The 55,681-nt window shown below is 71.2% G+C and carries 36 protein-coding genes and 1 pseudogene; 20 read left to right on the plus strand and 17 right to left on the minus strand.

The features are described from left to right. From ACWD4B_RS19140 to ACWD4B_RS19150, 3 genes are all read left to right on the plus strand, one after another. A partial coding sequence (locus ACWD4B_RS19140; RefSeq protein ID WP_451421832.1) for a hypothetical protein occupies positions 1-213 on the plus strand: 213 nt, incomplete at its 5' end. Positions 214-429: 216 nt separating this feature from the next. Beyond that, positions 430-8,316 (plus strand): SDR family NAD(P)-dependent oxidoreductase, encoded by a 7,887-nt coding sequence (locus ACWD4B_RS19145; RefSeq protein WP_451421833.1) that lies wholly within the window; start codon positions 430-432, stop codon positions 8,314-8,316. Between the two features lie 28 nt (positions 8,317-8,344). Then, positions 8,345-15,349 carry an SDR family NAD(P)-dependent oxidoreductase gene (locus ACWD4B_RS19150; RefSeq protein ID WP_451421834.1) on the plus strand — a complete coding sequence of 2,335 codons (7,005 nt, stop codon included), beginning with the start codon at positions 8,345-8,347 and terminating at the stop codon, positions 15,347-15,349. Between the two features lie 741 nt (positions 15,350-16,090). Here the strand turns inward: ACWD4B_RS19150 and ACWD4B_RS19155 are convergent. After that, positions 16,091-16,978, minus strand: a complete 888-nt coding sequence (locus tag ACWD4B_RS19155; protein ID WP_451421835.1) for an oxidoreductase — start codon at positions 16,976-16,978, stop codon at positions 16,091-16,093. Further along, positions 16,965-17,822 carry a helix-turn-helix domain-containing protein gene (locus ACWD4B_RS19160; protein WP_451421836.1) on the minus strand — a complete coding sequence of 286 codons (858 nt, stop codon included), beginning with the start codon at positions 17,820-17,822 and terminating at the stop codon, positions 16,965-16,967. The genes ACWD4B_RS19155 and ACWD4B_RS19160 overlap by 14 nt, the downstream gene beginning before the upstream one ends. Before the next feature lie 225 nt (positions 17,823-18,047). On the opposite strand from ACWD4B_RS19160, the gene ACWD4B_RS19165 reads away from it, so the two are divergent. Next, positions 18,048-18,992: a hypothetical protein gene (locus ACWD4B_RS19165; RefSeq protein ID WP_451421837.1), complete on the plus strand. Its 945-nt coding sequence runs from the start codon at positions 18,048-18,050 to the stop codon at positions 18,990-18,992. Between the two features lie 116 nt (positions 18,993-19,108). Here ACWD4B_RS19165 and ACWD4B_RS19170 read toward each other — a convergent pair whose 3' ends face one another. The 6 genes from ACWD4B_RS19170 to ACWD4B_RS19195 form a co-directional block, all read right to left on the minus strand. Next, entirely contained in the window at positions 19,109-20,230 is a 1,122-nt protein-coding gene (locus ACWD4B_RS19170; protein WP_451421838.1) for an NADH:flavin oxidoreductase, read from the minus strand. Between the two features lie 107 nt (positions 20,231-20,337). Then, on the minus strand, positions 20,338-20,781 hold the full coding sequence (locus tag ACWD4B_RS19175) for a GlcG/HbpS family heme-binding protein (protein ID WP_451421839.1): 444 nt from the start codon (positions 20,779-20,781) through the stop codon (positions 20,338-20,340). A gap of 486 nt (positions 20,782-21,267) precedes the next feature. Beyond that, positions 21,268-21,750: a MarR family winged helix-turn-helix transcriptional regulator gene (locus ACWD4B_RS19180; RefSeq protein ID WP_451421840.1), complete on the minus strand. Its 483-nt coding sequence runs from the start codon at positions 21,748-21,750 to the stop codon at positions 21,268-21,270. A 167-nt stretch (positions 21,751-21,917) separates the two neighbouring features. Further along, positions 21,918-22,886, minus strand: coding sequence for an alpha/beta hydrolase (locus ACWD4B_RS19185; protein ID WP_451421841.1), 969 nt, complete (start codon positions 22,884-22,886; stop codon positions 21,918-21,920). Between the two features lie 255 nt (positions 22,887-23,141). Beyond that, positions 23,142-23,462: an NIPSNAP family protein gene (locus tag ACWD4B_RS19190; RefSeq protein WP_451421842.1), complete on the minus strand. Its 321-nt coding sequence runs from the start codon at positions 23,460-23,462 to the stop codon at positions 23,142-23,144. A 30-nt stretch (positions 23,463-23,492) separates the two neighbouring features. Next, entirely contained in the window at positions 23,493-24,461 is a 969-nt protein-coding gene (locus ACWD4B_RS19195) for an NADP-dependent oxidoreductase (RefSeq protein ID WP_451421843.1), read from the minus strand. 140 nt (positions 24,462-24,601) lie between these two features. Here ACWD4B_RS19195 and ACWD4B_RS19200 point away from each other — a divergent pair, with 140 nt between their 5' ends. Beyond that, positions 24,602-24,982, plus strand: a complete 381-nt coding sequence (locus ACWD4B_RS19200; RefSeq protein WP_451421844.1) for a winged helix-turn-helix transcriptional regulator — start codon at positions 24,602-24,604, stop codon at positions 24,980-24,982. Positions 24,983-25,549: 567 nt separating this feature from the next. On the opposite strand, the gene ACWD4B_RS19205 is transcribed toward ACWD4B_RS19200, so the two are convergent. Next, positions 25,550-26,002, minus strand: coding sequence for an SRPBCC family protein (locus ACWD4B_RS19205; RefSeq protein WP_451421845.1), 453 nt, complete (start codon positions 26,000-26,002; stop codon positions 25,550-25,552). A 176-nt stretch (positions 26,003-26,178) separates the two neighbouring features. Between ACWD4B_RS19205 and ACWD4B_RS19210 the strand changes: the two are divergent. From ACWD4B_RS19210 to ACWD4B_RS19225, 4 genes and pseudogenes are all read left to right on the plus strand, one after another. Next, positions 26,179-26,545: pseudogene (locus ACWD4B_RS19210) on the plus strand (NAD(P)-binding domain-containing protein); the annotation flags it as partial. Positions 26,546-27,274: 729 nt separating this feature from the next. Further along, entirely contained in the window at positions 27,275-28,615 is a 1,341-nt protein-coding gene (locus tag ACWD4B_RS19215) for a C45 family autoproteolytic acyltransferase/hydolase (protein ID WP_451421846.1), read from the plus strand. 48 nt (positions 28,616-28,663) lie between these two features. Next, complete coding sequence (locus ACWD4B_RS19220; RefSeq protein ID WP_451421847.1) at positions 28,664-29,695, plus strand: histidine decarboxylase, pyruvoyl type; 1,032 nt, start codon at positions 28,664-28,666, stop codon at positions 29,693-29,695. A gap of 5 nt (positions 29,696-29,700) precedes the next feature. Next, the gene (locus tag ACWD4B_RS19225; protein ID WP_451421848.1) at positions 29,701-31,380 is read left to right on the plus strand and encodes a hypothetical protein; all 1,680 of its coding nucleotides are present in this window, start codon (positions 29,701-29,703) and stop codon (positions 31,378-31,380) included. Between the two features lie 351 nt (positions 31,381-31,731). Here the strand turns inward: ACWD4B_RS19225 and ACWD4B_RS19230 are convergent, their stop codons facing one another. Together ACWD4B_RS19230 and ACWD4B_RS19235 are read right to left on the minus strand one after the other, a co-directional pair. Then, on the minus strand, positions 31,732-32,112 hold the full coding sequence (locus ACWD4B_RS19230) for a DUF6114 domain-containing protein (protein ID WP_451421849.1): 381 nt from the start codon (positions 32,110-32,112) through the stop codon (positions 31,732-31,734). Further along, positions 32,109-32,780, minus strand: coding sequence for a DUF6230 family protein (locus ACWD4B_RS19235; RefSeq protein WP_451421850.1), 672 nt, complete (start codon positions 32,778-32,780; stop codon positions 32,109-32,111). The genes ACWD4B_RS19230 and ACWD4B_RS19235 overlap by 4 nt, the downstream gene beginning before the upstream one ends. Positions 32,781-33,014: 234 nt before the next feature. On the opposite strand from ACWD4B_RS19235, the gene ACWD4B_RS19240 reads away from it, so the two are divergent. The 5 genes from ACWD4B_RS19240 to ACWD4B_RS19260 all read left to right on the plus strand — a co-directional run bounded on the left by ACWD4B_RS19240 (position 33,015) and on the right by ACWD4B_RS19260 (position 43,095). Then, on the plus strand, positions 33,015-39,341 hold the full coding sequence (locus tag ACWD4B_RS19240; RefSeq protein ID WP_451421851.1) for a type I polyketide synthase: 6,327 nt from the start codon (positions 33,015-33,017) through the stop codon (positions 39,339-39,341). Beyond that, a complete protein-coding gene (locus ACWD4B_RS19245; protein ID WP_451421852.1) occupies positions 39,338-40,501 on the plus strand; it encodes an SDR family oxidoreductase in 1,164 nt (387 codons plus the stop codon). Before ACWD4B_RS19240 ends, ACWD4B_RS19245 begins: the two co-directional genes overlap by 4 nt. A gap of 98 nt (positions 40,502-40,599) precedes the next feature. Continuing rightward, positions 40,600-41,358: a class I SAM-dependent methyltransferase gene (locus tag ACWD4B_RS19250; protein WP_451421853.1), complete on the plus strand. Its 759-nt coding sequence runs from the start codon at positions 40,600-40,602 to the stop codon at positions 41,356-41,358. A 204-nt stretch (positions 41,359-41,562) separates the two neighbouring features. Then, positions 41,563-42,513 carry a TauD/TfdA family dioxygenase gene (locus ACWD4B_RS19255; protein WP_451421854.1) on the plus strand — a complete coding sequence of 317 codons (951 nt, stop codon included), beginning with the start codon at positions 41,563-41,565 and terminating at the stop codon, positions 42,511-42,513. Positions 42,514-42,534: 21 nt separating this feature from the next. Beyond that, on the plus strand, positions 42,535-43,095 hold the full coding sequence (locus tag ACWD4B_RS19260) for a DUF6192 family protein (protein WP_451421855.1): 561 nt from the start codon (positions 42,535-42,537) through the stop codon (positions 43,093-43,095). A 228-nt stretch (positions 43,096-43,323) separates the two neighbouring features. Here the strand turns inward: ACWD4B_RS19260 and ACWD4B_RS19265 are convergent, their stop codons facing one another. Continuing rightward, complete coding sequence (locus tag ACWD4B_RS19265) at positions 43,324-43,848, minus strand: IS5 family transposase (protein ID WP_451421856.1); 525 nt, start codon at positions 43,846-43,848, stop codon at positions 43,324-43,326. A 355-nt stretch (positions 43,849-44,203) separates the two neighbouring features. Here ACWD4B_RS19265 and ACWD4B_RS19270 point away from each other — a divergent pair, with 355 nt between their 5' ends. Genes ACWD4B_RS19270 through ACWD4B_RS19280 form a run of 3 tightly spaced genes read left to right on the plus strand, consistent with a single transcriptional unit; the run spans position 44,204 to position 46,466 of the window. Then, positions 44,204-44,839: a metal ABC transporter ATP-binding protein gene (locus ACWD4B_RS19270; protein ID WP_451421857.1), complete on the plus strand. Its 636-nt coding sequence runs from the start codon at positions 44,204-44,206 to the stop codon at positions 44,837-44,839. Further along, a complete protein-coding gene (locus ACWD4B_RS19275; protein WP_451421858.1) occupies positions 44,836-45,705 on the plus strand; it encodes a metal ABC transporter permease in 870 nt (289 codons plus the stop codon). The genes ACWD4B_RS19270 and ACWD4B_RS19275 overlap by 4 nt, the downstream gene beginning before the upstream one ends. Next, complete coding sequence (locus ACWD4B_RS19280; RefSeq protein WP_451421859.1) at positions 45,663-46,466, plus strand: metal ABC transporter solute-binding protein, Zn/Mn family; 804 nt, start codon at positions 45,663-45,665, stop codon at positions 46,464-46,466. The genes ACWD4B_RS19275 and ACWD4B_RS19280 overlap by 43 nt, the downstream gene beginning before the upstream one ends. 62 nt (positions 46,467-46,528) lie before the next feature. On the opposite strand, the gene ACWD4B_RS19285 is transcribed toward ACWD4B_RS19280, so the two are convergent. Both ACWD4B_RS19285 and ACWD4B_RS19290 read right to left on the minus strand, forming a co-directional pair. Then, positions 46,529-48,205: a class I adenylate-forming enzyme family protein gene (locus ACWD4B_RS19285; protein WP_451421860.1), complete on the minus strand. Its 1,677-nt coding sequence runs from the start codon at positions 48,203-48,205 to the stop codon at positions 46,529-46,531. Continuing rightward, positions 48,202-49,950 (minus strand): CoA transferase, encoded by a 1,749-nt coding sequence (locus ACWD4B_RS19290; RefSeq protein WP_451421861.1) that lies wholly within the window; start codon positions 49,948-49,950, stop codon positions 48,202-48,204. The genes ACWD4B_RS19285 and ACWD4B_RS19290 overlap by 4 nt, the downstream gene beginning before the upstream one ends. 177 nt (positions 49,951-50,127) lie before the next feature. On the opposite strand from ACWD4B_RS19290, the gene ACWD4B_RS19295 reads away from it, so the two are divergent. Next, the gene (locus ACWD4B_RS19295; protein ID WP_451421862.1) at positions 50,128-51,264 is read left to right on the plus strand and encodes an acyl-CoA dehydrogenase family protein; all 1,137 of its coding nucleotides are present in this window, start codon (positions 50,128-50,130) and stop codon (positions 51,262-51,264) included. Positions 51,265-51,268: 4 nt separating this feature from the next. On the opposite strand, the gene ACWD4B_RS19300 is transcribed toward ACWD4B_RS19295, so the two are convergent. The 3 genes from ACWD4B_RS19300 to ACWD4B_RS19310 are packed head-to-tail and all read right to left on the minus strand — an operon-like array spanning position 51,269 to position 53,925. Further along, positions 51,269-51,661 carry a hypothetical protein gene (locus ACWD4B_RS19300; RefSeq protein ID WP_451421863.1) on the minus strand — a complete coding sequence of 131 codons (393 nt, stop codon included), beginning with the start codon at positions 51,659-51,661 and terminating at the stop codon, positions 51,269-51,271. A 57-nt stretch (positions 51,662-51,718) separates the two neighbouring features. Beyond that, positions 51,719-52,723, minus strand: coding sequence for a sugar ABC transporter permease (locus tag ACWD4B_RS19305; protein WP_451421864.1), 1,005 nt, complete (start codon positions 52,721-52,723; stop codon positions 51,719-51,721). Then, complete coding sequence (locus ACWD4B_RS19310) at positions 52,720-53,925, minus strand: MFS transporter (protein WP_451421865.1); 1,206 nt, start codon at positions 53,923-53,925, stop codon at positions 52,720-52,722. The genes ACWD4B_RS19305 and ACWD4B_RS19310 overlap by 4 nt, the downstream gene beginning before the upstream one ends. A 167-nt stretch (positions 53,926-54,092) precedes the next feature. Here ACWD4B_RS19310 and ACWD4B_RS19315 point away from each other — a divergent pair, with 167 nt between their 5' ends. Both ACWD4B_RS19315 and ACWD4B_RS19320 read left to right on the plus strand, forming a co-directional pair. After that, positions 54,093-54,863 (plus strand): hypothetical protein, encoded by a 771-nt coding sequence (locus ACWD4B_RS19315; protein WP_451421866.1) that lies wholly within the window; start codon positions 54,093-54,095, stop codon positions 54,861-54,863. Between the two features lie 158 nt (positions 54,864-55,021). Continuing rightward, complete coding sequence (locus ACWD4B_RS19320) at positions 55,022-55,636, plus strand: sigma-70 family RNA polymerase sigma factor (RefSeq protein ID WP_451421867.1); 615 nt, start codon at positions 55,022-55,024, stop codon at positions 55,634-55,636. Positions 55,637-55,681 lie beyond the last annotated feature (45 nt).

The raw sequence follows: 55,681 nt of genomic DNA on the forward strand, positions 1-55,681 counted from the left end.
GCCAGGGCCGGCAGCGAGACCGCCGCCAAGTCCCACCCCGTCCACGGCACGGGCGACGTACCGGTCGGCTACGGCACCAGCCTGCTGGCCTGCTCACGCGACGAGTTCCGGGCCAAGGACAAAAACGCCCCGATCAAACGGTCGGGCATGACGCCCTACCACTACGTAGCCATCCACGACGCGGCACGGACCATGGGCATCGACCGCTGGTGACATGACGGACAGCGCACCGGCCCGGCCGGACCGGCACGCACCGGATGATGACGATCAACGCCCCTGGCCGCCTTCTGGCCACTCCGAACCTCCCTTCCACCCGGCCGCCTGGACCACCGCACACCCGGCCCAGGCGGCCCGAACCCGTAGGCGGGCCGAGTATGTTGACCGGGGCGACCGGGAGACCGGGGCGCGGGCTCGGCGAAAGGCGGCCTCATGGGCGACGGCACGACGCAGGTGCGCGAAGCATTGATCCGGCCCCTGCCCGACGCGTTGAAGGAAAACGCCGCATGCGGGCCCGGCCGCATCGCCTACGAGGACGCCCGGCGGAGCGTGACCTACGGGGAACTGGAACGGCGGACCGCCCGGCTGGCGGGTCATCTGCGGCGCATGGGCGTACGGCACGGCGACCGGGTGGCGCTCTGCACGGGCAACCGGGTCGAACTGGTGGAGAGTTGGCTGGCCGTGCTGCGTGCGGGGGCCGTGGGGGTGCTGCTCGACCCCGGCTCGACGGAGGCCGAACTGGCCCACCTGATCGGTGACTGCGCACCGGTGCTGGCCATCACCGAAGCCACTCTCTTGCCGGCCTTCGCGCACGTCGATCCCGGGCTGCGGACGCTGGCGGCGGACACGGCCGCCTTCGAGGAACTGGCCCGCAGCGATCCCGGGCTCCCGCCGGGCGACGACCTCGGGCTCGACGAACCGGCCTGGATCCTCTACACCTCGGGTACGACCGGGCCGAGCAAGGGCGTGGTGTCCACTCAGCGCGCCGCGCTGTGGTCGGTGGCGGCGGCCTACGTACCGCTGTGGGGGCTGGGGCCGCAGGACCGACTGCTCTGGCCGTTGCCGATGGCCCACGCCTATGCCCACTCGTTGTGCCTGCTGGGAGTGGTCACGGTGGGGGCCACCGCCTACCTTCTCGACCGCGGCGCCCGTCCGGCACAAGCCTTGGCCGACCGGCCGTTCACCCTTCTCGCCGGCGTGCCCGCCACGTACCGGCTGCTGCTCGACGACCTGTCCCGCACGCCCCGGCAGCCGCTGCCGGGGCTGCGCTGCTGCGTGAGCGCGGGCGCGCCCTGCCCGCCGGAGCTGCGCGCCGAGGTCGAGCGGCAGTTGGGCGTTCCGCTGCTCGACGGCTACGGCTCCACCGAGACCTGCGGAAAGATCGCGGTCACCCCGCTCGACGGCGCCGGGCCCGACGGGCTGCCGGTGCCGGTGCCCGGTGTCGAGGTGCGGGTGACCGATCCGACGACCGGCGAGGACGTCGCCGACGGAGGCGAGGGGGAAATCCGCGTCCGCGGCCCCCACCTGATGACCTGCTATCACCACCGCCCCGACGAGACGGCCCGGGCCGTGCAGGGCGGCTGGTACCGCACGGGAGATCTCGGCCGCCGCACCCGCGACGGCAGTCTGCGCGTCACCGGCAGGGTCGAGGAACTGATCATCAGCGGTGGCGAGAACGTCAACCCCTCCGAAGTCGAACAGGTGTTGCTGGACTGCACCGGGGTCATGGATGCGGCAGTTGTCGGCAGGCCGCACGACGTGCTGGGCGAAGTGCCCGTGGCGCTCGTCGTCCCCCGCCCCCAGGGCGTGGACACCGATGCCCTCCGTGCCGCGTGCCGGGCGCGGCTTTCGGCGGTCAAGGTGCCCCACGAGATCCATGAGACGGCCGAACTGCCGCGTACGCGCTCCGGAAAGATCCAACGGGCGGCACTGGCCGGAAAGCTGGCCGAAGCCGCCGCATCACACGCGGCGGCTGCGTCGCAGCTCCTCGAACGGCTGCGGCCGTTGCCCGCCTCCGCACGCCACGAAGGCCTGCTGCGCCTGGTCCTCGACGCGACGGCCGAAGCCGGTGACGTGCGCGCAGAGGGCGTGGATCCGGAACGGCCCTTCGCCGGGCTGGGGTTCACCTCCCTCGCGGGGGTACGGCTGCGCGACCGGCTCGCCGCGGTCACCGGACTGACCCTGCCCACGACGTTGGTCTTCGACCGGCCGACCCCTGCGGCCGTGGCCCGGAGCCTGTGCACCGCCCTCTTCGGCGATCCGGAAACGGCGAAGGCCGGTGCGCCCCGCACCGGAACGGCCGGAGAGCCGCTGGCCGTGGTCGCCATGGCGTGCCGCTACCCGGGTGCCGGCCGCGACGTCACCTCCCCGGAGGAGCTGTGGCAGCTGGTCGCGGACGGAACCGACGCGACGTGCGGCATCCCCATCGACCGCGGCTGGGACCCGGCGCGGATCCACGACCCCGACCCGGACCGCCTCGGCACGTCCGTCACCCGCCGGGGAGGATTCCTGCGCGGGGCGGCGGACTTCGACGCGGCCTTCTTCGGCATGTCCCCCCGCGAGGCACTGGCTACCGACCCGCAGCAGCGGCTGCTGCTGGAGGTCTCCTGGGAAGTGTGGGAGCGGGCCGGTATCGACCCGCTCACCCTGCGGGACAGTGACACCGGCGTGTTCGTCGGCGTCATGCACGACGACTACGCCGGACGCTTCCTGCACCGGGGGCCGCACGAACTGGAGGCGCACCTCGCGCTCGGATCGGCGGGCAGCGTCGCGTCCGGCCGTCTCGCCCACCACCTGGGACTGCGCGGGCCCGCCGTGACCGTGGACACCGCCTGCTCCTCGTCGCTCGTGGCCCTGCACTGGGCGGCGCGGGCGCTGCGCTCCGGCGAGTGCGCCCTGGCCGTCGCCGGAGGAGTCACCGTGATGGCCACGCCGGCGCCGTTCGTCGCCTTCAGCAGGCTGCGCGCCCTGGCACCGGACGGCCGGTGCAAGCCCTTCTCCGCGACGGCGGACGGCACCGCCTGGGGCGAGGGGGCGGGCCTGGTCCTGCTGGAGCGGCTGTCCGACGCCCGGCGCAACGGCCACCCCGTGCTGGCCGTGCTGCGCGGCTCGGCCGTCACCTCCGACGGCGCCTCCAACGGACTCACCGCCCCCAGCGGCCCGGCCCAACAGGACGTCATCCGGCGCGCGTTGGCCGACGCCGGGCTGTCCCCGGCGGACATCGACACCGTGGAGACCCACGGCACCGGCACCGCGCTCGGCGACCCCGTCGAGGCCCGGGCGCTCCAGGCCGCCTACGGGCAGGACCGCCCCGCGGACCGCCCGCTGTGGCTGGGCGCGCTGAAGTCCGTCACCGGACACACCCAGGCCGCGGCGGGCGTCGGCGGCGTCATCAAGACCGTCATGGCCATGCACCACGGCCGGCTGCCGCGCATCCTGCACTGCGCGCGGCCGACACCACAGGTGGACTGGGACACGGGCGACGTACGGCCCTTGACGGAGGAGCGGGAGTGGCCGACGGCCGCCGGACGGCCCCGCCGCGCCGGGGTGTCGGCGTTCGGGATCGGCGGGACCAACGCCCACGTCATCCTGGAAGAGGCGGCCCCCGGGGCCGTCCCCGAGGCCGCGTCCCGGCGGGATCCCGTCCCGCTACCCCCGCTGCTGCTCTCGGGCGCGGACGCGGGTGCGCTCCGCGCCCAGAGCCGGCGGATCGCCGAACTGCTGCGCGCAGAGCCCGGGTTGTCCCCGCTCGACGTCGCCTTCTCCCTGGCCACCACCCGGGCCGCGCTCTCCTGCCGCGCCGCCGTGCCGGCCGGAGACCGTGCCGCTCTGCTGAACGCCCTGGACGGTCTGGCGGCCGACGGCCCCACGACCCGGGCCGGCGCCGTGGTCCGGACCACCACCACGCCCACGGCCCGCCTCGCCGTGCTCTTCACCGGCCAGGGGGCACAACACCCCGGCATGGGACGCGCCTTGCACGGCACGTTCCCGGTCTTCGCCACGGCCTTCGACGCCCTGTGCGCCCGCTTCGACACGGCCTTCGGCGACGGCCCCCCTCCGCTGAGGGATGTGCTGTGGGCTCCCGAGGGGACCGCGGACGCCGCGGCCGTCCACGACCGGACGGACATCGCCCAAGCGGGTCTGTTCGCCTTCGAAGTGGCCCTCTTCCGGCTGCTGGAATCCTGGGGGATCCGGCCCGGCGTCCTGGCCGGGCACTCCCTGGGCGAGATCGTCGCGGCCCATGTCGCGGGCATTCTGACGGAGCCGGACGCCGTCGCCCTCGTCGCCGCACGGGGACGCCTCATGCAGCAACTCCCCGGCGGCGGAGCCATGGTGGCCCTGGAGGCCTCCGAAGAGGAGGCCCTTGCGGAACTGCGCGAGGTCGCGGACCGCGCAGCCCTCGCCGCCGTGAACGCCCGGCGCTCGGTCGTCGTCTCCGGGGAGGAAGCGGCCGTACGCGCTGTCGCGGACCGCTTCACCGCCCGCGGCCGGCACACCACCCGGCTGCGGGTCGCCCACGCCTTCCACTCCCCGCTGATGGAACCGGCCCTGGCCGCCTTCGAACGGGCCATCGCCGGCCTGACCCACCACGCACCGCACATCCCCGTGATGTCCACCCTGACCGGGCGTATGGCCGAGGGGGACGATCTGCGCTCGGCCGCGTACTGGACACGGCACGCCCGAGCGACCGTGCGCTTCGCCGACGTCGTACACGGGCTGGCCCACGACGAACGCGTCACCGTCTGCGCGGAGCTGGGCCCCGGTGCGCAGCTCACCGCGGCGGCCGCCGCCGGATCCGTCCAAGAGGGCGACCGGGCACCCGTGTTCGTCGCCACCGCGCGGGGCGGTGCTCCGGAACCCGCCACGCTGCTGTCCGCCGTCGCCCGGCTGCACGTGGAGGGCATCCCTGTCGACTGGCACCGGGTGTACGAGGGCCGCGGCGCCCGGCGGGTGGATCTGCCCACCTACCCGTTCCAGCGCCGGCGCCACTGGCTGCCCGACAGCCCCGCCCCGTCTGCACCCCGCGCGAACGACCGCGCCCATCCACTGCTGACCGACACCGTCACGCTGCCGGATGCCCAACACCTGCTGTCCACAGGGGACTTGTCCCGTACGGACCAGTCGTGGCTCCGTGACCACGTCGTCGGCGGGCGCACGCTCGTCCCCGCGGCGGTGTTCGCCGAGGCGGCGCTCCACGCGGGCGGGATGTGCGGGCTCGGCGGACTGGAGGAGCTGGTGCTGCCGTCCCCGCTCGTCCTGCCCGAGGAAGACGGCCGGGTCCAGCTGCAGGTGGTGCTCGGCGAACCGGACGCCGACGGCCGCCGCACGGTGGACGTCCGCTCCCGCCCCCGGACGGCGGGCCCGCTCGGCACCTGGACCCACCACGCGACGGGACGGCTCGTCCCCGCACTGCGCGTCCGGGAGCGCGAGGGCGACGGCGGAGTGTGGCCGCCCGAGGGAGCCGTTCCCCTGGACCTCACCGGCGCCTATGAGCGGCTGGCCGCGGCGGGGCACACCTACGGGACGGCGTTCCAGGGCGTCACGGCCCTCTGGCGGAGGCAGAGTTCGGGGGAGCTCTTCGCCGACGTGCGGCTGCACGCCGAGCTGCACGCCGAAGCGCGCAGCTGCGTCATCCATCCCGCGCTGCTGGACGCGGCGTTGCATGCGCCCTTGCTCGCCGCCGGTTTCGCCGGCCCCGTCCGCGTCCCTTTCGCCCTGCGCGACATGGCCGTTCACGCCGTCGGCGCCACAGCACTGCGCGTGCGCGTCCGGACCGTCGGAACGGACGGGTTCAGCGTGCATCTCACCGATCCCTGGGGCGCTCCGGTGGCCCGGGTGGGGTCCTTGACCACGCGTCCGCTGCCGGAGTCCCTCCCCGACGGCGGCGCGGCTGGGGCCCTGTACCGCCCGCGCTGGGTCGGCGTTCCTGCCCCCGGCGACGGACCGGCGCTCACCGTGACGCACCCCGACGACCTGGGACTCCGGACGGTGCTCACCGGGACCGGCGGGGGCGACGGGCCGACGGTCGTCTCGCTGGCGGCCGCGCATCAGGACCCCGCCGGGGCTGCGCACGCCCTCACCGCACGCGCCCTGAGGGTTCTGCAGGAACATCTGTCCCGTCCCGCGGACCACGGCGGGCGACTGGTCGTGGTCACCCGCGGCGCATTCCGCGACGCTCCGGACCTGCCGGCCGCCGCCGTGTGGGGCCTGGTGCGGTCCGCACAGTCGGAGCATCCCGGGCGCCTCACCGTGATCGACCTCGACGACCATCCCTCGTCCGCGCTGCTGCTGCCCGCCGCCGTCGCCACCGGCGAGCCACAACTTTCCCTGCACGAAGGCGCCGTACGCGTTCCCCGGCTCACGCCCGCGACGGCTGACCGTAGCCCCGGCGGCACTCTGGAGGACGGCACTGTACTGATCACCGGCGGCACCGGGGGCCTCGGCGCGCTCCTCGCCCGGCACTTGGCCGACCGGCACCGCGTCCGGCACCTGGTCCTGATCGGCCGACGCGGCCCGCAAGCCGCCGGGGCCGCGCAGTTGCAGGCCGCGCTGGAACGCTCCGGGGCCCGCACGGACGTGCTCGCCTGCGACGCCGCCGACCGCGCCCGGCTGACGGACGTGATTGCGCGATACGCGCCCGCCCTCACCGCCGTGGTGCACGCCGCCGGGGTCCTCGACGACGGCGTCCTGGAGGCCCTCACCCCCGCACGCCTGGACACCGTCCTGCGGCCGAAGGCGGACGCGGCCTGGAACCTGCACGAGGCGACCGAGGGCCTGCCCCTGTCGCACTTCGTCCTGTTCTCCTCGGCCGCCGGTCTGCTGGGCAACCCCGGCCAGGCCAACTATGCCGCCGCCAACGCCTTTCTGGACGCCCTCGCCCGGCATCGCGCCGCCCTGGGCCTGCCCGCGCTCTCCCTCGCCTGGGGACCCTGGGGCGGGCCGGATGGTATGGCGGCAGACAGGTCCAGGGTGGCGGACGACGTCCTGCGAGCGATGCCCCCCGACCACGCGCTGGCCCTGTTCGACACCGCTCTGGGCACGAACACCCCGGTGCTCGCGCCGCTGCTGCTCGCCCCGCCGCGTCCCACCGCCCCTCCCGGCGGCACCCCGCCGCTCCTGAGCGCCCTGCTCCCTCCGGCACGCCCGGCCGCACACTCCGGGAGCGCGACGCCCGCGTCGCGGCGACACGAGCTCGACGCGCTGACGGACCCCGACCGGCGCGCCGCGCTGCTGGAACTGGTCCGCCAGGAGACCGCCGAGGTCCTCGCCCACCCCGACGCATCCGCCGTGCCGCCCGACCGCCCCCTCACCGAGCTGGGACTCGACTCCCTGACAGGGGTCCTGCTGCGCAACCGGCTCACCGCCCGCACCGGTCTGTCTCTGGGCGCGGCCGTCGTCCTCGACCGGCCGAGCCCGCGGGAACTCGCCGACCACCTGCACGAGGGGATGTCGAGGGAGCCGGGGCCGGAGGAGGCCGCGCCCCGCCCGTCCCGGACGCTCGCCTCCCTGTACCGGCGCGTGTGCGGGACCGGTGATGTCGTCTCGGCCATGCACCTCCTCGTCACCGCCTCCCTCGCGCTGCCCGCGTTCGACGCCGCCGAGGCCGCCCACTACGCGCTCGCCCCGCTCCGGCTGGCCGCGGGCGGTGACGGCGCCCCCGCGCTGGTGTGCCTCCCTTCCTTCTCCCCCGGCCTCGGCCGCCCCTGTTTCGCGACCCTGGCCTCCTTCTTCCGCGGCGAACGGGACGTCCTCGAACTCCGGCACCCCGCACTCGACCGGGGAGAGACGGTCCCCCGCACCTGGGACACCCTCGCCGAACTCCACGCCGCCACCGTGCGGGAGCACCTCGGAGATCACCCCTATATCCTCGTCGGCCACTCGATGGGCGGCTGTGCGGCGCACTCCGTGGCCGCCCGGCTGACGGCCGCCGTGACCCCGCCGACCGGTCTCGTCCTCGTCGACACCTACCACGTCACCCCGGACGACGAGGACCGGCCGTGGCTGCTGGCCATGCCCGCCCGTCCGGCCCTCGAACTGGGCGACCGGTTCGAGGCCGTGGTGGACGACACGTCCCTGGCGGCGTTGGGCGCCTACAGCCGCCTGGCCCGCGGCTGGACCCCGGAACCGATGCCGGTTCCCACCCTGTTGGTCCGCGCCACCCGGCCCTCGTCCCCGGGCGGGGACTGGCGGCAGACCTCCTGGCCCGCTCCGTGCGCGACCGTCGATGTCGACGGCGATCACTGGAGCGTCCTGGAGAAGGAGGCACGTACCACTGCCGGAGCGATCAGGGCCTGGCTCAACGGGCCGGGCCGCCCGTGACACCATCCGTCTCCGAAAGGGGTTTTCGATGGCTTCCTCAACGCACCCTTTTGACAGGGCCGATGACCGGGGAACGAGCTCCGGCCGGGCCGAGCCGATCGCGATCGTCGGAATCGGCTGCCGGTTCCCCGGCGGGATCACGGATACGCGGAGCTTCTGGGAGCTGGTCGTCTCCGGAGTGGACGCCATCACCGACATCCCGGCCGACCGGTGGAACGCCGGTGCCTTCTTCGACGCCGACTCCGCCACTCCGGCACGGATGTTCATCCGGCAGGGAGGCTTTCTCCCTTCGGCGCTGGAGGAGTTCGACGCGGGTTTCTTCGGGATGCCGCCGCGTGAGGCCGCCGCACTGGATCCGCAGCAGCGGGTACTGCTGGAGGTGACCTGGGAGGCTTTCGAGGACGCCGGCATTCCGCCGGGTTCGACCGCCGGCCGCGGTGTGGGCGCGTTCGTCGGCGGGTTCACCTTCGACGCCGCGGGTCTGGCGATGGCCGACCAGAACCGCCATCTGCTCGGCGTGGCCACCCCGACCGGGGTGAGCATGACCATGCTCGCGGCGCGGCTGTCGTACACCTTCGACTGGCACGGGCCGTGCTTCACGCTCGACACCGCGTGCTCCTCGTCGCTGGTCGCGGTCCACCAGGCATGCTCCGCGCTGGACCGCGGCGAGTGCGAACTGGCGGTGGCCGGCGGCGTGAACATGATGTTCCTTCCGGTCACCACGATGGCCATGGCGAAGGGGCAGTTCCTGTCCCCGGACGCCCGCTGCAGGTCGTTCGACCACCGCGCGAACGGATATGTACGCAGCGAAGGCGCGGGAATGGTCGTGCTCAAGCCGCTCTCCGCGGCCCGGCGCGACGGCGACCGCATCCACGCGGTGGTGCGCGGCACGGCGGTGAACCATGACGGCCGTACCCCCGGCGTACCGGTGCCCAGCGTCGAAGCCCAACGGGAGCTGATCCGGCGGGTGTTCCGGACGACCGGCGTCGCCCCGGGTTCGGTGGGCTACTACGAGGCCCACGGCACGGGCACCGCCGTGGGAGACCCGATCGAGGCGGCGGCGATCGGTGACGCCCTCGCCGGTTCGGAGCGCACGCACTGGATGGGTTCGGTGAAGTCGAACTTCGGTCACACCGAGGCGGCGGCCGGGGTGGCGGGGGTGATCAAGGCGAGTCTGTGCCTGGAACACGGCCTGATCCCGCCCAACGTGCACTTCGAAAAGCCCAACCCCCATATCCCGTTCGACCGTTTGCCGTTGCGCGTGCCGACGGAGACGGTCCCGTTTCCGGTGCACGACGGGCCACGACGGGCAGGGGTCAACTCCTTCGGCGTGGGCGGTACGAACGCACACGCCCTGCTTGAGGAGGCCCCGGCCGTCGGGTCCGCCGCACCCGCCAGGAAGGACGACGGAGAGCCGCTGCTGCTCCCGCTGTCGGCACGCAGCCAAGGAGCCTTGCGCACGCTTGCCGACGCCTACGCGACCCTCCTCGAACAGCCGGACGCGCCGACGTTGCGACGCGTCGCCGGCGCCGCCGCACGGCGCCGCGACCACCATTCCCTGCGGACCTTCGTGGTCGCTGCCGACCCCGGGGAAGCAGCCGGGCAACTGCGGCAGCTCGAAGTCGCCGCGCAACGGACGCGGACGGAACGACCGGCGGTCGCGTTCGTCTACACGGGAATGGGACCCCAGTGGTGGGGCATGGGCCGGGAACTGCTGCGGGAAGAACCACGCTTCGCCGAAGTCGTCACCGCGTGCGACGCGGTGCTCGAAAGGTTCGGCCTGTCGATCGGCGACGAACTGCTCCGCGACGAGACCGACTCCCGGCTGACCCGGACCCTCTACGCACAGGTTGCCAACTTCGTGGTGCAGACCGGGCTGACGGCGTTGTGGCGTGCCTGGGGAATCGAGCCCGCCGTGGTCGTGGGCCACAGCGTGGGCGAGGTGGCCGCGGCCCACGCGGCCGGGGTGTACACGCTGGAGGATGCGCTGACGGTGAGCTTCCACCGGGCGCGGCTGCAGGCGACGCTCGCCGGCCGCGGCAGCATGATCGCGGTCGGGCTGCCCGCCGGTGAGCTCTCCCCCTACCTGGCGGACGGCGTATCGGTGGCCGCGGTCAACAGCACGACGGCGACCACGCTGGCCGGTGACCACGAGGCCGTGGGCGCGGTGGCCGACCGGTTGAGGGCGACGAGCGCGTCCGTCACGCCGCTGCGGGTCGAAGTGGCCTATCACAGCCCGCAGATGGACGAGATCCGCGCACCGCTGCTGACGGCTCTGGCCGGCATCCGGCCGGACCGGGCCCGGGTGCCGCTCTACTCGACCGTGACCGGAGACCGGGTCGGCGGCACCGAGCTCGACGCCGAGTACTGGTGGAGGAACGTGCGGCAGCCGGTGCGTTTCGCCGACGCGTTCCGGCGCCTGCTCGGCCGGGCGCCTGGTGCAGTGCTCGAAGTCGGACCGCATCCGGTACTGGCCGCGGCCGTGGACGAGGCCCTGACCGACCGCGGCACCGATGCGATCCATCTGGCCTCACTGCGCCGGGACCGACCGCAGCGCCGGCAGCTGCTGGAAACGCTCGGCTCCCTCTACACGGCCGGCGTCACGCCGAACTGGGAAGCGGTGCACCCAGGCCCGCCGGACCACCTCGACCTGCCGCTCTACCCGTGGCAGCGAGACCGTCATTGGACCGAGTCGCCGGCCTCCCGGCAGGCACGTCTGCACCACGGCGACCTGTACCTCAGCGGCCGGGCCGTCGCCTCGGCCACGCCCGTCCAGGACATCGAGCTGGGCGCGGCCGAGTTCCCCTATCTCACGGACCACCGGATCGGCGACGACGTGATCTTCCCGGGCGCCGGGTACGTCGAGGCCGCGCTCGCGATGTTCCCCGACGACGAGCCCTGCTTTCTGGAGGACGTCGTCTTCCACCGCCCCCTCGTGCTCCCGCCGTCCTCGGTGACCACCCTGCGCGTCGGCTACGACCCGGCCCGCCGACGCGTGAGCCTGCACAGCCGCGCCCACGCGGACGACCCTGACTGGACGCTGCACACCGAGCTGCGCCGGTCGCACGTCGCCGGGCCGTCGCTGCCGCCGCCGCGCACCGACACCCTTGCCGAGCACGTCCGTTCGCTGCCGGTACTCGACCACGACGAGGTGTACGCCCGCCTCGGCGCCGGAAACCTGCACTACGGACCGGCGTTCCGCGCCGTCGACTGGCTGTGGCTCCAGGAGCGCACCGGGGAGGTCTTCGCGGAGATCGACCTCGGCACCGTGGACCGGGCGGGCCACCGCCTGCACCCGGTGTTCCTGGACGCTGCTCTCCAGGCGGTGTTCGCCGGGGCCCTCGTCCTCGGCGGCACCGCAGCGGCCGGCACCTACGTACCGGCCCGCATCGCCGAACTCCGCTACTACCGCGCACCGGGCCGACGGCTGTGGGTCCACGGGCGCGACCGGCACAGCACGGTCCCGGGACGGTTCGAGTGCGACCTCACCCTGGTCACCGACGACGGCGAGGTGGTCGCTGAGGTGACCGGCCTGCGCGCCCAACGGCTGGCCGACGACAGCGCCGTGACCACCGCACCCGGGCAGCGCCTCTACTACGAACACACCTGGCGGCCCGAGCCCCTCGACAACACCGGTGACGCCGAGGGCACTTGGATCCTCACCGGTTCCTCGGCCACCGCGGCCGGGCTGACGCGGCGGATCACCGCGGCGGGTGGCACGGTCGTACGCACCGATCCGGCCGAGGACGACTGGCCGGAACGGGTCAAGGGCTGCCGCGGCGTCGTCCATGTCGCGGGCCGGCGGACGGACGACGCACCCGTGTGCTCGCCCGTCGCCGAGCCGCTACGGCTGGTGCAGGCGATGCCGGTCGGCGACGTGCCGCTGTTCATCGTCACCCTCGGCACGCAGAGCGTCTCTCCCGAGGACCCGACCACCGACCCGTTCGCGGCCGCGCTGTGGGGGTTCGGCCGGGTCGTCAACGCCGAACGGCCGGAGTTGCGTTGCCGCCTCATCGACATCGACGCGGCCGCCGAGGACGCACTGTTGGCCGAACTCCTCCACGACGGGCTCGACGAGGTGGCGCTGCGCGGGGACACCCGTTATGTCCGACGGCTGGAACCGGCCGGGGACCTGTCCCTGCTGCACCAGGTGACCACCCATACCGACCTCACGCCCGTCCGCCTCGGCGTGCTGCGCACCACCGCCGACAATCTCCGGTTCGCCGCGACCGCCCGGCGGGAGCCCGGCCCGGCCGAGGTCGAGATCGAAGTCGTCTGCGTCGGCGTCAACTTCAAGGACGTGCTGAAGGTGACCGGGCTGCTCGCGCCCCAGGCGATGGAAGGCAGCCACTCACGGGAGACACTCGGCCTGGAGTGTTCGGGCACGGTCGTCCGGGTCGGCGAGGACGTGACCGAGCTGCGGCCCGGCGATGCGGTGTTCGCGCACAGCAGGGCGCTGTTCGCCTCGCACGTGACGCTCGACGCGGTCCGGGCGGTGCGCAAGCCCGACGGGCTGTCCCCGGCACAGGCCGCCTCACTGCTCCCGGTGGTCACCGCGTACCTCTCGCTGGTACGGCTGGCCCGGGTACGCCCGGGCGACCGGGTCCTGGTCCACTCGGCCGCCGGGGGCGTCGGGCTGGCCGCGGTCCGCATCGCCGGGTGGCTCGGCGCCGAGGTGTTCGCCACCGCCGGCAGCCGGACCCGACGGGAGTTCCTGCGCGACCAGGGCGTGGTTCACGTGGCCGACTCCCGGTCCACGACGTTCGCCGACGACGTGCTGCGCTGGACCGGAGGCGAGGGCGTCGACGTCATCCTCAACTCGTTGCCCGGGGAGATGATCCACCACAATCTCCGGGTGCTCCGCACGTTCGGGCGCTTCGTCGAACTCGGCAAACCTGTCGTCGATGCCGGGCCCGCACAACGAGCCATGACGCACCACGCGTTCGACTACGACCAGTTGATGGCGCTGCGCCCGGAGGACGTCCGCACGGCCATGCAGGAGGTGGCCGCCCTCTTCGAGGAGGGCGTCATCGCCCCGCTGCCGGTCACCGAGATGCCCGCCGACCAGGTCGACAAGGCGATGCTGGCCATGGGCGGGCCGGACCACCTCGGCAAGATCGTGGTCCGCATGGCCGGTGAACCGGTCACCGTTCCCGCGTCCTCGCTCGCCGGATCGCCGGTCCGGCCCGACGCCACCTACGTGCTCACCGGGGGCCTGGGCGGTCTGGGGCGTACGGTCGCCCGCCGGCTCGCCGACAGGGGAGCCCGTCATCTGGTACTGGTCGGCCGGAGCGGTGCCGCGACGGCCGAGGCCGAGCGGGCGGTGGCCGAACTGACCGCCCGGGGCGTCGAGGTCCGGGCGGAGAAGGCCGACGTGGCCGACCGGAACCAGGTGACCGCCCTGTTGGCCCGGGTCCGCGCCACGATGCCGCCGATCCGGGGCATCGTCCACGCCGCGGCCGACTTCGACGACACGGTGCTCGCGGACACCGACGCGGCGCGCCTGGTGAGCGCCACCCGGCCGAAAGCGGACGGTGCCTGGAACCTGCACCTGGAGACCCGGCCGGACTCCCTCGACTTCTTCCTGCTCTTCTCGTCGGTGGGAGCACAGCTGGGCTCCGTCGCCCTGGGCGCCTACGCGACCGCCAACGAATTCCTCAACGCCCTCGCCCGCCACCGGAGGGGCCGGGGCCTGCCCGCCACCAGCATCGGCTGGGGCATGATCGACGACGTGGGCGTCGCGGTCAGCGGCAACGGCGAGGTCGGCTCCTTCCTCCGCCGCAACGGGCACGGCGGCCTGTCGCCCGAGCGGTTCCTGACCGAACTGGAGACGCTGCTGCGGACCCGCCCGGTCGAGGCGTCGGTGGCCGACATCGACTGGCCGCGCTGGGCCCGGGCCAACCCGCAACTCGCCCCGCTGCCACGGGTGCGCCCGGTCGTACCGGCCGGCACGACGGCCGACGGCGACGGACCGGGCGCGGCACGACTGGCCGGCCTCGGCCCGGAGGAACGCGCCACGCTTCTGCCGACCCTCCTCGCGCCCATCCTGCAACGGACCACCGGCCTGACCGACCACCAACTCGGCGACGACCAGCCGGTCGACATCGACTCGCTGACCGCCGTCGGGCTGCGCGTCCTGCTGCACAAGGAACTCGGCGTATCGGTGCCCGCGGTCAAACTGCAGCGCAACCTCACCATGGCCGGACTGGCCAGGCTGCTCACAGACGAACTCGACCGGGCCTCGGGCGGTGTTGTCCAGGACCTGGCCGTCCACGAGTTCACCTCGGCGGACGGCCTGACCATCTACGGCCACCTCAGCCTGCCGCCGGGGCCGGGGCCGCACCCTGCCGTCGTCGTATGCACCGCGGGCCCGGGCGGGGCCCTGAACGCGGACGGCGACCCCGTACAGATCAGCGAACACCCGCCGCTGCGCGCCGCGGGCTTCGCAGTCCTCACCGTCGACCACCGCGGCGCCCCGGGACACGACCCCGACTTCGACGCCCGGGCCGATATGGGCGGCCGGGACATCGACGACGTCCTCGCCGCCGCCGACCACCTCGCGGGCCTCCCCAGGATCGACGGAGCCCGGGTGAGCCTGCTGGGCACCAGCCGCGGCGCGTACACCGCCCTCACCGCGCTCGGGCGCGCACCGGCCCGCTGGCACCGGGCGGTTCTGCTCATGGGCCTGTACGACCCGGCACTGCTCGTGGCGGCCGAACGCGACCGGCCCGGCTCCTTCGTACCCTCCCGACTCGGCCTCGGACCGGACCAACTGGCGTCCCACTTCGCGGCTCCGGAGCGCCGCCCGCTGACCTCGCTCGGCGACGTCACCGCCCCCATCCTGATCGTGCACGGCGAGGCCGACCCCCTCATCCCCGTCGAGCACGCCCGCGACGCGGCCGCCGAGGCGGAGCGCCTGGGCCGGTCCGTGAGACTGGTCACGGTGCCCGGCCTCGCGCACGACGGCCGGCACGACGGAGAGGAGTGGGACTCGCTCTGGCCCCGGATCACCGACTTCCTCTCCGAGGACTGAGCCGCAGCTCTTGAATCGTCTTCGCCCTGATGCTGCCAACGCCATGACGGAAGGAGGACCGACCCGGCGAACGAGGCCGGTCGACCGGACCGACCTACGTGATCTCGGCGTGGCGTGAACCTCGTTGTTCGCTCCAACCCGGTGCAATCCATCCGGATGCCGGTGAACGTGCACGGTCGCGTGGCCTCGATACCGGCCTTGCCGGATGGCGTTCCCGCCGGAACCCACTGGGCCGCGATCTTCGACAGCGCGCGCTGCTTGAACGTATTCAGCTCCTCCAGCTCGGCGTCCCGGGCCTTCAGGCGCTGCCGTAGATCGGCCTCCGTGGCCTTCAGGCGGTCGATCTGTGCTTCGCGGGGGTCTGACGTTCCGCCGCCGCGGCGGCTGTCCCTTCTTCGCCTTGCCGTAGCGGACGTTGAGCGTGCCGTACCTGCCGAACTGTCGAGCCTGCGGATTGCGCCCGAAGTCGACCACATCGAGCTTGGACGTCTCGGTCCGGCGAAGCCCCCACCCATAGATCACCTTGAACAACGTGGCGTCGCGGTAGGCCGCCAAAGCGCCCTTCCGTTTCGCCCGTACCGCTCGTTCGACCTGGTCGTCGGCGTAGTCGAGGAAGAGCTGCGGCTCTTCCCGCGTGAAGGGCCTCGCCTCCGGGTCGCCTTCGTAATCCTGAGGTCCTGTACCAGCCGGGCCGCACCCTGTGCTGCCGGCACAGCCATGCCGCTCTCCCCGCCCTGGCCTTCACTGTCCGTTGGCGACTCCACGCCGTCGGCTTGCGGTCTGTTCCGGGGGGAAGTCGGCACCGAGAGTGACCTCCCGCCAGTCGTCGAAGGTGATTTTGAGGGAGTCGAGTTTGGCGGTGGCGATGTCGTATGCGGCTTTGCCCAACAGCAGGCGCAGCGGCGGTTGTTCGGCCGTGATGGCGTCGATGATGGCCTGGGCTGCGCGTGCCGGGTCTCCGGGCTGATGGCCGAAGGTGGCCAGGGTGCCGGCGCGGCGTGTGCCCGCGGTGGGGGCGTAGTCGTCGATGGTGGTGGCGGACTGGCGCATGGAGGGCCCGGACCAGTTGGTACGGAATGCGGCGGGTTCGACGATCGTCACCTTGATGCCCAGGGGCGCGGCCTCGGCGGCGAGTGACTCGGAAAGGCCTTCCACGGCGAACTTGGTGGCGTGGTAGTAGCCGGTGGCGCCGAAGCCGATCAGGCCGCCGAGTGAGGAGATGTTCACGATGTGGCCGGCGCGCCGGGCGCGCATGCCCGGCAGGACGGCCTTGGTGGTGTCGGCCAGGCCGAAGACGTTGGTGTCGAACAGGGCGCGAACCTCGTCGTCCTCGCCCTCCTCGACGGCGGCGAGGTAGCCGTAGCCGGCGTTGTTGACCAGCACATCGATCCGCCCGAAGGCGGCCTGCGCCCGGGTGACCGCCTTCGCGATCTGCCCGGAGTCGGTGACGTCCAGCGCCAGAGCGAGGGCACGTCCCTCGTGCCCCGAGACCACGTCGGTGACCTTGTGGGGAACCCGGGCGGTGACCACCGCTTTCCAACCGCGCTCCAGCACGGCGGTGGCCAGTGCCCGGCCCAGGCCGGAGGAGCAGCCGGTGATGAACCAGACAGGCGCTTCAGGGGAGGTCATGCGGTATGTGTCCTTCGCTCGGAATGTCGTCGAAGTCGGTGAGGGTGAAGCTGCCGAGCAGGACCAGCGACTGTTCGGCAGCGCTGCCGGGCTCGGCCCGGTAGACGACGAGGTGCTGGCCGGGAGCACTGTTGACGGAGAAGGTCTCGAAGCCCAGGGTGAGATCGCCGACCACCGGGTGGTGGAAGCGTTTCACCGAGGCCGTCTTGGCCCGTACCTCGTGGCGCGCCCACATCTGTGCGAAGTCGGGGCTGCGGACCGACAGTTCACCCACCAGCTCCCACAGCCGCTGATCGTCCGGGTCGGGGCCGGCGGCCCGCAGCGCGGCCACGCACCCCTGCGCGACGACGGCCCAGTCACGGTAGAAGTCCCGGGCGGCCGGACTGAGGAACATCGCCGTGATCAGGCTGGTCTCGTCGCCGAGCCAGGAGAACAGCGCCTCTCCCAGGGAGTTGACGGCCAGCAGGTCGAGGTGCCGGCCGTAGACCAAGGCCGGTGTGTCCGCCCAGGTGTCCAGCAAGGACACCAGTTGCGGGCCTGCGTACTCCCGTGCCGGCCTGGGGTGCTCGGGCCGCGGCGGATCGACCAGCGCGCGCAGGTAGGAGGCTTCCTCGTCCCCCAGCAGCAGGGCGGCCGCCAGGGCCCGCAGGACCTGGGGAGAGGGATTGCGCTCACGCCCCTGCTCCAGCCGTACGTAATAGTCGGAGCTCACTCCGGCGAGGAGCGCGACCTCCTCCCGTCGAAGGCCAGGAATGCGGCGCGCCCCTGCAGGTATCCCGTGATCCTCGGGGCGCACCAGTTGGCGCCGGGCCCGCAGGAACTCGCTCAGCCACTTCGTGTGCATGCCCACCAACGTAGGGGCAGGCTTTGCGAGGAGGGTGGCCCTGCCACCCCCACCCGGACGGCCGGAGGGGCAGTTGATCACGATCTTCCCTCGACCGAACCGCACTCCCCCAGGAAGGCGATGCGTCCTATGCGAAAGACTCACCTTGTAGGCACTTGGCCGGGCCTGTCCGCACCGGATGCCATGGCCACGGCTCTCCGGCGTGTTGGTGCGCATCTACTTCGCATGACGGACGGAGAGACCGGAGACCGGTCGGTCTGGGGCTCGCGCACCATCGAATGGCTCCGCGTGAACCCCGATGTCGAGCTGATACACGACGGCGTCTACACCGACTACGGGACGGGCCCGCTGTTCCGCGTGCGTGAGGACCGAACACTGGACCCGCGGAATCTGCACCTCAACTACTTCCACACGTTCGTCGAGAGCTTCCCGGCCTTCACCTACCTCCGTGATCAGGCCGGCCGTCCCGACATCAGATTCCAGGTCGGCCTGCCCTCCCCGCTCGACCTCACCATGCTGGCTTTCGGTATGGACGTCGCCATGTCCGACCGGGTGATCCCGCAGGCTTGGGCCCGGGCGACCATTGACCAGGCCAACCGCATTGTCGACGCAGCGGACGAGCCCGTGGTGTTCCAACTCGAAACGCCCGCCAGCCTGCTGGCGGTGACCGGGGCAGCCGACGAGGCCAAGGAGGCGGTGGCCAGGCAGCTGGCACATGACCTGCACGACATCGTGGCAGGCACTCGTGAGGGCACTCATTTCGGCGTCCATCTCTGCCTCGGCGATCTCCAGCACAAGGCCCTCACCGAGCTGTCCGACGCACTGCCGCTTGTGCTGCTGGCCAACGCCATGGTCACCGGCTTCCCGGAAGGACGGCACCTCGACTACATCCACGCGCCGTTCGCGGCGGCGAACAAGCCGGGATCCTTCGAGGAAGGCTGGTACCGGCCGCTCGAAGCGCTCGAACTGCCTCCGGAGGTGCGTTTCGTGGCGGGATTCATCCACGAGAACCTCACCATCGAGGACCATCGCAGCCTGCTGGACATGATCGAACGGTTCGCCCGGCGCGAGGTGGACGTGGCCGCCGCCTGCGGCCTGGGCCGACGCCCCGACCCTGCGCAGGCGTGGGACGCGATGGACAAGGCCGTCGCACTGATCAACAGTGGCTGATCAGCAGCGGGCCGTCGGCCGAGCCGGGCTCCGGCGCCCCCTTCGCGGCAGCGGCGCCCGGGGCGCCGGTCCGGGAAATCGCCGTCCGGTCCGCCCGCTGCCCTCCGGGACATGCCTCAGTGAAGGCCGGAGAGCACGCTCCGGTCGAACGGGGTCAGCTGGTGCATGCGGCCGCTGAGGGTCTTCGCGGCCCAGTCGGGGTCTGCGAGCAGGGCGCGGCCCACTGCGATGAGGTCGAATTCGTCCCGCTCCATCCGGTCCAGCAGGCCGTCGATTCCGGTGACTTCGGCCTTCTCGCCCTGAAGTGCCTGGGTGAACTCGTTGTGCAGGCCGACCGATCCGACGCTGATCGCGGGCCTGCCGGTGAGCTTCTTCGCCCAGCCCGCGAGAGTGAGGTCCGAGCCGTCGAACTCCGGTTGCCAGTAGCGGCGGGTGGAGCAGTGGAAGGCATCGACTCCGGCGTCGGAGAGCGGGGTCAGGATGGCCTCGAGGTCCTGCGGCGTCTCGGCGATCCGGGCCTGGTAGTGGCCCGACTTCCACTGGGAGGTGCGGAAGATGATCGGGAAGGACGGCGAGACGGCCTGTCGGCAGGCGGCCACGGTCTCGGCGGCGAAGCGGGCGCGGGAGGCGGCGTCGCCGCCGTAGGCGTCGCTGCGGTGGTTGGTGCGATCCCACAGGAACTGGTCGATGAGGTAGCCGTGGGCGCCGTGGATCTCGATCCCGTCGAATCCGACCGCCTCCGCGTTCGCCGCCGCGGTGGCGAACGCGCCGATGACCGCGTCCAGTTCCGGCAGGGACATCTCCCGACTGTGCGGTGAGTCGTCGAGGGGAATCCCCGAGGGGCCGATGCGCGAGGCCTCGCCCGCGGCTGTGGCGTCGGCGGCCCGGGCCATGCCCATGTGCCACAGCTGCGGGACGATCCGGGCGCCCGCCAGGTGCACCGCCTCCACCACGGCGGACCAGCCCGCCAGCGCCTCGTCCCCGTGGAACCGAGGCACGCGGTCGTTGTCGCCGGCGGCGGGGTGGCCGACGTATGTGCCCTCCGTGATGATCAGGCCCACCCCGCCCGTGGCCCGCCGGGCGTAGTACCGCGCCACGTCGGCACCGGGAACGCCACCGGGTGAGAACGAACGGGTCATCGGGGCCATCGCGATCCGGTTGGGCAGCGACATGCTCCCCAGCGAGAACGGACGGGCGAGCACCTGTGTGGCGCGCGTGGCTGAACTGACGGCTGTCACTCGTGTTGCTCCAGACTTCGTCGTACGAGCGTGATGCTGTGGGCGTGGATTCGGCGGCCCCGGCTGCGGCGTCCGGCGTGCGGCCAGGGCAGCCGATGGGGCCTTCGTCAGGCGGGGAGTTCGAAGCCGAGTGCCTTCAGGGCCGTCTCGGCGGCCTGCTGGTCCTGCTCGTAGGTGCCGCCGGAGATGCCGAGGCCGCCAATGAGCTTGCCGTCCAGGAGGACCGGGTAGCCGCCGCCGACGGCCATCAGTCGCGGGTGGTTCGCGAGGGGCGCGACCTGGGGGTCTTTCAGGTAGTTGTTCCAGGTGTGGGTGGGGTAGCCGAAGGACGCCGAGGTCCACGCCTTGTCGAGCGCGACCTCGGCGGCGAGGAACGGCGTGGCGTCGGTGCGCTGGAACGCCTTGAGGTGTCCGCCGGCATCGGTGACGGCGACGGATGCCTCGAAGCCGATCTCCACGGCGGCGGTGCGCACCGCGTCGATAAGGGCGTTGGCAGCTTCAAGGGTGATGGAGGCGGCGGAAGTGGACTTGATGAGGGGGGCGTTGGTCATGACTTCCTTCTGAGTGCTGTGGTGCGTGCTCGCGCCGGCCGGCGTCCGTAGGGGAAGCAGGGGACCCGATCCGCTGGGCCCGTCCCGTCGTGGTTGCGACCGTAGGCCCGAGGGGGTGGTTACCCGCAAGGGCAGGTACTTCCCATGGGGAAGTAGTGAGGCTGCGGCGGGTCCGGCAGTCCGGATGGCGCGGCAGCGGCGGCCCGCCCGGCTGCGATCGCATGACGGCCTCCGGGGGCGACGGCAACGGGCTCCCGGCGAGCGGACGGACCCGCAAGCCGCGGATCGTCGGGGGCGTGGGCGTCGGCATCAGTGACACGCCGAGGCCGAGCCGGACGTGGCCGACGGCGGTCGCGATGTCGGCCACCCCGGCTGCCGGACCGGCGCTGGACGGAGCCGGCCCGGAGGACCGTCGACCGACTCGCGATTGCACACCGGAGGCCCAACTCGACCTATTGCGAAGGTGGTTGCCGGTGCGTCAGCAGCTCAGCGGGCGGCGGTGGCGGTGTGGCGGGTGACGTTGTCGGTCAGGCGGCGCAGGGTCGCGCGGGTGCGCTCGAACTCCTCGGGGTCCAGGCCCATGGCGTCGCCGATCGCGGCGGGGATGGCGAGGGCGCGCTCGCGCAGGGCGGCGCCCTCTTCGGTGAGGGTGATGGTGACGGCGCGCTCGTCGTCGGGGCGGCGTTCGCGGCGCACCAGTCCGGCGGCCTCCAGGCGCTTGAGCAGCGGGGTCAGGGTGCCGTAGTCGAGGTGGAGGGCGGCCCCGAGTTCCTTTACGGCGATCGCGTCCCGGCTCCAGAGGGTCAACAGCACCAGGTACTGGGGGTAGGTCAGGCCGAGGTCCTGCAGCAGCGGCCGGTAGAGCCCGGTGACCGCCCGGGAGGCGGCGTAGAGAGCGAAGCACATCTGGTCGTCGAGGAGCAGGGAGAACTGCTGGTCCGGCTGCTGGTCGAGGTCGTGACTGGACATGCCTGACTGTAACTCTGCAGGGCACACGATATCCAAGTGTCATCGTTGATCGTGCACGAGACAATGCGGCAGGCCGGCCCCGTGGCAGGGGCCGGCACGGCACCGGTGGTAGTGGTGACGAGCGCGCTGGGGGCGACCGGGACGGCCGACGCCAGAGGGGCGGCGCGTCAGGCGGTGTGCAGCGCCGCGCGCAGGACGGTGGCGGACTGGGCGATGGCGGCGCCGGCTGCCTGGGTGCCACGCAGGGCGTTGAGCATCACGAAGTCGTGGATGATGCCCTGATAGCGCGTCGCGACGACCGGGACGCCGGCCTGGCGGAGCTTGTTGGCGTACGCCTCGCCCTCGTCGCGCAGCACGTCGGCCTCGGCGGTGATGACCAGCGCCGGCGGCAGGTCCTTCAACTGCTCCACGCTCGCGCGCAGCGGGGAGGCGGTGATCTCGGCCCGCTGGGCAGGGTCGGTGGTGTACTGGTCCCAGAACCAGCGCATCGCGTCGCGCCGCAGGAAGTAGCCGGTGGCGAACTGGTGGTAGGAGCCGGTCTCGAAGGCAGCGTCGGTAACCGGGTAGAACAGCACCTGCTGGACCAACGGCAGGTCGCCGCGCTCCTTGGCCATCAGTGTCAGGGCCGCGGCCATGTTGCCGCCCACCGAGTCGCCCGCCACCGCGATCCGCGAGCCGTCCAGGCCCTTGTCCGCGCCGTCGGTGACCACCCAGCGGGCCACGGTGTAGTTCTGCTCGATCGCCACGGGGTAGCGGGCCTCGGGCGACAGGTCGTACTCGGGGAAGACCACGGCCGCCCGCGCACCGACGGCCAGCTCGCGCACCAGCCGGTCGTGGGTGTGGGCGTTACCGAAGACCCAGCCGGCGCCGTGGATGTAGATGATCACCGGCAGGCTGCCGGTGGCGCCGGCGGGCTTGACGATCCGGGCCCGGACCGAGCCGGTCGGGCCACCGGCGACCTCGATCCACTCCTCGTCCACGCCGGGCTTGGCGGTCTCCCCGGACTGGACCTCGTCCACGACCTTGCGGCCCCCGACGGGACCGAGGTCGAACAGGTACGGCGGGTTGGCGGTGGCCTCCGCGAATTCCTGGGCCGCGGGTTCCAGGACGGGGGCGGGCGGAGTGTGCTGCGACATGGCGAAGTCTCCTTCAGGAAGGCGGGGTTGAGGGGGTCCGCCCCAGCAGGGGTCGGCCCTCACAAACAGGCTAGGGCACACTTTCCTCGTGCACAATCTAATTGCCTACAACTTACATTGCATCATTGCTTATAGCTTGCGCGGCGGGGCCTGACACCGCCCGCTGCCGCGCACCAGCCGGATGCGGCCGGCGCCGGCCCTCGCGCGCCGTGCGCGGGGACCGGCGCCTGCCGGCCGATATGCGGGCGTCGCGGGCTACCGCAGGGGGGAGGCCTTGGTGGGGGTGACACGGGTGATGACGGACTTCTCGGGGATCAGCAGATCGTGGACGACCGGGCCGATCTCGCTCTTCCAGCGGTCGTGGTTGTAGACCGCCGCGTTCAGGGCCTCGCTCTGGGCCTCGTCCTCGAACCGGCGAATCCATACATAGCCGTCCTCGTCCTCGTCATCCGTGAAGGAGGCGGTCACATCCATACCCAACGAGGTCTGGAACGGGATGACCACGTCCTCCATGTAGCGCACCCACTCCTCACGACGTCCGGGCCGGGCCTGATAGCGGCGGATCTCGTAGTACATGGCATTACCCCAAAGTGGTTGTCGCGGTGGTCAGTTGGCGACGGTGAGGACGAGCTTGCCGCGGGTGCGGCCCGCCTCGCCGCGGGCGTGGGCCGCACCGGCCTGCTCGAGCAGGAAGGTCTCCTCCACCTCGACGACGACCTCGCCGGCGTCGATCAGGCCGGCGATCGCGGTCAGCGCGGCACCGTCCGGCTCGACCAGGAACGGGGTGACCCGCACCCCGGCCGCCTCGGCGGCCTGCGCCAGCTCCGGGGAGACACCCTGCGGGATCGCGACCAGCAGGCCACCGGGGCGCAGGACCTTCAGCGAGCGGGTGCTGGTCCGGTCGTGGGCGTCGCCCACCAGGTCGATGACGACGTCGACGTCCTTGACGGCGTCCTCGAAACGGGTGGTGGTGTAGTCGATGGTCTCGTCGGCGCCCAGTTCCTTGAGCCAGGCGTGGCGGGCAGCACTGGCGGTGCCGATGACGTGGGCGCCCAGATGCCTGGCGAACTGGACCGCGAAGTGGCCCACCCCGCCGGCGGCGGCGGTGACCAGGACGCGCTGACCGGCCTGCAACTGGGCGGTGTCGACGACGGCCTGCCAGGCGGTCAGCGCCGCCAGCGGCACGGCGGCGGCGTGCACGTGGTCGACAGTGGCCGGCTTGCGGGCCCACTGGCGGGCCGGGGCGGTCACGTACTCGGCGTAGCCGTTCGCGACGCGCGGGAACCACGGCATGCCGTACACCTCATCACCGGCCTTCAGGGTGGTCACGCCGAAGCCGACCTCCTCCACCACGCCCGACACGTCCCAGCCCAGGGTGAACGGCGGCTCACCCAGCAGGCCCGCCATGCCAGTGCCGCCGCGGGTCTTCCAGTCGACCGGGTTGATCCCGGCCGCGTGCACCCGCACCAGCACCTCGGTGGGGAGCGGAACCGGGCGCGGCACCTGCTGGACCCGCAACACCTCCGGACCGCCGAAACCGTCCTGAACCACCGTGCGCATCATGTCTGCGGACATACGTCATCTCCTGAAATGGCAGCCTGTGGAAGGCCCTTCGACGGCCTCCCCTCGACGTCGACGAAGCTATCCCCGGGGGTACAGTTACCTTCAAGGTCTTCTACTTCCCATTGGGAAGTTCCCTGGTGAGGAAAGTGAGCATGACGACCACCTGCCCCAGCGGCCAGCACGCGCACCACGACGTCTACGCCGCCCAGTGCCCCTGCCGCACTCTGCTCGACCTGCTCGCCAACAAGTGGTCGGCACTGGTCATCGGCGCCCTCGAAGAGGAACCCCAGCGCTTCGGAGCGCTTCAGCGCAGGCTCCAGGGCGTCAGCCCCAAGGTGCTGACCCAGACGCTGCGCCGCCTTGAGGACTTCGGCATCCTCGACCGCACGGTCTACCCCGCCGTCCCGCTGCACGTCGAGTACTCGCTCACCACGCTCGGAAAGAGCGCCGCAATCCCGCTCAACGCGCTCCGCTCGTGGGTCGAGGACAACATCGACGACGCGTTCCGGCCGGAGGAGCCGGACGCGCGGTAAGGGGGCCGCGCGAAGGGGCTGTCAAGTGGCCGTGGTGCCGCGCGACCCGGCGAGGGCGGCCGGCTCCTCCCCCGCGAGGCCCGCCCCCGGATCGGGAGTGCGGCAGCACCAGGTCACGGTGCTCCAGCTCGCTCAGGTCCCGTCCGATGGTCTCGGGCGCGACCCCAAGCCCGCCGCGACGTCGGTGACTTCGGCCTTGCCCCACTGACGCGCCAGGGTCGGCAGACGATGGCGCCGCTCTTCGGAATGCATGCACAACTCTCGGCGGCGCCTTGCCTGTTCGGGCATCCGCCGCCCGAACGGGCCCGCAGAGTGTTCATACCGCCACCGCCTCGGCGCTCGCCCGCCCGTTCCTTGCCGCACCTCGTCCGTCTGCGCCCGTTCGGCAGCCGTAACGGATCCGGGAATCCGCAGACCGGCGGCGCCGGGCGTGTCCCGGTTCCGCCTGCCGCACCTGCTGATGCGGGCGGGCGCGCCTGCTCGAACGTGAACTGCCCGCGTTCGTTGTCGAGATGGCGGCGCTCGGCATCCGCCGCCTCCTGATCGCCGGCACATGGGTGCCTCCGGTCACCCTTCTCCGGACAGCTCCTTCTCGCTCGCGTACGCCGCCAGTCCGTCAGCCATCCGCCGCATGTAGCGGGTCAGGTACCACTGCCAGAACCGGCCGGAGAACCGCCACTTCGGCTCGAAGACACCGGACCACGCAATCTCTGTGCCGCCTCGGGATGCCGGTACGAGTTCAACGGTGCCTCGGTAGGACCGAAACGTGCCGCTCACGTTCTCGTAGCCGAACCGCCGGTCGGGGACCAACTCGACGATCCGCTCCCGCGAGACATGCCGACCTGTGCGGAAGATCCGGGTGTCGCCCACCTGCTGCCGGTCTTCAGGGCTTCCACCGCCCTCGATCTCCACCGCGTCAATCGGTGACCACAGCTGCCAGGTGGCTGCCCGGACGAGCGCCGAAAACACGGCCCCGGGGGCCGCGGACGCATACGAACTCACTGCATAGGCGTGGGCCATTGTCCGAGGCTACAACTCGTCCCGCCAATCGGCAGGAATCGAGTCGAAAACGCGCTGCTCATCATCCTGCCGCTGGGACCGCGGGCCAAAGTGCACCAGGGCCAAGGCCGCCTTCAGCGGCACGGTCGGGAGGAAGGGCAGCGGCATCTCCCCCTCCGGCGCTGACGCCTCGCACAAACTTCGCACGCCACGGCCACACCGTCGCCGTCCACAACCGCACAACCATCAGAACCACAGCCCTCATTGACGAACACGGCCACGAGGGCAACTTCGTCCCCGCCGAGACCGCCGAGGAGTTCGTCGCCGCACTGCAGAAGCCCCGGCGCCTCATCATCATGGTCAAGGCCGGCGGCCCCACCGACGCCGTCATCGACGAGTTCGCGCCCCTCCTCGACGAGGGCGACATGATCATCGACGGCGGCAACGCCCACAAAGTCCTCGGCCCCCCTCGAGTCCATTGCCGCCAAGACCCCCGACGGCACCCCCTGCTGCACCCACATCGGGCCCGACGCCGCCGGGCACTTCGTCAAGATGGTGCACAACTCAGCACTGCCGAGCGTTTACGCAGGCCAAAAGCGCCGTGGGAGTCACCTGGTCAGCAATTCGTCAGCATCGCACCGGGAAGTCAGCCACCGAGACCACAGCAGCCACCTCCTAGCCGCCTGAGTCCCCGTCACCTGACCCGCACGACGAGTCAGCCCACAACCAGCCTGCCCAAACCCCGGACGCCTCACTGACAGTAGCGAAGCTGAAGACGGGGATGCCTCCCGGAGCGCGTCGGCTGGTCTCTCCGTCCGAGTCGGCGGCATCTGGCTGCACAGCTTCCCGCTCGTCTCCAAGGCCGGAACGAACGCCTACATCGACGAGGAGTGGGTTCCCCGCAAGGCTGAACTCGCTCGCTACAACATCGTCAGCCCCGCCGACCGCGAACCCGTCGGCGGCTGGGACACAGCTCTCCTCCTCATGTGCCCCCCTCCGGCACCCCCTCCCTCGTCGTCATGGGTGCGGGCCAGCGAGGTACCGGCTTCATGGAACGAATCGCCGCCAGGAAACCCGCCGCATCGATGCGTGCCCGGAAAGACGGGCGGGCGTCAGCACTGCGGCACGCGAAATCGGACAGATCCCGAAAGACCGAATTCACACGTGTCCCACCCTTCGTGTCGCTTGGCCGGTTAATGCTCTGGTGCCTCGCAAAGCGGGGCCAGCATGCTGGGCACTGCGACTGCAAACCACGAATCGACCGTGAGTTTCCCGGAAGATCGGAGGTGCGCTATGAGCGAATCGGTCGGCAGAAGCGCAGGCCGCCGAATAGAACGCAACGGCTGGCTGTACGTGGAGCTGTCGGGCGAACCCTACGAGCGGGGCCGACAGCACGGCTCCCTCCTCTCCCAGGAGCTTGAATACGCCCTGAAAGTGGCGGACTTCATGGCTCGCTGGGACACCGGCGAAAGCCTCCGCTTCTTCGCGGATCACGTCTGGGAGGCGTTCGGGAAGCTGGACGCCGAGTTCGACGAGGAGATCCAGGGCATCGCGGACGGCGCGGCCGCACGCGGCGTCGACGTGCCCAAGGACGTTCTCGTCGCCTGGAACGGGTACAACGAACTGCTCGGCGGATGGTGGACGACCTGCCACCCCGACACGAACCTCAAGCCGGTATGGACCAAGGGCGGGCTGCACCGCTGCAGCGCCTTCGTGTGCACAGGTGACGTGAGCGCCGACGGGAAGGTCGTCATGGCGCACAACACCTGGGATCGCTACGCCATGGGCGACAACTACAACATCATCCTCGACATCACGCCCGGCTCGGGACACCGCATGCTGATGCAGGCCGTACCCGGCTACATCAGCAGCACCATGGACTGGACGGTGACGGACGCAGGGCTGATGATCACCGAGACGACCATCGGCGGATTCAACGGCTTCGCCGCCGGCCTGGATCCGGAGTTCCAACGGTCCCGGCGCGCCGCGCAGTACAGCGGCAGCATGCGGGAGTGGTACCAGGCGATGTGCAAGGGCAACAACGGTGGCTACGCCAACACATGGCTGCTCGGCGAGACCGGAACGAAGCGGATCGCCCGCGTGGACCTCGGGCTCAAGCACCAGGGCTACGAGGAGAAGGGCAGCGGTTACTTCGCCGGCTACAACGTGGCGGCCGATCTGCGGGTGCGCAACCAGGAGTGCTCGGACCCCGGCGCGTACTCCGACATCCGCGGCAACGGCTCGCGCCGGCTGCGCTGGGACCAGCTGTTCGCCGAGCACCACGGAAAGGTGGACGTCGCCCTGGCCCAGCAGATGATCGCCGACCACTACGACGTCTACACCGAGAAGCCGGACTCACCGTGCTCGCGAACCATCTGCGGCCATCTGGAACTCGACGACGCGCGCAACGGCAACCACGGCCAAGGGCCCTACTACCCCTGGGGAGCCAACGACGGCAAGGCCATGGACAGTGAAATGGCCGAGGCCATGACCTTCCAGGCCCGCTGGGGCCACTCCTGCGGCCGGCAGTTCGACGCGGAGGCTTTCCTGCGCAAGCACGCCCAATACAGCTGGCTCCAAGGTCATATGAAGAGCCGCGAGTCGCACAACTGGACCCTCATGCCACCCCGGTAGGAGGGCCGACCGAAACACCCCGCGAACCATCACCGAAAGGAGCTCGGCATGACCAGCGAGCAGGACCTGCGCATGCGCCTCACCGGCGTGGTGAAGAACGCGATCGGGACTGAGGACGACTACGCGCTCGGTTATCTCAACCCCCTCGGCAAGAACCCCCCGTTCGACAGCCAGGGGACCGGCTACATCGCGACGATGAAGCTCTCGGTCGGCAAGGTGAACGTCGCGGGCCTGGACGAGGGCACCGAGAACATCGTCTCCTACGACCGCTGCGAGGCCGCGGACGCCAATATCGCGCAGATCAACATGGAGACCGCCTCGTCGTTCTGCGGCCTCAACGGAGCGCTGTGGGGCTACCACGTGGCCCGGGTCAACGGGGGCAAACGAGAACCGCTCTTCACGATCCCCGCCGCCGACGACCCGCGCATCCCCACCGACCTTGCCGTGTATCCCGCCACCGACCTCCTCGGAGCCACGGAGAAGCTGTTCGGGCACGTGGAGGCGAAGGACGTCCGGCATCCCCCGATGCCCGGAGCACATGTCATCTGCGCCAACAAGAGCGCGACCGTACGGGGTCCGGCCTACGCCTGGGCCATCATCGCCATCGCGATCGCCAAACAGCCGACGGGTGGTCCGGAGCGGTTCAGCAATCTGTTCATCGAGGACTGCGGCACGTTCCCCGTGCAGCTGCATCAGGCGCGGAAGTTGGGGGCGGACACCAGGATTCCGAACAAGGAACAGGTCAAAGAGCTCCTGGAGGACCGTATCAAGGTCGTGGCCAAGAGCATCGCGCTGTGCGGTCAGGACTACCACGGTGCCGGGTACGAGGCGGCGTACATCTCCGCCAAAGCGATCTACGCCGGTCCTGACGAGGTCGGCTGTGCACTGGCCTGTGCGCCGTATGTGCTGCTCTCGCCCAAGGACGTGCCCAAGGATGTCTCCGAAGCAGGGCCCGAGCGACTGATCGACATCACGCTGGACTCCTGGGAGCAGGAGGTGTGGGGCAAGCGGCTCACCCCGTCCTTCGCGCACCTCGAACCTGACGTGATCATGGTTCCCGATCCGGGCACGGTGAGGTGACGGGCGTGCGTGTGGGAGAGTGCACACCGGTCGAGAAGGACATCACCGACTTCTGGGCCCGCCTCTGCCCGGTCGCCGGCTACACCTCGGGGTGGCTGAGGGACCTGTCCCGGGTCTTCGTCCCGACCAAAGAAGCGGTGGCCCAGGCCCATGAGAGGGCCGCGGCCCTGAGCTCCCGGGCACAGGCCGAGCTCGACGACCGCGATCTGCGCGAAACAGCCGTGAAGCAACTCCGGTTGCTCACGGCCCAGCTGGACTTCCCGCAGCCCGGGGCCGCGGTGAGCGACTGCGGCGACGGAGCCTTCTACATCGGGCTGCTCAAGGGGGCCGGCAGCCCCCCGGGGGCCTGGCTGCGGGACTTCCTCACCGGCGCCGGCAAGAAGATCGCCTTCGAGGCGGACCGGCTCCGGAACACGGCACTCGACGTCGTCCACAAGAAGCAGTGCCTGGACGCGGCCGACTACTGCGCGCAGACCATGCGGATCCTCCAGGAACAGGTTCCCCGGGAGTTCGACGAGGAGTTCGCCGAAGTCCTCTGCAGGACCGCGGAGTTCAGGGAGCTCTTCCAAGTACAGGATCTTGACTCCCGGGACTTCGCCACCATGTTCCGGGCGCTCAAGGCGGGGAGCATGACCCCGTTCCGCACCGGCGGGTACCCACAACTCCTCGCCAGGCTGTACGATTTCACGCCGAGCGCCTCCGACCTCGACCTCACCGCGAGGTCCTGGCTCGCGCAGGACATGCCGATCGTGCGGGAACTCGCGGCCGAACTGGGATCGTTGCTCGGCCTCGGGCCCGACGCAACGGTGGCGGACGTCTGGGATGCCGTCGGCAGCAAGTGGCCCGTTCCCGGGGACAACCAGAAGGAGCTGCCGGAGTTCGTACGGAAGGCAGCCGACATCTGCAACAACTTCGCGAAGGAGCGGTTGATCGACGTCGGCACCGACACCTTCGCACGGCTGAAGTTGCTGGAGACACCGGACTACATGCAGCCCGTGATCACCGGCGGGCAGGACATCGCCGTCCGCTACCTCACCAGCGACCCGCAGTCGTGTCTCTACCTCACCCCGGGGAAGGTCACGGCGCTGCCCACCCTCCTCAATATCATGGTCCACGAGTTCTCGCACGGGCTCAACTTCGTGCTCGCGGCCCAGTACGGACGCTCGCCCCTGCTCAACTTCGCAGGGCCGATGCAGGTTCCGCTCACCGAAGGACAGGCGTTCTGGCGCGAGTGGGAGTACTGGCACGCCGCCGCCGAACTCCACGGCCGCGACGATCTCAGCGCAACGGAGCGCGACTACCTGGAGCTGTACGGCAGCACACCGCTCGAACAGGCGCAGTGCATCCGCGCCGCGCAGTTCGAAACGTATATCTGGCGCGTCGTGCGCTACCTGCGCGCGATGTGCGACGTCCAGGTCAACATGGGCTGGCGCACCCTGCCCGGCTTCTTGGAGTGGGCCGCCGAAGAGACCGGCCTGACCGTCGAGTTCCTCTACGGCGAGTGCTTCACCTTCCTGGCACAGCCGGGCTACGCACCTGCCTACGGCATCGACGGCATCGCCTACGGCGAGCTGCAGAAGGCCGCGATCGCACGCGACGGCACACCGAAGCCCTTCAACACCAAGGCATCAGCCATGGGCTTCTACCCATGGACGGTCTGCACACGGCGCCTTTCGAAGATGTAGCCCTCCACACCGTCACTCATCCGCCCGGCCCCGGGCGACGGAGCGGACATCCGCCGCCGTGGGCCGGGCGGCCACGGTGGGGTTCCGGTTCTCCCGCACTGCCAGGCGTGACAGATCGCGCCTGAACGACGTGCGGTAGTCACCCCGACTCCCATAGGCCGGGCGCGGACCATCCATCTTCGAAGGACCGATGTCGCGTTCCACCAACTCCACCCAGGCGCTGCCTTGGCATCTTCGCTGCGACTGCCCATAGGAACCGGACTGCGGTCAGACACTCAGGCGTTGACCCCGCGAATGTGCGCGCCGCCCCAGCGAACCTTGACGGAATCGGCCTCCCCTGTCTGCTCTCGCTCAGGCCCGCGGCCGGTGCCGATGCTGCGCAGGGGCTTCCTCCTGCACAGTCCAGGCGAGGGCTAGGCAGCCCCCGGCGGCGGCGAGGAGGAAGCCGATGAGGAGCCCGCCGAGATTGGCGAGGAACAAGCTGCACAGTGCCATGGTGATGGCGAGGGTTCCGGCATAGTTGCGGTGGGCGGGCTGTGTCCACGTGCTCAGGCCGGCGACGGTCAGCAGCGCGCTGATGGTCCAGGAGGAGGCACCGGCTCTGCCGGTGAGGCGGATCAGGCCCAGATCCACCCAGGAGATGCCGACCAGCGCCACCGCTCCGGCGAGCATGAGTAGCCCGGCGTAGAAGGGCCGGGTTCGCCTCCAGTGCCGCCACCGTTGCAGGGTCACTGCTGGTTCTTCTCCCCGGACGACGTCCGCTCCGGTACGGCCATGGCCCAGTCAGGGGTGCAGCCGTGGGTGCCGGTGCTCACTTTGATGTCGACGACGTGGGCGGTGACCGTGCCGACGGCGAATGCCTGCGGTTCTGCGGTGATGCCCTCGGCTGTGACGTGGCCGGCCGTGACGGTGAACAGGCCGAGGTTCTTCTCCTCGGTCTGGTCGGGCGTGGTCAGGCCGGCACCGTCGGCGGTGACCTTGCGGGCTTTCACGGCGCCGGGTTGAACCGAGACCGATCCGATATCGCCCCGGTCGAGCTTGATGGAGACGGTCATGGCGCCGATCGCCGGTAAGTGGGCGGTGGAGGTGACGCAGGCACCGGTGACGACGGCCTTGTCGGCCTGGGCCACCAGGGCCGGCCGCGGCACACTGCCCGTGGTGACGCCGGGGGTGACCGACACCCCGGTGACCTCCACCTTGTCGGCATAGACGGTCAGGGGCAGCCCTCCGGCGAAGGCGACGGCCAGCGCACCGGTGCCGGCGGACATCAGCAGGACGACAGCGAGAAGGGCGGTGGGCAGGGCGGCGGCCAGCAGGCGCCGTCGGCTGGTGCGGCCCCATCCGCGGTCCGGAGCGGACCCGCTGTCCGGTGTCGTGATGGCGGTACCCCTTCCTTCCACGGCAGGTGCCCGCCTGATGCGAGGGCATCGTTGACGACTGCCCACAAGAGTGCGCCTTATGCCGACTTCAGGACATGACCAGCAAGGCGCATATACAGACGACCAGTCCCCCGTTTGGGTTATAGGGTCATGTTGTCCCCATAGGGCCCTGTCTCCTGGGCAGCATCCACCCCAACGCGCCGATGATCGCGCGCCGTTGAGCTGACATGTGCAAGAGCCGGGGGGATGATGAGCATGCCCGGGGAGCCGATCGCCATCTGCGGCATGTCATGCCGACTGCCTGGCGAGATCCGGACACCCGATGAGCTATGGGAGCTGCTGGCGGCGGGCCGGCACGAAGCGTCTCCACTCCCGGACGACCGCGGCTGGGACCTTCGCACGCTGTGCCATCCCGATCCGGCGCATCCAGGGGCCAGCCCCGTCCGCATGGGCGGATTCGTGCGGGACGTCGCCCAGTTCGATGCCGCCTTCTTCGGCATCGGTCCCCGGGAGGCGCTGGGCATGGACCCCCAACAGCGCCTGGCACTCGAAGTGGCGTGGGAAGCGGTGGAGCATGCCCGCATCGACCCCCTCTCACTGCGAGGCTCCCGGACCGGCGTCTACGCGGGGGGCTTCGAGGGCGGTTACCTCACTGGCCACAAGACAGGCCCCGCCATCCCGGAAACCACGCCGGGTGGCAGGGTGCAGCTGTTCGTGGGCAACACCCTGAGCGTGGTCGCAGGTCGCATCGCCTACTGCCTGGGGCTGTGCGGTCCGGCTCTCGCCGTGGACACGGCCTGCTCCTCGTCTCTGACCGCATTGCACTTGGCGGTCCAAGCGCTGCGTGGCGGGGAGTGCGAGACGGCGATCGCCGCCGGAGTCACGGTGATGTCCAGCCCGGCCGCTCTCATCGCGCTGGGTGCGGCGGGGGCGATGGCTCGTGACGGCCGGTCGAAGGCGTTCGGTGCGGAAGCCGACGGCTTCTGCCCGTCCGAAGGCGCAACCGCCCTGCTGCTGATGCCCCTGGAGCGGGCACATCGGCTGCGGCACCCGGTGCTGGCAGTGATCCGCGGCAGCGCCCTCAACCAGGACGGGGCCGGCGAGGGACTGACCGTTCCTCACGGCCCATCCCAAGAAGCGGTGATCGGTGCCGCGCTGCGCGACGCGGGGCTCGGGCCCGGGGACGTGGATCTGATCGAGGCGCACGGTACGGGCACGGTGGTCGGGGATCCCGTGGAAGGCGCATCGCTGCTGGCGGCCTATGGCAGCGCGCACACGCCCCAACGGCCGGCGTGGTTGGGATCGGTGAAGTCCAACATCGGGCACACACAGGCTGCCGCCGGTATCTCGGGAGTGATCAAGGCAGTGCTCGCTCTGCAGCATGAGCGGATGCCGGCCACCCTGCATGTGGAGCGCCCTACGCCCCACGTCGACTGGTCGAGCGGCAGGTTGCGCCTGCTGGAGCGGCCCCGCACCTGGACGAGGGGCGAACTGCCGCGCCGCGCGGGGGTGTTGTCGTACGGCATCAGCGGCACCAACGCCCACGTGATCCTGGAGGAAGCCCCCGCGCCTCGAAGCCTTCACCCCATGAGGGGCGCGGACGGTCCCCTGCCCGAACATGGCCCGTCGGTGACGCCTTGGCTGCTGTCGGCGAAGAACCCGGTTGCCCTGCGGAATCAGGCAGCCCGGCTGGCCGCACACGTGCGGTCCCGGCCCGAGCTGGGCCCGGCCGACGTCGGTTGGTCGCTGAAGGCCACGCGGAGCGCGTTCGACCACCGGGCCGCCGTCGTGGCCACCGACCGCCAGGAACTGCTGGCCGGACTGGACGAACTGGCCGCAGGACGCCGCCATCCGGCGGCCGTCACCGGCAGGGCGCCGGCCGGAGGGCCCCCTCGAACCATGTTCGTCTTCCCCGGCCAAGGGGCCCAGTGGCCGGGGATGGCGGCCGGTCTGCTGGGCCGCTTCCCCGCCTTCGACGAAGCGATGGACCGCTGCGCACGCGCGCTTCGGCCCTTCATCGACTGGGACCTGCACCAGGTGGTGAGCGGTGCGCCCAGAGCCGCGGATCTCGAGCGCGTGGACGTGGTGCAGCCGGCGCTGTTCGCCATGTACGTCTCGCTGGCCGCCCTGTGGCGCGCCCATGGAGTGCGACCGGATGCGGTGATCGGGCACAGTCAGGGCGAGATCGCCGCCGCCCACTGTGCGGGAGCCCTTTCCCTTCAGGACGCCGCCAAGGTCGCGGCCCTGCGCAGCCGTGCACTGCGCGCGGTGGCCGGCGAAGGCGGCATGGCCGCAGTCGCCCTGCCCGTGGACCACGTCCGTGCGTTGCTCGCGCGATGGCCGGGACGGCTGGAGGTGGCAGCGGACAACGGGCTCTCCTCCACCACCGTGGCCGGCGGGCGAACGGCGCTGGAGGAGTTGCTGACGCACTGCGAGGCCGAAGGGCTCTGGGCCCGGAGGCTTCCGGTGAACTACGCCTCCCACACCGCCTTGATGGAAACGGTCCGTGACGAAGTCCTCGCCGACCTCGCCGCCATCGCGCCACGGCCCGCTGAAATCCCCATGTACTCGACGGTGACCGGCCAGGTCATCGACATGGCAGCCCTGGACGCGGCGTACTGGTACCGCAGCCTGCGCAGTCCGGTCCGTTTCCGGGAGGCGGCCGCCCAGGCCCTCTCCGCGGGCTTCGGCATGTGCATCGAAGTGTCCCCACGGCCCGTGCTCGCGCCGGTGTTGACCGAGCTGTGTGAGCGCAGGGAGCCCCCTTGCACGGTCGTCACCACACGGCGCAGCGATGACCCGACGCCTGAAGGCGTGGTGCGGGCCCTGGCGACGGCCGGCGTACAGGGAGCCGAGGTGGACCTGAGCCCGTACTGGCGCGGCGGTCGTGAAGTCGACCTGCCCACCTACGCCTTCGACCGTCAGCGCTTCTGGGCCCCTCGCCCGCGGCGCCATGACGTGGAGAGCGCCGGAATGCGACGGGCCGGCCACCCCCTGCTGGTCGCCGAGACCGAGCAGGCGAACACCGGCACACTCGTCCTCTCGGCCAGGCTCGGCCTGGACGAACATCCCTGGCTGGCCGACCACGCCGTCCACGACACCGTGGTCGTGCCCATGACGGCGGTCATCGAATACGCGATCACTTCGGCCGACCGAGTCGGCTGTGAAGTCGTCGAGCACCTCTCCCTGCACGCCCCGTTGATCCTCGACGACGAAGAAGACCTGCTCCTGCAGATCACTGTGGCGCCACCCGACTCCTCCGGCACGCACCTGTGGCAGCTGCACGCCCGGCATACCGGCGCACCCCCCGAATATCCCTGGACCTGCCACGCCGACGCACGCCTGCACCCAGCGGACCGAAAGACCGACAACACCCCGGGGGAGACCACCACTTGGCCGCCCGAGCCGACCCGTCCGGTCCCTCTCGACGACGTGTACGACGACTTGTGGAAGTGCGGTTACCAGTACGGCCCCGCCTTCCGCAATCTGCGGCAAGTGCACCTGAGCGAGACCGCCTGCTACACCGAGGCACGGCTCGACGAGCCCCTCAGCAGTGATGCCGCCGCCTTCGGGATCCACCCGGCTCTGCTGGACGCCGCCCTGCACGGCGTGCTGGTCGATACCCGGACCGGCACTCACCTGCAACTGCCCTGTGTCATCGGCTCCGTGCAGCTGCTGCTCTCCGGCGCCGACCACGTCCGCGCCACCGTCACGTCATGCGGCACCGACCGCATCGATGCGTTGATCACCGACATCGACGGGCGCACCGTGGCGGTCATCAAGGAACTGGTCAGCCTGCCCGCCACCCCGCAGCACCTGCGTGCCGCACTCAGCGGCACGACCACGCTCGGCCACTTGCTGTCCTGGCAGCCACAGCCCCCGTCCTCCCTCGCGGAAGCCCCCAGGAACCTCGTAGTCATCGGTCCCCCGCACGAGCCGACTCTCGTACCGGCCCGCTACCCCGATGTCGCCGCCCTGTCGGCGGCGGTGGCCGGCGGAACCCCGCCTCCGGACGTGGTGCTGATCGACCACCGGCCCGTCACCCGGCCCGCACATGATGACATCGACGATCTGCACCAGAGGAACCACCAACTGACGGCGCAGGTCCAGCAGTTCCTCTCCGACCCCCAGCTGACACATGCCCGTGTGCTCGTGGTCACGCAGGGGGCCCAGGGCACGGCCGTGACCGATACCGTCCCCGATCCTGCCGGTGCGGCCGCATGGGGCCTGATCCGCTCCGCCGGGCTGGAGTACCCGGGGCGCCTGGCCCTGCTCGATCTCGACGACCACCCCGACTCTCTGTGCGCCTTGCCCACCGCCGTGGCAACCGTCACCGAACAGGCGGCATTGCGGCATGGGACCCTCCTCACACCGCGCCTGACCGCCGTGAACCCCCGTGATGCTCTGCAGCTGCCGGCCGACGGCAAGCACTGGCGGCTGGCTCCCGACGGCAGCAACACCCCCGGCGGAGTACGCACCGTCCCCATGCCGGAGGACGGCGTTCCGCTCGGCCCCGGTCAAGTCCGCGTTCGTGTATGTGCAGCAGGCGTGAACTTCCGCGACCTGTTCGTCCTTCTCGGCATGGCCCCAGAGCCTTTCGGCTGCGAGTTCGCCGGTGTCGTCACCGAGGTCGGCGATGCCGTGATCGGCCTTGAACCGGGTCACCACGTCATGGGTCTGAGCGTGTCGGGGGCTTTCGCATCAATGGTCGTCACCGACGCTCGCATGGTCGTGCCGTACCCCGGGCACTGGTCTTTCGAGAGGGCCGCCAGCATCCCCGTGGCCTTCTCCACTGCCTGCCATGCGCTGCATCAGCTTGCGGCTCTCCAGCCGGGTGAACGCGTTCTGATCCACTCGGCGGCCAGCGGCACCGGCATGGCCGCCGCCAAGGTCGCCGCTGCGATGGGGGCCGAAATCTATGCCACAGCAAGCCCCCACAAGTGGCCGGTCCTGAGATCGCTCGGGATCCCCGAAGAACGCATCGCCCCCTCACGCGGAACAGCGTTCGAGCACCGTATCCGCGCCGTCGCCGGCTCCCACGGCATCGATGTCGTCCTCGGCAGCCTCGCGGGCGAGGCAATCGACGCTTCCATGCGCTTGCTGGCACCCGGCGGCCGCTATGTCGAAATGGGTCACACTGACGTCCGCGACGACACAACCATGGCCGAACGCTATCCCGGCCTTTCCTACCACGTGGTGGGAAAGGGGGACTCCGAAGACCTTGAACGGCGCATGTCCGCACTCATGGCCTCTCTGTCCCTGGGCGTGACGACCGTCAAGGAGAACGACAGCACCCTGGACCTTCCTCTCATCGTCCGGGACATGCGCCGACTCGGTCATGTGATGGGCCAGTTCAAGCTCGGGCAGCACACCGGAAAGTTCGTCCTCACCCCTCCCCGGGCTCTCAACCCCGACGGCACCGTCCTGATCACCGGCGGCACCGGTACCCTCGGCGCGCTCCTCGCCCGTCACCTCGTCACCACCCACGGCATCCGGCACCTGCTCCTGCTCAGCCGCAGCGGTCCTGACGCCCCCGGCGCCCGGGAACTCACCGCCGAACTCACCGCCTTGGGCGCGCACCCCCGCATCGAGGCCTGCGATGCGGCCGACCCCAAAGCCCTGGCCGACACCCTCGCCGGCGTGCCGCACGACCATCCCCTCACAGCCGTCGTCCACGCCGCCGGAGTCCTGGACGACCACACCTTCGAGGCCCTGACCCCCGAGCACCTCGATACGGTCCTGCGCGCAAAGGCCGACGCGGCACTCCACCTCCACCGGCAGACCCTCGGCCTCGACCTCGACGCCTTCGTCCTGTACTCGTCCCTGACCGGACCGCTCGGTTCGCCGGGACAGGCCAACTACGCCGCCGCCAACGCGTACCTCGACGCCCTCGCCCACCAGCGCAACGCCCTGGGCCTGCCGGCCGTCTCCATCGCCTGGGGGCTCTGGGCCCCCGTCAGCAAGCTGACCGCCCGCATCGACGACCTCAGCCGTGCCCGCCTGAGCCGTTTCGGACTGCGCCCCTTCACCGCCCGCAACGGACTCGCCGCCTTCGACACCGCGCTGCGCCTGGGCGAACCCCACCTCGTCGCGGCCGCCATCGACCGCGACCAGCTCCACGTCCACGCCGAGAACCTCCCCGGGCTCCTACGCAGCCTCACACGCCGCACCCTCCGCCCCCGGGCCCAGGCCGACACCGGCGACAGCACGGAAGTGCTCACCCGCCTCCGCGCCCTGCCTCCCGCCGAACGCCCTCAGGCCGTCCTGGTCCTCGTCCAGACCCACAGCGCCGCCGTCCTGGGGTACCCCACGCCCGACTCCATCGATCCCGACCGTTCTTTCCGCGACATGGGGTTCGACTCCCTGAACGCCGTCGAGCTCCGCAGCCGCCTGCAACTCACCGCAGGTCTGCCCCTCGACCCCACCGCAGCCCTCAACAACCCCACCCCGCGCGCGCTGGCCCACCATCTCAGCGAGGCGATCACTGCGGGTGACACCGGGCAAGGAGAGCCGGTGGACGAAGCAGCCCCGGTCACCGCTCCGCCGGAGGCGGCCCCCACAAGGCCGGAGGGGCAAGAGTGACCGTCGTACTCACCGGCGCGACGGGATTCCTCGGCTCCCGGCTCCTGAGGGCCCTGCTGGCCACCGGCCAGTCCGTCACCGCCCTGGGCAGGGACAAGGACGGGCAGCCGCTGACCACCCGCCTCCACCACGCACTGAGCATGGCAGGAGCCGATCACGGCGAACTCGCACGTGCCCAGCAGCACTTCACCGCCATCCCCACCGACATCACCCAGCCCCACCTCGGCCTCATACCTGCTCACCACCGGCAACTCGCTGAGCAGGCGGAAGCCGTCTGGCACTGCGCCGCATCCGTCTCCCTGGTCGAAACAGCGCACCACCTGGCCCCCATCAATGTGGACGCCACCCAGCACATCACCGAACTCGCAGACCTCTCCCCCGCCCACGCCCCCCTGATCCACATCAGCACCCTCTACCTCGCCCCCCACCCGCTCCCCGGGCCCGCCACCGCCCCACCGCCCAGCGCAGACACCACGGAACCCGGCCACGGCTACGGCTACGGCTACGGCTACGGCTACGCACAGACCAAGCGGCAGGCCGAAGCCGTCGTGCAACAGTGGGCCACCAGCCGCCGACGCACGGCCCTGCTCCTGCGCCCCGGGCTGCTGACCACCGACCGCCCAGTGCCCGCCGACGCGCCCCAACAGCCCTTGAGCACCATCAAATCCGCCGCGGAACTCCTGCTCCAGCGGCTCCCGCTCCCCTTGCGGCGTGCTCTCGCGGCTCCCGCAAGCAGCCGGCATCGGCTACGCATTCGCCTGGCGCTCGCCCCGGAGTCACGCGTCAACGTCCTCGACGTCGACTACGCGGTCGACGCCATGCTGCGCCTTTCGCGTATCCCGCACGATGCCAGCCCCACCACGTACTCGGTGACGCACCCGGTCGACACACCCGTCGCGGTACTGGTCTCGGCCGCAAGCAGCCTCATCCCGGGCATCGAACTCGCCCTCCGCCCCTTGACCACCAAACCCAACCCCCTCGAACAACAGGTCAACCAGCTCCTGGCCCGGATCCTCCTGCACGGCCGGCGCACCCACACAGACGAGGCCGTGCCGCTCCACCAAGCACTCCCGGGATCGCCTCCACCGGCCCTGATCGATCACACCTATCTGGCAGCGGTCCTCAACAGCATCACTGCCTCCACATCAACCGTTGTCTGACCGCAAAAACCACGACGCAAAGACCCCACAGAAGACCCTCATCGGCTGAGCACGGGGCCGGATGGACGGCGCGTCCTTCGCCCGGAAGGATCGCGGCCATGGCATCTGACGCGGACCAAGCCCGTGCCCTGTCCTTCGACTCTGTTGCGGCACAGTACGCTGCTGCTCGCCCGGGCTATCCGTCGGCCCTTTTCGACGTCCTGGAGGAGCTCGCGGGCCGGGCACTGGCCGGCGCCGACGTACTGGACTGCGGGGCCGGCACCGGTATCGCCACCCGGCTACTACGGAAACGCGGCGCCTATGTCGTCGCCCTGGAGCCGGGAGCCGGGATGGCCGCAGAGCTGCGCCGGGCTGAGCCGGAGGTTCCGTTGGTGCGGGGCGAGGGGAATCGCCTGCCCTTCGCCCCCGGCAGCTTCGACGTGATCACCTATGCCCAGGCTTGGCACTGGACGGACCCGGCCCGCTCCGTCCCCGAGGCGCTGCGCGTGCTACGCCCGCACGGTGCGCTGGCCCTGTGGAGGAACCACGCCGACATCCGCGTCGCCTGGGTCGCGGCGGAGGAGGACCGCCTCGCGCCCTTCACCCACAGCCGCCCGGTGAACGCGCCCGAGGTGTTCACCCCCTTCCCGGTCCAGGTGACCACCCGCGAGATCGCATGGTCGCGCCGGGTCACCGTCGAGGAACGCATCCAAAACCTCGGCACCCTCTCGCACTTCGTGGTCATGCCCCGCGCCGAACGGGCCGGGCTCCTCAGCACGAACCGCACCGCGCTGGCGCGGCTCTTCCCCGACGGCGAGCTCGACGAGCCGTACCGCTGCGTCCTGACCGTCGTACGGCCGACTGGCGTTCAGGCCTGATCAGAGCGGGAACCCACACGGGCGCTCATGTCAAAGAACCAATACGTGGGTGCCCTCTGGCAGCGGAGGCTGCCGGGTGCCACTGTTGATTGCAGTCGCATGAACCATGGACACGTACCCGGCGCCGAGTTGTCCTTGGAGAAGGCGCTGAGGCAACCCGGATGTGGTTCAGGCAGCAGCGGCCATGACGCCACGGAGGCTCCGATGGAAACCGAGCGGCTGCTGATCACCTCGACCGAGCAGGGAAGGGTGCCGGAGGCAGAACGGCGCGCGCTGGCCCATGCCATCAGCCAAGACGGGTACGCGGTGGTGAAGGTAGACGCCCATGCGCCGGGCCAGGACCCCTTGACGGTCCTGGGCGACGCGCTGGGGCGCAGGCAACTGCATCCCCGAGGCGACAAGTTCGGCGTCATCGGAACGGTGACCGGCAACGGTGACCAAGGGGTGCACGAGCTTTCCGCCGCGTGGCGCGACCATGTCGATGAGTACCAGGCCGTGGGGCTCAAGGACGTGGGGTGCCATACCGACGGCGCGTTCATCGACGGCCCCGGCGTGGCCCCGCCGGCTCTGCTGATGCTTCATTGCGCTCAGCCGGCCGACGCGGGCGGTGAAAGCCTCCTGGTGGACAGCGCAACACTGTTCGAAGCAGTGCAGCAAGCAGATCCTCCTCTGCTGCGTGCGCTCCTGCGCCCGCAGTTCACGTTCTGCCGGGACGAACTGGTCGCCGTGAACCAGCCGGTCTTCCGACGGCGTGACCCCACGGCCATGACCATCCGCTGGCGCTTCGACAAGGCCCTCTACGGCACCAAGCCCGCGCTCGAGGCCGCCCGGGCGTTCCACGACCGGTACGTCCGGAGCGCACCCAGGACCCAAATCCTCCTGCGGCGCGGGGAGATCCTGGTCATCGACAACCTGCGAATCTTGCACGCCCGCAAGGAATCACGCGGAAAACGGATCCTGCGCCGCGCGTGGATCGCCGACGAAGCATGCGAACCCGTGGCCAACCTGACCCACAGGGCCACACACCCACGCGCCTACCAAGCCTTCGACTTCTACCAACCCCTCCCCCACAGCACCAACCAAGGCCCCGCGCACCTGTCACTGGGCGCCAAGATCGCTGTGAACGCAGACCTGCCCTCCTTCTCGTCCACCTGATCACCCCATGGCGACCTGGGCTTGGTTCGGTTTGACGGACATCCGAGATCCGGGGCCTCGGCCCCGGAAGGATGTCCGCCATGGAGAGCATGGCCAAGAAGAAGCCGCGTCCACGTCGCTTGTTCACACCTGAGTTCAAGGCCGAGATCGCTGTACCGGCGCGGTGACCGCTCGGTCGGTCAGGTCGCCAGGGACGAGATGGTCGCACAGGAGGTCACGCGGGATCTGCTGCGGCGCCCTTCGGTCGCGAGGGAGGCGATGCGGGACGACACCGCGAGGATGGTCGTCAACCGGGCCCAGTTCGACAACTCCGAGGCCTTCCGCGACCGCATCCCCGCCGTTCGCAAGATCGACCACACGATCGAGTATTTGGACCTCGTCGGCTCCTGCCATCAGTTCGTGGCCACGTTGGGCCGGCTGGTGCCGAAGCTGCGGGGCCAGGAGTTCACCGAAGAGGAACGTGACCACGTCCGCCGTGGCGTCACCAAGGTCCGTACCGCGGCCGACCGACTGGAAGTCGCGATGGACCGCGGGAACTTCACCCTGGACGAGCAACTCGTCCAGCTCCTCAAGGGCGGGTAAGCATGGCCGGCACGGCCCGCTCCGTCGCCGAGCACCACGGCGACCTGATCCGCGCGGCCCTGATGGAAGCCCGCCCACTCCTACTATCAAGGGATAAACCGAACTCTCTTCCGAGGCTGAGTGAGGCTGCCTCAGCCGGCCCCGCTCAACTCGGCTAGTCTCACCGCGGGGATTTCCAACACGTTCTCACCCAAGGCGGCGATCCATCCGCCCCTCTAGGGTCCGTCTTCAAATTGATCTTGCCCAGAGCAGGAGTGATGCGAGTGTGACTGCTGCTTCGTAGGAGGTGGCAGTCTTCTCGTAGCGGGTGGCGATGCCGCGGAAGCCTTTGAGTTGGTTGAAGCAGCGTTCGACGGTGTTGCGCCGGCGGTAGATCTCGCTGTCGAAATTTGTCGGTCGGCCACCTCGTCGGCCTCGGTTTCGGCGGTGCCGCTTCTGGTCGTTCTTCTCCGGGATCGTGTGTCCGATGCCGCGTTTACGCAGGTAGGCGCGGAAGCCGCGTGAGCTGTATGCCTTGTCCGCGATCACGTGATCCGGGCGGCAACGGGGCCGGCCCGGGCCGGTACGGGGCACTCGGATGCGTTCGAGCAGGGGGCGTGCGCAGATGCCGTCGTGTCGTTGGCCCGGAGTGAGCAGTATGGCCAGGGGACGGCCGCGGCCGTCGCATTGACCATTCCGTTGATGACCCGGCGGTCCTCTGCCCGAGGCCGGCCTCGGGCAGCGCTCGGTATCAGCGGAGCCAGTAACTCCCACTCGGGGTCGGTCAGTTCATGACGTCGAATCACGGCACCATGATCCACCACCGAACGATCATTTGAAGACGGGCCCTAGTTCCCGGACGATGCCGTCACCAACGGTGACCGGAAGCACCTTGGGCGAGCACTTGGCCAATCGCCAATGAGGCCCGCCCAGTTCATGGATCGTCAGCCGACCACAACACCAGCGCAACCCCGCGTGAACCGAACCTCGTAGTGCCGAGATATCGAACGCCCCCTGCCCAACGGTCAACGAGGTGTCCCGCTCGCAGACGGCACCGGAAAGCCCCGGCGAGTCGGCGGGAACCAATCGCCGTCCCGTTCCGACTGGTGTCGAGGGGCGAGGAGGTCGAATGGGCGGTCTGGATGTGCGGCTGTGCCGGGTCACCTGCAGTCATGGCCGGGTCACGGCCGTGCGCGAGGTGGACCTCGATGTCGCGGCCGGGCAGCGGGTGGCGCTGACGGGTACCAACGGATCGGGCAAGACGACGTTGTTGCGGGCGGTGCTGGGTCTGCATCGTCAGGTCGGCGGCCGGATCCTGGTGGGCGGGCGGGACGCCGGGACGACGGCCGAGTGGGCATGGCGGCGGCGGACGTGTGCGTGGATACCGCAGAAGCCGGCGGTCGGCCGATTCCCTTTACTGGCCGGTGAGTTGCTGGCGAGCAGCGGCGCACGGGACGAGGCCGTGGCGGCGGCGGAGAAGCTGGGAGGCGGGGCGCTGGTGGACCGGCCGCTGCACACCCTGTCCGGTGGCCAGCTGCAGCGCATGTACCTGGCACGCGCGGTCGGCTGTGTCGCAGCGGGCGCGGGCGTGCTGCTCGCTGACGAGCCCACCGCCGCGCTGGACTTCGCCGGGCAGGAGGAGGCGGGCGATGTGCTGTTGTCGCTGCCGGTGACGGTGGTGGTCGTCACGCACGACCGGGCACTGGCGGAGCGCTGTGACCGGGTGCTGGAGATGGCCGCGGGTCGGTTGCGGGAGGTTCGGTGAACACCGTGGCCGCAGCGGATCTGGGAGGTCTGCTTCAGCTGGTGCCCGTCCAACGGGCTGGTCTGGCACTGCTGTTGGCGGCCGTCGGGCTGCCCGTGATCGGGGTGGTGATCGTCGGGCTGGACATCATGCCGGTACGGTTCGCGATGATGCATGTGGCGCTGCTGGGCATCGCTCTGGGTCTGCTGACCGGGCTCGATCCCCTGCTGTGCGCGCTGGTGACCTGTGCACTCGCGGGGGCCGGGATCGCACCGCTCGCCCGGTCCCCGGACGGTCTGTCGGGTGCGATGGGCCTGCTGATGAGTCTGGCGATCGCGGCCGCGTTGTTGGTTCTCGCGGTCTCGGGAGTCAACGCCCAGGGCGCGTTCGCCCTGCTGTGGGGGTCGATCCTCTCGGTGGGCGGCGCGGACGTGTGGTTGCTGGGCGGGTTCGCCGTCGTCGTGCCGGCCGTGTTCTGGTGGCGGCACCGTGAGGTGGCGCTGCTGCTGTACGACCGTGAACTCGCGCTGTCCTCCGGAGTGGCGGTGGACCGGCTCACCCTGCTGCTGCTCGTCCTGGTCGCGGTGGCGGTCGCCGGGGCGATCCGGCTGACCGGTGCGCTGCTCGTCGACGCGCTGACCCTGCTGCCCGCGCTCGCCGCACGGCGCCTGGGCAGGTCGCTGACGTCCATCACCATCTGGGCGATCGGCATCGGCGTCGTCGTCAATCTGTCCGGGTTCCTCGTCGCGCTCCGGTTCGATCTGCCGCCCGGTCCTGTGCTTGTCCTGGCGGCGGGGGCCGTGGCTCTCGCCGCCCACCTCCTACCCGAACGGAGAGACAGCTCATGCCGCGCATACGCATCCGAATCGCCTCCCTCCTCGCACTGAGCATGGGCGTGGGGCTCGCACTGACCGTCACCGGCTGCGGCAGCAGCGGCTCCGCCGCCGGTCACAAGAGCGGTGACGGTCCACCGGTGGTCGTGGCCACGACGACGTGGGAGGGTGCCTTCGCCAAGGCCGCCGGTGCCCAGGACGTCAAGGTGATCGTGCCGTCGTCGGTGCAGCACGCCCCCGACTACGACCCCAAGCCGTCCGACCTCACGGCGGTGGCGCACGCGGACTTCGTGCTGTACGCGTCGTTCGAGCCGTATGCGAAGAAGCTCAAGGAGGCGGCCGGGGCCCACGCGAAACTGGTCGAGGTCGACCTCGACAACGACGCCGACAAGGCCATGGCCGAAGTGACGCGGCTTGGCAAGGTGTTCGGCACGCAGAACGCGGCCGCGAAGTGGAACAACTCGTTCAAGAGCGAGTACGGCAGGCTCGGGAAAGAGCTGAAGGACGCCCGGCCGGGTGGCAGGGCGCCGTCCGTCGTGGCCCAGGTCTACTCGGTCTGGGCGGCGAAGATGGCGGGCGCGAACGTGGTGGGGACCTACGGGCCGGATGCAGTGACGGCCCGTCAGCTGTCTGAACTGTCGCAGAAGAAGCCCGCCTTGGTCCTGGACAACGTGCACATGACGACCGGCACGGTGCTCCCGGGCTCGGGCGCACGCCAGGTGGAGATCGTCAACTATCCGGGGAAGGACCTGGATCTCCTTGCCGTGTACCGCGATGCCACGGCCACGGTGAAGAAGGCGATGGCCGCCTCCTGAGACGCCCCGCAGCCGACAGGGCCCGCCGGTGAACCGGCGGGCCCTGTTCCCGTTCGCCGGTATCAGCCCGCGGACGTCCGCGGCGGCTCGGCGGCCCGGGCTGCGGCGAGCTGCGCACGCAGGCTTTCCCTGTCCGGCTTCCCGGCCGGAGTGAGCGGCAACTCACCTACCACCAGCAGCTGTTCAGGATGCTTGCGCCGCTCCAGGCCTCGGGCGTCGAGGTGCGCGCACAACTCGGCGAGACCAGGGGCCCGCCCGCCGCGCGGCACGACGCAGGCGGCAAGCCGCTCGCCCATCAGCGGATCGGGCACGCCCAGGCACACCACGTCCCGGACGAGGGCATGAACAGCGAGCTCGATCTCGACCTCGGCCGGGCTGATGTTGGCTCCGCCGCGGATCACGACGTCCTTCAGGCGCCCGACGATCCGCAGGGTGCCGTCCGTGTCCATCAGTCCGAGGTCTCCGGTGCGGACCCAGCCGTCGGGCGTGCGGCAGCGTGCGTCGAGGTCGGGGGCGGCGACGTAGCACATGGGGGTCATCGGTCCCCGGGCGACGATCTCGCCGGCCGAGCCGCATGGCAGCTCGTCCGGCCCGGCGGCATCCGGTGCGGTGATGCGGATGTCGGCGACGCGGGAGTCCGGGCGGCCGACGAAGGTCCCCGGCCCCTCTCCGGGTACGGGCTCGTTGCCCAATCCGGTATGGCAGTTGACCCCGTCGGCCGAGCCGTAGAGGTTCACGACCGGACAGCCGAAGACCCGCCGCGCCTCCTCGGCGGTGGCCGCATCCAGTGGGGACCCGCCGACGACCAGCGCCGTCGGTGGCGTGAAGGCCGCATGCGGCCCGTCGGTGAGCCGGTCCAGCATCATGCGGATCACGGTCGGCACGCCCATGACGTGGGTCGGTTCGTGCGCGACGAGGGCGTCCAGCGCGGCCCCGGGGGTGAAGTGGTCGAGCACGATGAGCGTCCCGCCGTGCCGGGCGAGCACGACCGGGGTGCCGTTGCTGCCGAACGCGGACGCGAGCGGCACGAGGAACAGGCAGCGCGGCGGCCTGCGGTCCGGTATCAGCGAGGCGAGGAAGTTGCCGCGCCCGCCGGCCAGCGCGTTGTGCGAGTAGGCCACCATCTTGGGCTCGGTCTCCGAGCCGGAGGAGACCAGGATGCGGGCGGCGGAGTCGGGGTCGGCACGGGCCGGGACGAAGTCCTTCGCGTCGGTGCGCAGCAGCTCGGACAGGGCGACCGCGCCGTCGGGTGGGGTTCCGGGCCCGGCTGCGATCACCGTGCGCAGGGCGGGCAGTTCGCCCGTCCTGGCGAGCAGGTCGGCGGCGTGGTGGTTGCCGCGGTGCTCGGTGGCGGCGATCACCGCGACGGCTTCGGAGCGGCCCAGGAGTGAGACGGCTTCCCGTCGGCCGCGGCCGACCGGGAAGGGCAGTGCGACGGCGCCCAGGGCGGCCAGTGCCAGGTCGGCGGTGACGGCGCTGCGCCCGTTGGGGAGTTGTATGCCGACCACGTCGCCGGGGCGTATGCCGAGTCCGGTCAGTCCTCCGGCGAGGCATCGCACCTTGCGGTCGAGTGCCGCATAGCAGAGCTTCCCGTGGGCGTCGATGAACGCTGTGCGGTGCGGGTCGGCGATCCGGTGGGCGCGGTAGAGGCTGTAGAGGTCGAGGTCGGGGCAGGTGCCGTCGGCGGCCCAGGACCGGCGGAGGCCGGCGGGCAGCAAGTCGTGCAGCAGGACGGTCATGCGAAGCTCCATGGGTCGGGGACGGCAGGGGCGCCGTGCGTGTCGCGGGTGACGGGGCCGGTGGAGAGCAGGTCGGCGAGGTCCGTGACGACCGGGACAGCTGTCAGGCCGCGGGAGCGCAGCAGTGCGAGGGCCTGCTCGGTGGGCAGCCGGCTCAGGTTGTGCGCGGCTGCCCCGGCGGCGTCGGCGTCCGTGGGGGCGAGCCAGCCGTCGGCGGTGCGCAGCGGGCGGCGGAATCCGGCGGGGCGGCGGGTGCCCTGCCCCTGGGCGGCCCTGGCCCGGGCCGGGGCGGTGAGCACGTCGGCGGCGCCGAGCAGGGACGAGTCGATGCGCATTCCGCGCCCGGTGCGCTCGCGCAGCAGCAGGCCGGCCAGGATCCCTTCGGTGCCGAGCAGCCCGCCGAGCACGTCGAGCAGGGTCATCAGGGACGGCACGGGCGGTTCGTCGGCGGGCCGCGCGGCTTCGCCGACCCCGGTGCGGGCCTGGACCATGAAGTCGGTGCCCAGGGGGGCACCGGGCAGCCGGCCGGCCCAGCCGCTGGTGTGGGCGTAGACGAGCGCGGGGTTGGCAACGGCCAGGTGCTCGCGGTCCAGACCCAGCCGGGCGGCCGTGCCCGGTGCCCAGTTGTGCAGGAAGACATCCGCCTCTGCCGCCATGGCCCGCAACCAGTCGCGGCCCGCAGGAGACTTGATGTCCAACTCCACTGCCTTCTTGCCCCGGTTGAGCGCCAGCCACCGCGCGGAGATCCCCGAGCAGGTGGGCGGCATGCCCCGCAGCGGGTCACCGCCCGGCGGCTCGATGCGGACGACCTCGGCGCCGAGCAGCCGGAGCAGATGGGCGGTGAGCGGGGCCTGGATGCGGCGCCCCGCCTCCAGCACGACGAACCCGGACAACGGCCCGCCATCGGCGGGACGGGAGGCGTAGGCCGCGTCATGTCCGCTGAACGACCAGGGCGGGGCTCCGTCCTGCTCGATGGCCCGCTCCTTGAGCGAGCGCACCCGGCACACATCGGCGCCGGAGACACCGGCGGCGGCACGGATCCGTTCCCAAGTGCTCGCGCGGACGACCTCGTGCAGCACGGCGGGGAAGGGCGCGCAGGCGGTGGCGTACCGGAACTGGAATGGCCGCCAGCCCCGGCGGAGCGCCTCCTCCGGCGCGCCCAGCCCGCGCCAGAACGCCGCCCATACCCCCGGGTCGAGTGCTTCCAGCTCGAACACCGCGCCGTCGGCCGAGGTGAACGGCGGTCCGCCCGGGGCGAGTTCTGCCGCCTCCCCCTCTTCGGCCCCGACGGCGGCCAGGTACTGCGAGACGGCCAGCAGTGCGGCCCGTTGCGCGGTCACTTCCACGCCCCTGGCCCGTCCGCCCCGCGCCTGCGCGATCAGCCCGGCGAGCAGCCCCTGCACGGCGAGGACACCGGTCGCGGTGGCCGCGTAGTCGACGGCGAGGCCGCGCGGGCTGCCGTCGCGGCGGCCGTGCACCGCCATGACGCCCGTGACGGCCTGCACGGTGGCCTCGTCGCCGACGCCGTCCGCGTCACCCCAGGTCATATGGGCGGTGATCTCGCCGACTCCGGCTCCGGTCAGGGCGATGCGGTTGCCCAGGGGACGGAACCCCTCGGCGCCCAGGAGCCGAAGGTGTTCTGCGGCGAGCCCACCGTCGAGGCCCGGCGGACCCGAACTCCGTATGCGCAGACCGCGGAGAGGCCCGGCCCGCCACGCAGAGATGGATGCAGCAGATATCGCCAATGCCTTCTCCCTTCCTGACACCGTGACCCGCGGGAACCCGGGAGGAGCCGCCCTCGACCGGTTCCAAGGAAGGCAGTCGCACGCTTGCCCGCCCGGGTTCCCGCGCGGGCCTGAGGAAGGCGGTGGACCGTGCCGGAGACGCATGGCGATCCTCAATGCCCGTCAGAGGCGAGGGAGTTGGTGGAACGATCGACGGACTTCGTGTGCGGCCGGGTCATGCCGTGCGAGCCGGTTCTCGACCGCGGGGGACGGCAGGCGGCGGCTGTGCTGCGCGGGCTGCAGCAGGAGGCGAAGAGCCGGGGACTGTGGGCGCTGCCGCTCCCTGCCGAACTCGGCGGGCAGGGGCTCCCGTTGACGTCCTACGCCCACGTCGCCGAGGCCGAAGGCGCCAGCGACCACGGCCCTGCCGCGCTCGGCTCGGCCTCGCTGCTGGACGTCCTGATGCTGTGGCGGCACGGCAGTCCGCGGGTCCGCGCACGGTACGCCGAGCGGCTGGTCTCCGGGGAACTGCGGGCCTGCTACGCGATGACCGAGCCCGATACGCCGGGGACCGATCCCGTCCTGACCGCCACCCGCGCCGAGTCCGGTGCCGGCGGGACCTGGCGGGTGAGCGGCCGCAAATGGTTCGCCAGTGGCGCGGCCGACGCCGACCTGGTCACCGTGCTCGCCCGCACCGACGGCGAGCCCCCGGACCGGGAGGGGCTCTCCCTGCTGCTGGTACCCACCGACGCACCCGGCTTCCGCGTGGTGCGCGACCTGCCCGTACTCGGCGCGGGCGGGCAGGCGGAGATCGCACTCGACCACGTGCCGGTCGACACCGACCACCTCATCGGCGAGCGCGGCAAGGCCCTGGCCGTCGTCGGCGAACGGCTGCAACTGGGCCGCACCCTGCGCTGCCTGCGCTGGCTCGGCCAGGCCCGGCGCGCGTTCGAGCTGATGCGCCGACGAGCCGTCGCCCGCACCGGCTCCCACGGCCCGCTCGCCGACTTCCAGTTGGTGCAGCGCCACGTCTTCGAGTCCCTGCTCGCCCTGCGCACCGCCCGGCCGCTGGTGTACGAGGCCGTGGCCCGGCTGGAAGCGGGGCTCGACGCCCGCCTGGAGGTGGGCCTGGCCAAGGTCGCCGCCGCGCGCACGCTGCACCAGGTGGCCGACGCGGCGATCCAGGTGCACGGGGCCGCCGGGCTCGGCCCGGACACCCCGCTGCCCGCGCTCTTCCGCACCGGCCGCATGGCGCGCATCCTCGACGGCCCCGACGAACTGCACATGGCATCCGTCGCACGGCGCGTTCTGCGAGCCACCCCTGCCGAAGGGTGATGCGTCAGTTCGACGCGAGGTTCCGGCTGGGAAGCCATCCGAGGAAAGCCGCGACGAAGAGACCCTCGACAATCAAGGTGAGAGGGCCGTACGGCAGCTCCCAGCTCTCCTCGTAGTAGCCCTGCGGCAGGCCGACGGTACGCGACAGCAGGAAAAGGGCGATCATGCCGAGGCTGACCAGTGCTCCGGTCGACCAGGCGACCGTGACATACCGCGAGGTGGCCAGGCACACGGCAACGAACAGCATGGCGGCGCTGCCCACGGCGAAGAGGACACCGATGTAGAGCTTCTCCTCAAGGTGGTCAGGGGTAATGAGCGTGTGCAACACCGTGTTGGCGAGGGCACAGCACACCCCCAGCCACCGCAAGGCGGCTTCGGTGGTCTTGGCGGAGTTCATCGCGATTCCAGTGTTCTGCCGGCGAGATGCCCGCCAGGAGGAAAGGTACAAAGCACTCTAATCAAACACCCCCTCCCGGGCACGGACATCGACCAGGCCGGTGAGCGCGGCGAGCGCATACGCGAGGAAGTAGTCCCCCCAGATCAGTTCGTGCCGAGGCGCCACGCCGGAACGGAGGTCGTAACAGCCGTCCAGCAGGCGGCCGTCTCCTGTCATATGGGAGCGGACCAGCTCTTCCAGGACGCTCACCGCGCAACTCCGGTGGCCGAGCCTGAGCAACGCGGTCGCTGTGATGGCGGCGGCGGAGGTGTCGCGGGGGCCGGAGGCGAACGACTCGTCCGCCGGAGGTACGAGGGAGACAGGCAGCAACGCATCCACTGCAGCGGCCAGTTCGGCTGCGCCAAGCAGACGGGAGCCCTCGGCCACCCCCAGGAGGAGCCAGGCTCTCCCCCGGCTCCAGCCCGACGGCGGATCGGCACAGGCCGTCCAGCCGTCGCCGCGGTCATGTCGCCACGACCACCGGAAGGGCCGCTGCCCGAGGCACAGTTCGAGGTGTCTCCGCAGATGCGACCCGGCCGCCCGCGCGTTCATCGTGGCGAGCAACGGCACCAGGCCCGGCACCCCGTCCGCGCGGGCCGGCAGCCGGGGCCCGCCGAAGGCCGACCCCCAGGGCACCAGGCCCAGTTCATGGTCGTAGGCGTCCAGGCAAGCGCGGGCCGCGCGCTCCCGCAGCGCGGCGATTCCGGGTTCGTCGGGGGCCGGCAGGGTGCCGTACCAGAAGATCAGCCCACGGGCCGCGGTGTCGGCCCGTGCCCAGCCCGCGAGCCGGTCCGTGCAGGCGCGTGCGACCCGCCGGTCCGTCGGGTCCGCGGTGTACCGGGCGCGCAGCCACAGCAGCCCTGCCCAGAACCCACCGGCCCACGAGCCGCGCCGGGTCGTCGTCCATATCCCGCTGTCCGGGTCCGCGAACAGGGGGAAGCGATCACCGGTCTCCGCGGCGGTGCCCTTGACGCGGTCGAGGACCGCGGCCAGCGCCGGGGCGGCCCAGGAGGGAGCGTTCACCGGCGTGCGACGGATCGCCGCTCCCGTACGGCCCACAGCAGGGCCACCGCGGCCGCCCCGGTGAACTCGCCGGCCACCAGCAGCCACCCGGCGCCGTACCGGCCGGCCTCCGCCGGCATCCCGAACAGCGGCGGGCCGAGCGCGAATCCGGCGAAGAACCCGGCCGACACCAGTGCCGAGTCCTGCCCGGCCCGACCGGACGCCGCCCGCTGGATCACCAGCACCATGGACACCGCGTTGGCCGCCACTGCGAACACCCCGACTCCCACCACCGCGACCCACGCCAGCGGGTGCGCATGCGCCGAGTACGCCAGCAGCAGCGCGGCCCCCGCCGCGCCCGCGGCCAGCGTACCCGGGAGCCACCGGGCCCGGCCGGGCCGCCCGGCGACCTTCGACCAGCCCACCCGTCCCACGATCCCGGCCACTCCCAGCACCGCCAGCAACCCGGCCGCCACCGTGGATCCGAGCCCCAACCGCCGGACCCCGTAGAGCGCCAGATAGGTGTTCACCGAGGCAATGCCGCACCCCAGCAGCAGCGAGAAGACCGCAAGCCAGGCGACCATCCCATGCGGTATTCGGAAGGCTTCCGCAGTCCTCGCCGGTGGATCGGTGGGCAGCACGCTCGCCGCCCACCCGGCGGTCGCCAACGCCGCGCCGGCAGCCGTCCATACCGCCCATCGCCAGCCCGCGAGTCCTGCCAGCGCCGCCAGCGGAAGCCCCGCGGCGAAGGTCCCCAGTTGGACCCCCGACTGTTTCATCCCGGTCACCGCACCGCGCCGCGCGGCGGGTACGACCGCCAGGATCGCCTTGTTGGTGGCCGGGTTGGCCAGCGCCTGCGGAAACCCGCCGAGCGCCACCGCCCCCAGCAGAAGGCCGGCGCCGCCTGCCGTACCGATGAGAGCCAGTGCCACCGCCGACGTCATCAGCAGCACGACCAGGCAGCGGCGCGGGCCGACCCGGTCCACCACCAGGCCCCCGACCGGGGACAGCACGGCCGCCGCGCCGAAGCCGGCTGTCGTCGTCAGCCCCAGCACGGCCGGCGAGACACCCAACTCGTCGACAAGCCGCGGGCCCAGCGCTCCCAGCAGGAACAGCTGCAGCATCGAAAAGGCCATGGCGCAGGTCAACAGTGCCGTGACCGCGCCGGTCGACCGCTGCCCGCCGCGTTCGTCCGCCCTCACCGCATTCGGCTCCGTCGTCACGGACGTCCCTCCCTCCCATCGCTCCGTACGGGGCAAGGCGCCCCACGACACACGTCGGCCCGCGCACCGGACGAGTTCCCCTGGCGTGCATGTGCAGTTGGCCGATTTCCGTACCCTTGCGCTCCGGGGTCCCCTTGGCGCTCTCCGGATGCGACGATGGGTTCGCCATGGCTGCCGGATGGGTTTGCCGCACAGTGCGGGCCGCGGTCTTCGCGGCCGCCTGCGTGCTGCTCACCGCCCTGGGGCACGCCATGATGTCCGGCGCGCCGGTGCCCTGGTGGGCCCTGACCAGCGGAAGCGCGGCGGCCGGCGGCACGGCGTGGTTTCTGGCCGACCGTGAACGCGGCCTCCGCACGGTGGCCTCCGCCGCGGTCACCACTCAAGCAGTGCTCCACTCGTGGTTCTCACTGGGGCAGGCACTGGTGCGTCCCGCACTGCCTCACGACGCCTCGATCGCCCGGCAATGGGCGTGGTACCTCCTCTGCGGCCCGCCCGGTGGCGGCGATTTCAAGCCGGTACCGGGTATGGGTATCCGGCACGAAGCGGCGGCCGCCGCGGGGCACATGGCAAACATGGGCGGCATGGGGCCCATGCATTCCACAAGCCACACAGGCCATATGGGCCACGTAGACCACACAGCACCCATGAGCCATCACATGGGCGGCATGTCGTCGAGCGGCATGCTGGTCGCCCACGTACTGGCCGCACTGGTGTGCGCGCTGTGGCTCGCACACGGAGAACGCGCAGCCTTCCGCATCCTCCGGGCCCTCGTCGGCCGGCTCGCCGCACCACTGCGACCGGTGCCCGTCCCGGCCGCGCCTCCGTCCCGGCCGCGCCTCCGCATCCACCGGAACCACTCCGACCGTCCCCTGCACCGGGACCTCCTCGTCCACGCCATCACCTCTCGGGGGCCGCCCGCCGGGGCCGCCGCCGTCTGACGGCAGCCGGTTCCCCGAGGCGACACCGCAGTGGTGCCGACGGCACCCCCACGCCTCGGGCAACGGCCGTGCCCCTCGCGCGCACGGCCGTATCCCCAGCGCGGGCCCGTCACGGGTTTCCGGCGTGCCCGCACCCGGATCATCCGAGAGGACATCAGGTGACCACTCCTGCCCTGCCCGCGTCACGCGACGCATCGATCACGGCCTGGGCACTCGCCGCCCGGGGCGGCGATCCAGAAGCCTTCGAGCAGTTCGTCCGCGCCCTGCACCGCGACGTCCGCTACTACGTCACCTACCTCGGCGCAGACCCCCAGACCGCCGACGACCTGGCCCAGGACACCTTCCTTCGTGCGCTGGGCAGCCTGCACCGCTTCGAAGGCCGCTCCTCCGCACGCACCTGGCTGCTGTCCATAGCCCGCCGGGCCGTGATCGACAGCCACCGCCATGCATCCGCCCGGCCCCGCCTGTCGCTCACCGGCGACTGGCAGGGCGCCGCCGAACGCGCCCAGCCCAAGGACCTGCCCGGCTTCGACGACGGCGTCGCACTCGACGACCTCCTGACCGCCCTGCCCGACGAACGCCGCCAGGCGTTCGTTCTCACCCAACTGCTGGGCCTGCCCTACGCGGAAGCGGCGCGCCTCAGCGACTGCCCCATCGGCACGGTCCGCTCCCGCGTGTCCCGCGCCCGCGCGTGCCTGATCAAGTCGCTGCACGACGCCGAACGATGCGGGACCCGAGGGGCCCTGCCCGACAGGACTCCTGACAGTCCCTGATCAGGAACGGAGGGGTTCTGGCCGGGCTGCGGCCGCAGCCCGGCC

It is taken from the genome of Streptomyces sp. NPDC002536, assembly GCF_053594995.1.

Coding starts and splice junctions, on each gene's coding strand:
- ACWD4B_RS19145 (WP_451421833.1), top strand. CDS start 430: ATGGGCGACGGCACGACGCAGGTGCGCGAAGCATTGATCCGGCCCCTG.
- ACWD4B_RS19150 (WP_451421834.1), top strand. CDS start 8,345: ATGGCTTCCTCAACGCACCCTTTTGACAGGGCCGATGACCGGGGAACG.
- ACWD4B_RS19155 (WP_451421835.1), bottom strand. CDS start 16,978: ATGACCTCCCCTGAAGCGCCTGTCTGGTTCATCACCGGCTGCTCCTCC.
- ACWD4B_RS19160 (WP_451421836.1), bottom strand. CDS start 17,822: ATGCACACGAAGTGGCTGAGCGAGTTCCTGCGGGCCCGGCGCCAACTG.
- ACWD4B_RS19165 (WP_451421837.1), top strand. CDS start 18,048: ATGACGGACGGAGAGACCGGAGACCGGTCGGTCTGGGGCTCGCGCACC.
- ACWD4B_RS19175 (WP_451421839.1), bottom strand. CDS start 20,781: ATGACCAACGCCCCCCTCATCAAGTCCACTTCCGCCGCCTCCATCACC.
- ACWD4B_RS19180 (WP_451421840.1), bottom strand. CDS start 21,750: ATGTCCAGTCACGACCTCGACCAGCAGCCGGACCAGCAGTTCTCCCTG.
- ACWD4B_RS19185 (WP_451421841.1), bottom strand. CDS start 22,886: ATGTCGCAGCACACTCCGCCCGCCCCCGTCCTGGAACCCGCGGCCCAG.
- ACWD4B_RS19190 (WP_451421842.1), bottom strand. CDS start 23,462: ATGTACTACGAGATCCGCCGCTATCAGGCCCGGCCCGGACGTCGTGAG.
- ACWD4B_RS19195 (WP_451421843.1), bottom strand. CDS start 24,461: ATGTCCGCAGACATGATGCGCACGGTGGTTCAGGACGGTTTCGGCGGT.
- ACWD4B_RS19200 (WP_451421844.1), top strand. CDS start 24,602: ATGACGACCACCTGCCCCAGCGGCCAGCACGCGCACCACGACGTCTAC.
- ACWD4B_RS19205 (WP_451421845.1), bottom strand. CDS start 26,002: ATGGCCCACGCCTATGCAGTGAGTTCGTATGCGTCCGCGGCCCCCGGG.
- ACWD4B_RS19215 (WP_451421846.1), top strand. CDS start 27,275: ATGAGCGAATCGGTCGGCAGAAGCGCAGGCCGCCGAATAGAACGCAAC.
- ACWD4B_RS19220 (WP_451421847.1), top strand. CDS start 28,664: ATGACCAGCGAGCAGGACCTGCGCATGCGCCTCACCGGCGTGGTGAAG.
- ACWD4B_RS19240 (WP_451421851.1), top strand. CDS start 33,015: ATGCCCGGGGAGCCGATCGCCATCTGCGGCATGTCATGCCGACTGCCT.
- ACWD4B_RS19250 (WP_451421853.1), top strand. CDS start 40,600: ATGGCATCTGACGCGGACCAAGCCCGTGCCCTGTCCTTCGACTCTGTT.
- ACWD4B_RS19255 (WP_451421854.1), top strand. CDS start 41,563: ATGGAAACCGAGCGGCTGCTGATCACCTCGACCGAGCAGGGAAGGGTG.
- ACWD4B_RS19270 (WP_451421857.1), top strand. CDS start 44,204: ATGGGCGGTCTGGATGTGCGGCTGTGCCGGGTCACCTGCAGTCATGGC.
- ACWD4B_RS19280 (WP_451421859.1), top strand. CDS start 45,663: ATGCCGCGCATACGCATCCGAATCGCCTCCCTCCTCGCACTGAGCATG.
- ACWD4B_RS19285 (WP_451421860.1), bottom strand. CDS start 48,205: ATGACCGTCCTGCTGCACGACTTGCTGCCCGCCGGCCTCCGCCGGTCC.
- ACWD4B_RS19300 (WP_451421863.1), bottom strand. CDS start 51,661: ATGAACTCCGCCAAGACCACCGAAGCCGCCTTGCGGTGGCTGGGGGTG.
- ACWD4B_RS19315 (WP_451421866.1), top strand. CDS start 54,093: ATGGCTGCCGGATGGGTTTGCCGCACAGTGCGGGCCGCGGTCTTCGCG.